The organism is Winogradskya consettensis (genome assembly GCF_018332715.1).
GTDB lineage: Bacteria > Actinomycetota > Actinomycetes > Mycobacteriales > Micromonosporaceae > Actinoplanes > Actinoplanes consettensis.
Genome location: NZ_BOQP01000058.1, coordinates 1 through 56,585, shown reverse-complemented (window position 1 = coordinate 56,585; position 56,585 = coordinate 1). Strand labels below are relative to the sequence as shown.

Here is a 56,585-nt window from a genome sequence, read left to right as displayed (position 1 = left end):
TCGAAGGATCGGTGGCAAAAATCACCAAAATCCTGCGTTCAATTTCACCATAGCGACTTTTAATGATGCCGAGATTGAATTTGTATTGTTCCATCGATTTGCGGTCGATTTCGCCCTTATCGAATCGGGTGTGACAGTTCGGGCAAAGGGCTATCAAATTTTCGAACGTGTGACTGCGAGTCTTTTCCCAAGAGATGATGTGGGCAAGCTCGGTGGTAGTTGCCTTGCACGTCGGGATTGCGCACCGGTGACCGGCCTCTACGAGAACACTACGTTTCAAGGCTGTGGGAATTGCGGGCCGTCCTTCAGGCATCTTGCGAGAGTACTCTCGGTGAGCGGAACGTCAATGACAGCTTGACTATGGGACCGCTGAGCCCGGCGACTCGGGTAATGGGGCGGGCGGGCGCGCACCCTGTGAGAGCGGGCCACCAGCTTGCCATGGCTCTTGCCCGAGAGGCGCAGAGTTTCTTAGAACAAAAGGTGGCCTGCAGGGTGGATGCCTACGCCATGAGCATTTGGGTTCGAAGGAGTGGCCGTGATCGCTTTGCGGCCTAGCTGGGACCGGTCGGTCACGTCGACGAAGTCGTGCCGGCTGGCTGGCTGCCCCCGAAATTTTACACACCCCGACCTGAGATCTATTTTTATTTCCACAGATCTGGCTCCCTGACTACACGCCAGCCAAGGGACTGCCTGCGTGTGCGGGCCGAGCGACAGCGGCGGCGCACCCTGGCTAGCGGCTGAGCGGCCCAATCCCCGCAGTCTTGAAACAAGTAGCCGAACGTACGTGGGCTGGTGCCAGGATCGCGGCAGAAGAGGAGGCCGGAACCATCATTTAGGCATTGGACCCGTGCCATGACGGTGATCTTGAATATGGCGACTGGCATACAGGGGTAACCCAGTAGGACTACTCCGATAGTGAAAACAAGAATATCTCTTCATGTAGCGTCGGGCATAATGGGTGCGGGATTATTGAGATGAGGGGGAAAGCTGAATGCCCGACGAGAGCGAAATTGGAATGCAAGCTCTTACCGATTCGTGGCGACCGAAGAGGTCGCCGGAAAATCTGCACCGTGCGCTTGGCGGGAGATATAAATATGTGGAGAAGCTGCTTTTGTTGCGTTCGGCCGCTGAGGTGGATTTTCGAGATTCCAACTTCGGATCGGGTTTACCGATCGAGGCGATATTTCGCGATGAATTGTCGCGACTCTTGCCAACGCGATACACCGTCACCTGCGGAACGGTATCGGATAGGAATGGCCTCACTGCAGGTGACTGCGATGTAGTATTGACTAATCAAGAGTGGTTTCCGGCAGTCAAGGCGCGTGCAACACCTGATGCACGCTATCAAGTTGCACCGATCGAAGCAGTCTATGGCGTGCTGGAAGTAAAGCAAACGCTTGATACTGACAGTCTTGATAGTGCGATGGCGAAATTAGTACGCTGCCACCGACTGTTTAGGCCCCTTACCGCCTACAGTAGATTCACTGAAAATAGGGGACTTTTCGAGCCTACTGACTGGCTAGGAAACCCCCTTTTCTCCGCAATCGTTGCTGTACGTAAACATCATGATGCCACTGTTGAGGATCTGCTTGATCGCTTCGTACGGCTTAACAGGACCCTGCAGCGGCTTGAGATGGTGCAGTGCCTATGTATCTTAGGTGAAGGATGCTTCTTTTGGGGTTGGAATCCTCCCGGCGCCGAAAATCCAAGCGTTGCAACATTTAGGCAAGAGGATCTTACTGCAGACTTACACGTCGTCCAGGCTACAGAACAACATGGCGAGAGCGCTCTAGGGGGTTTGATGTCGAGAATGCTCGGCCATATAAACCAAGTCGTCTTATCTCCGGCTGACATCGCTGTTCACTATGGTGCTGGCGACAGTCTGAAATCACGAATTCCGGATTTGATTCCGATCCATGCACAAAAAGAATGGTCGCCGAGAGCAAACGGCAACTGGGAGGGTGGTGCTTCGTAACCGGAGCCTGCCGGCTCTTGACTAGATCGAAAGGAGCATCCGTCAGACACTCGGCTCACATGTCGAGTGTCTGACTATTGTGCAGATGTTTGATCGATCGGGGCGGCTTAGGCATTTTGCGTATCCTTGGCGGGTCTACCCCGCCTGGACATCTCCTTGGTCTATTCAGCGTGGTTATCGGTAGCGGCAGGTGCCAGACAGATTCGGCCTTGACTGAATCCGAACATTGCGTTGTCAGCTGCACTTAAAGACCGCTCGTACGCGCACTCGGTCGACCTCATCCTCAAGAATCTAGACATTACAACCGTTTCCGGGCGCCCACATTCTTCAAGTGTGGGGAAGTAGGAAATGTTTGACGAGAATGTGGCGACTGTCGCCAGCCTACGAGCAACCAGACGTTGTGCTATCGAGCGTACAAAACTCCTCCAGCCCTCGGATCCGAATCTGATTGGGTAAAGTCTGGATCAAAGTCTTGACGGTCTGCGTGAGCCAGGGGCGGAGCAAAGATAATCATGGATCCAACTAAAGGCCTCCAGAGCCGCAAGCCGTCGTTCTTTTTTAAATTGGATGTAGCTTATCTGTTTGCTCTACTCATACTCGCTTTGTTTCGGATTTATAGTTGGCCATGGTTTATTAGCGAACTTCCCACTGTCGTTTCAAGCGTCTTGCCCATTGGTGTTCCGTGGTTTGGGGCTCTGGGTGCGGTAACAATTAGTCTCTATGGAGTTTTTAGTCACAACTCCAAATGGGAGAACACCTGGTGCTACTGGCATGTCGCTCGCCCGCTGGTCGGAATGATTCTGGGGACGATCGCTTATTTCATACTTTTTGGCGTCATGCAAGCAACGTCCGGCCAACCGACTGGAGACATGGGTCATTGTGGATCGGACTGCACAGATTCTCGTCAGCAGGGCCAACTGGTGGTGTTCTACGTCTTAGCCTTCGTGGTTGGTTTCCGGGAAGCCACCTTTAGGAGGTTGGTCACCCGTGCGACCGATCTTATGTTGGGTGCCGATGGCGCCGCCCCGTCTGACGCGGGCATTAATCGTTCAGCCAGTATCGTCAATTTTGGCAAGGTGGAAGTTGGGGCACGTGAGGTGCAAACTCTCAACCTCAGTGAATCGGGCTCATCGGACGCTCGCATAACGGTTGACGGGTCGAAGTTCCCTGGACCTCAAATCGATCCAAATAATAGCGGCTTTTCGCTGGTGGGGCCCATAGTTTCGGCGCGAGTAGGACCGGGGGATGCTCTTCCCTTCGCTGTAATGTTCAGCCCTGCAGAACACGGGAATTTTCAAGCGCTGCTCACTGTTTTCCTGGGCGACGAAGCCGTAGTTTTCAAACTCGTAGGCACGGCCTGACCCTGAATAATGTTGTGACTCTTCCGCAGGATGGAGTGCGCTTGCCTCGGCAGACTCGGGCGAGGCAGAATTCTCGACCTTATAACACAGCATATTATAGTTTCGTGTTTACTATTCGGATGGCGTATAAATCTATGCTCATCGAATGGATTACCGCTGTGCCTTTTATAGGAATTTGTCTCTGCGCTGCGCCTGGTTTGCCAAACAGTAGGCGGCATCGGTTCATCAAACAACAAAGATGTATTTTGGGGCTTCGTGTTAAACCCTTGCAGCATTGGCTACCGTCATCCAGGAATGGACGCGGATTGCCGAGGCGTTAGCGAAAGCAGCGATTTGGTCTACGAGTCCTGCAGAAGTTCTTACGCGGGCGATCCGGAGGCCGAGCACCGCGACGTCGTATGCGCTTTCGCCGCTGATTCCGCGTGGGTCGATGTATTTCCAACCGGATCGGCCGTCAGCGATGACGTTTCCCAACGACGCATCACCGTGGCAGAGGCGGGGTGAATGGTCGGTCGCTAGCTCGGACAGAAGGTCCAACGCGTGCTGGCGTTCTTCGAGCGGGGCGACTGCGGTCCCGAGTCTGCGGTCTTCGAGGTGATCGTCTTCGAGGCGGCTGCGGAGCCAGTCGATGATTGAAGGCATGCCATCGCGGGGAGTCGGCTGGTGGCTCATGGCGGCTAGGGGCTCGAAGAGTTTTCGCAAGTCGATGGTTGCCATGTCGGTCTCGTAGAGGGCTGTGCCTGGTGAGACACGGTCGAGCACAGTCCACGTGCCGTGATCGGTAGTGTTCGACTCGTAGACGTATGGCGAAATGGTTAGATTCGCTAGAGCTGCGGCTACGGCTGCCTGGTCCGGTCCGTGAGGGTCGGGCGTGCTGCGTAGCACGAGCGGGCCGGTCGGCGATTCGGCCGCGATGACGAATCCGTACCGGGCCGGCAGCACTTCGCGAGGTACCGCTTGGTACTGCTGGCAGAGACTCTGGAGTTCTATTCCAGCGTGTTCAGCCCAAGACCCTGCGACCTCCGGCCAGCGCTGCTGCACGTTCGCCAGCACGGAGGTCGGGATCTGGGGAGTTTCCATCACCGGCTCCTGGCGGCCGGCGTGCGCCGGACTTCGTCGGCCAGTATGAGCATCGAGTCTGTTACGACGACTGCGCCGGCTTCTGAGAGCCGGTGGTCCTTGCCGGGCTTGTTGGCGTACCCGATGGTGGGGATGGAGACAGCGAGGCCGGCTTCGACGTCGGTGGTTGAGTCGCCGATGAAGATTGCTCTGCGGTCCAAGGCTCTAGGCTCTTCAAGTCCGCGGTGAAGAAGGAACGGGTCGGGTTTGAGAAGGCGGGGGTCCATGCCGTCGAACCGGGCTGCCACACCTTCGATGTAGTGGCTCAGGTCGTGTTTTTGCAGGTAGGCGCCTACCGCTTCGGTGGCGTTGTTACTGACGATGATTACTGGTCTTCCGCTTGCCTGCGCAGCTTCAAAGAGTTGCACAGCGCCTAGCGTCGGCGTCGCAGTGGCGGCTGCCATCACTTCCGCGTCTCGACAGGCGACTGCGACTGCGACGGCGAGCGCGTTGTCGCCGAGGTCTGCGACTTCGCGGAGAATCTGCAGCGGGTTCATGGAGAGTGCAGCGATGCTTGGCGGAAGCTCACCGCTCAGATGGCTGCGGATGAGGGCTTGGAGGTCGCTGGCGATCGTGGCCGCTGAATACCCGGCGAACACGGCGCAGATGGGTCCGTCGAAGTCGACAAGCAGGACTTCGGCGCCGTTCACTACCTCAGCCAGCGGCCTCATGGGATGTAGTCGTGGGCGATTGTGGTCCAGATGCTGTCGAACCAGGTTCGGGATTGCTGGACGAACTGGTCGCCGGCGTCGTCCTCTTCGCCGCTGGTGACGTAGTGGAAGAGCGGGACGTCTTTGCCGAGGACGTCGAAGATGGGGACCGGCTGCTTGTCGACCAAGACCGTGTTCTGGATGACCGGGTAGAAGCCGAAGAAGACCTCGTTGCGGTTGAGGATATACATCTTGGATTGCACGGTTGTGCCGTAGCAGCGGATCTCGGTGGTGGCATTGCGGACCAGGCCGAAGATGGAAAGTTCTGATACGGACTCGGCGATTGCCTCGGTGTGCCGGCGGACGATACGGGCGGCTCGTTCGCGTACGGCGGGATCGTCGGCCTGGGGGTCGGCCCGGGAGGGAACGATTGTGGGCTGGTTCAGGTCCGGCAGCAGGATCCTGATCGCCAGTGACTCGGGAGTGAGACGACCTGCCCGGATCTTGTCGAGCGGTTCTTGGATCGCACCTTGCAGGGTCTCACTGGAAAAGCCGGCAAAGTCGATAGTGACGTGAGGCTGCTCGAACGCCGCCTCGACGTGGGGGCGCAGGCCGACCGGGCGCTCGGTTTGGGCGCGGACGAATGCGCCGCTGCCTTGGCGGCTGACAACCAGGCGGTCATCGCGAAGGATGCGCAGCGCTGACTTGACCGTCTCGCGGGCGACGCCGTAGCGCTCGGACAGGTCGTTCTGGGAGGGCAGGCGTTCGCCCGGGGCGAAGCGTCGCGTGAGGATCGCCGCGCGCAGCACGTTTGCGATCTGTTGGGAAGCCGGACGGGCGTCGTCCGGCTCCAGGTCTTCGAGGTCGCGGGCTTCCACGTTCACTCCTGAACTGTAAAGCCTGGCTAGCCAGGTTGGAAATATGAGCCTGTAGCTGCTTGCGTGTGCCGACCGGGCGCCGTACGGTCAATATGACTAGCCAAGCTAGTCAAATAAAGCCCCGCTCGGCTGTTATTCGCTGTGTACGCGGTTGATCTTGCTTAGCGGGAGACGCGCTGATGCCGGGACGGATTGCAGGTTGAGCCCCTCGCTGGGCCTGCTCCGTCCTGGCATTGGTGCACGTGGACTGGCCGGTGATTGCACAGGTCGCGGTGGCAGGTCGCGAGACGCCGTCAAGAGCGCGCAACGCCGGCGGGATCGCGCTGGTCACGCGCTGGCGAAGGGGAGATCGGTGGACTTCGAGGGCACACAGGCTTTCCTTACTTCGTACGGGGCCTCCGCATACGTGGTTTACCTCCTGAGCGGGTTCGTCCTGCGGGAGTGCAGGGGCGGCGACGGTGTAGATGTGAGGCTTCTGGCCTACAGCTTCTGGTTCTCGACGAAGTGGCCCGCGCTCGCTGAACTCCTTCTTCGTCCCCTGTGGGACGTCACCCACGATGAGCTGCGCTGGTGGAGCCCACTCGTTTACGCCCTGGCCGCGTGGCGGTGGTGGTGCGCCAAGGATGACGGCGACGACATCAGCAAGCGATTCAGAAGGAAGCTGCACGAAGTGGTAGCTGAGGTGCGGGGAAGGCTCGTCGTCGTGCCTGCGCAATGAGCCGTCGGCGGCACGCTCAAGAACTATCACCGTGCGCGGAAGAGAAGCCGGCGCTTGGAACTGCCTGACGGCTTCGCCGCAGGACGCGGACAAGCCGCGATTCGTTGCTATGACTCACGTTGCGGAGAAGCGCGCGTGCCAATCAATCCCGTTCTGGCGAAGTACGCAGCCATCGCGAATACCTTGCAGTCACGCATCACGACCGGTGCCTACGGACCGGGGTCGATGCTGCCGAGTGAAGCGCAACTGGTGGCTGAGTTCGGTGCGTCGCGTTCCACCGTCGTGAAGGCGCTCGAATACCTGCGGCAGCTCGGGTACATCGAGGGCGTCAAGGGCAAGGGCCGCATCGTGCTCGGACCGCCGCCAGTCGCCGCCTTGCAGCCACCGACTCGCATCGGCGAAGCATTGCGTGCTGCGGAGGTGGGTGCTGCCTCCCTGATTGCTGCGGGACGTGCGCCGTCGTCGGAGCGCATTGCGGCGGCTCTTGCGATACCTGTCGGAGAGTTGGTCGTCGCGAGGCAGCGACTCATGGCGCCCGATGACAGTGATCGGCCGACCCTCAACACCGTGTTTGTCCCGGTGGGATCGGCCGGGGGAACTGCGTTTCATGCCCCTGGGCTGCTGCGTGAGGGAGCGTTGGACCACTTCGAGCGCCGGCAGAGGCATGCGGTGACTGACGTAGTCGAACGGCTCTCGGTCCGGCCGGTGTCGAAGCGTGAAGCGACTTTGCTTGCTCTCAAGTTGGGTACGTCGGCGCTGGTCAGCCTGTTGATTGTTCGGAATTCGACGGGTCAGCCGCTACTGGTCTTCGACCTTGTCAACCCGGTGCCGCCGCAAGGCCTGCATGACGTTTTCAGACTGCGCTAACGTCCACTGTGCATTCACCTGGCTAGCCAGGTTGGCCATGTGCTAACTTCGGTCCAACTTGGTTAGTCAAGTAGCCAGGTTCTGACGGAGGGGAGCCGTTTGTGATTCCCAGCTCGATCAAGATCCCGGTGCCGTGGGAGTACATCGCTCCGCACGGTGCTCTGTTCCTCGGTGTGGAACCTGCGACGGACTTCGAGAAGCGCGGGCAGGCCGACGATCAGGTTCGGGACAAGGAAACCGGCACGCGGGTGTGGCTGGTCAAGGTGATCGACCTCGACCCGCAGGCCGGGAAGTTCGGGGCGTCCAACGAATTCAAGATCAAGGTCATCGCTGACCACCAGCCCGTACCGCCGACCTCGGTCGTGCCGGGCTACCCGCCGATGGTGGAGTTCACCGACGTGACGCTGACGCCGTACGTCGATTCGCAGCGGTGCAAGGGAAACAGCGCGAAGTGTCGGGCGCGACAGGCGTGGTCGATCCGCGCGAGCGCCATGACGGAACCGCAAAAGACAGGCGCGCGTAAAGCGGCCTGACAGCTAGCGCACCAGGGGGCGGGCTTCCTCCGGCAAGACGACTCCCGCCCCCGGTGCTCAGCCCCATCCCTTGAAGCGAAAGAGGCTGCAATGCCCACGCTAGTTCACGCTGCCCGGAACACGACGCGCACCGCCGGGAGGGTCCGGTGAAGACGCATCGCCGCACGGTCGCCCTGCTCGCCGGTCCCGCACTGCGAACCGCCCGCGAGGTCTACACCACCGTTCCTTCCGACACCGTCCGTGTGGCCGCCCTGGTCGAGATCGCCGCCGGTGCCGCCGCTTTGGCTCGAACGCTGGTCAAGCTCCGCCACCTCGACCCGGACCTGATCGCACCGCACGTCAGCTACCCGGAAGACCTACGCGCCGTCCTCGGTCGCGGGCGGTGGCTCCCGACCATGATCCGCTCCGTGCCGGAACCCCCAGAAGGCGAACCGCCGGCCATCCTGCCCGCCCGGTCTGTGCGCCGGCGAGTCCAGCGACGCGGCCACTCGTCCGGGCAGGGCGCGCTGTTCCCGTTGCGGGAGGTGTCGTGATGCCGTTCATCAACGTCATCCGCGGTGAGGCCATCCCGACCGCACCGTTCAACGTACGCACGCCCGTGGTCCGTCTTCCGGTCTGGCTGGTCATGTTCTGGTCGGCGGTCAAAGGCCTGGCCTGGATGGTCATCGGCTACTTCCGCTTCTGGTGGATCACGCTGCCGTCCTCCGGGCTGCTGTGGATGTACGCCGCATTCGACTGGCAGGGGCCGACGTTCACCGTTCTCGGTGTCGCGGTGGCAGCCACCATCTGGAACCTGGGGAACCGGGCGTCTTTCCTGCGTTTCGGCTGGTATCCGATTCTGGCCCGGTTCCGGCGGTGGACGTACCGGCGGCACTGGCAGGCGGCCATGGTCACGGCGAAGCTGTCTGTGTCGTACGACGGTCAGACCGTGCTGCCCGTCCTCCAGCGCGTCCGGTGCCGACCCGGGACAGACCTGGTCCTGGTTCGCATGGTCACCGGGCAGATCCCGGACGACTTCGGGCACGTCTCCGAACGGCTTGCCCACACGTTCGGGGTTCGCCAGGTCAAGGCCATGCCCGGACCGACCTTCAGCACCGTTCTGCTGGCTGTGCTGCGGGGTGACCCGCTCGTGAAACTCGTACCGCCGTTCCCGGTCACCGGGGTTCCGGACTTCATGGCGCTGCCCGTTGCTCGGCAAGAAGACGGCGAGGTCTTCGACCTGCGGCTGTTCGGGACACAGGTGCTCGTCGTCGGCGCGACCGGCGCGGGTAAGGGCTCGGTGATCTGGTCCATCGTCCGGGCACTGGCCGGCGGGGTCGGGACCGGACTCGTGCGGCTGTGGGGACTCGACCCCAAGGGCGGGATGGAGCTCGGGATCGGGCTGCCGCTGTTCGACCGCTTCGCCAGCAAGGACTTCGCCGCACAGGCCGACTTGCTGGAAGCTGCTGCGGCTGAGACTCAGCGGCGGGCTGCGCGGCTCATGGGGCGTACGCGTCAGCACGTTCCGTCTCTTGGTGAGCCGCTCATCGTCCTGGTCATCGACGAGCTGGCGAACCTGACCGCGTACCTGACGGATCGGCATCTCAAAGACCGCATCAAGGCCGCGCTTGGCATCGTGCTCACGCAGGGCCGGGCTGTCGGGGTTCACGTCGTCGCCTGCTTGCAGGACCCTCGCAAGGAAGTACTGCCTGCTCGCGGGCTGTTTCCTACCCGGATTGCGCTGCGGCTGTCCGAGTCCAACGAAGTGGATCTCGTCCTCGGGGACGGCATGCGGGATCGGGGAGCGCTGTGTGACCGGATCTCGGAGACGGCACCCGGTGTCGGGTACGTCGCGCTCGACGGTGACCCCACGCCGATGCGGGTTCGGTTCTCGTACCTGACCGATGACGAAATCCGCGACATGGCTGACATTTACGGCCGTGTCCAGGTCATCGATGGTGATGCCGCGTGACCGAGCGACTGGAAGCCGGCCTGCTCGCGCTGATCCTCACCGTCGTAGCGGTCGCCGCTGGGGGAGCGTCCTTCACCCACATGCACGACTGGACCATGCGCCACGCCGCGCCGGGGGCATCCGACGCTTTCGGCTGGGTCAACGCGGTCGTCGCTGACCTCGTGCCGATGGCCGCGTACTTGGTGATCCGGCGGCGTAAGCGCAAGGGACAGGGCATCGGCTACGCAATCTTTCTGATGTTGGCCGCGGGGGCGTTTTCGTTGGCAGCTCAGCTCGCCGTAGCGCCGAGTGGCCTGTCCGCCTGGGTGCTGTCCGCTGTGCCCGCGCTGGCGTTCATCGCCCTGGTTCACCTTGTGCTCGGCGAATTCTCTTCGGCCGACAAGGAGAAGAGCGACCCGGTGCCGGTCGTCGAACGGCCGGACGAAGTCGTTGCCGTGCCGATCGCTGACCGTCCCTCTGGCGTGGTGCCCATGCCGGCCGGTGCCTTCAGCCGACAGGAGGTGACCCGCCCGTGACGACCCTGGAAGCACCCCGGCCGGGCTCGCGGGCGGCCCGCATGGCATTGCCCCGGTCCGTCGACGCGCTCAAGAACCTCGCCATCGAGCATGGTGTCTGCATCCGGCCGATTGCGTTGCGCCGTACTGACCTGACCACCGGGCAGACGGAACTGATTGACCTGCCTTGTGGGGCGACGCTGGAGGGCAAGTGCCCGCCCTGCGCGAAGCGGTCACGGCATTACCGACAGGTGCAGATCCGCGAGGGCTGGCACCGCACTGACGAACCGCTGCCCCCGCCGGCCGCTGCGACCGAGGACCAGAAGGCGCTGATCTCGCTGCGGGCTCACTTCGAGTTCTATCGAGCGCAGGCCGAACGAAACGCCGAGTGGGATCAGATTGCTGAGCTGGATGAGGCCATCGCGGAGGTTGAGGAGGCTATTGCGGCTGAGGGGCTGCGGGGCCGTGTCGCGCCGCCGCACCACGGGGATGAGGACGGTGCGGACGATGACCAGCCGCGTCGGGTGCGGTCGACTCGGCGGCGCCAGGATGTACCGGATCTGCCCCGGCAGAAGGTCCAGGCACGCACGGTTGGGCGCACCTATGTCGGGCGCGACGGAAGCACTCATCAGCCGTCGATGTGGTTGACCCTCACCCTGGACAGCTACGGCGCGGTGCATTCGATCCCGGCTGGTCGGCCTTGCTCGTGCCGGCGGCGGCACGCGGAAGATGACCCGCAGTTGGGTACGCCGGTTGATCCGGCTCGCTATGACTATCGGCGAGCGGCCTGGGATGCCGTGCATTTCCCCCGGCTGCTCGATCGGTACTGGCAGAACCTGCGGCGGGCGGTCGGCTGGAATGTTCAGTACGCCGGATGCGTCGAGCCGCAGCGGCGCCTGGCTCCGCACGCGCACTTCGCCATCCGGGGCACCATCCCACGGGCCGTGCTGGAGCAGGTTGCCGTGGCGACCTATCACCAGGTGTGGTGGCCGTCCACGGCGACGCTGCGCTACGCGTTCGACCGGCCGCCGGTCTTCGACGGCGAGGTCTGGGCCGACCCGGACACCGGTGCGGTGCTGCCGACGTGGGATGAGGCGCTGGACGTCATCGATGACGATCCGGACGCTGAGCCGGCGCACCTCGCCCGGTTCGGGCCGCAGGTCAAGGCCAAGGGCGTCGACCCGGGCGCCGACGATGTGAGCCGGACGATCGGTTACATCACGAAGTACGTGACCAAGTCCGCGGCTGACTGCCACGCCATCACCAGCGACCCGCAACGCGACCATGCAGACCGGCTCTGGCACCAACTCCGGGTCACGCCGTGCTCGGATCGGTGCGCGAACTGGCTGCTCTATGGCGTGCAGCCAAAGAAGGCACACGGCAAGCTGCGGCCCGGTCACTGCAAGAGCAAGGTCCACCAGAAGACGACGTTGGGCATCGGCGGCCGGCGAGTGTTGGTCTCGCGGAACTGGTCCGGCAAGACCCTGGCCGACCATCGCGCCGACGCACACGCCTGGGTCAAGGCGCTGCTTGGAGTGTCGGACGCCGCTGAGGATGCACCGCCGGCTGACCACCAGGAGGCCAAGCCGTCGCCGATCGCATGGGAACTCGCCCGACCTGATGACGTCGACCTCCCGCCGCTCGAACACCGTCTTCTGCGGTTGATCTCGCAGCGGATCCAACGCCGTGCACAGCTCAACGCTCGCCAGTGGGGGAGCGGTGGCACTTCCCAGGATCTTTCGGCAACTGACTCGTCACCGCCTACAGCCGGGGCCTCGACGGCGTACGCCGCCTGAAGGCCTCCCATCTACCTCACCGCCATGCCGAGAGGAGACCGATGACCACCTCAGTCGTGCCGTCGCTCGAAGTGCTCTGGGAGATAGATCAAGTCGCCGCCTATCTGGGCGTTCCGGTTCAGACCCTTTACGCCTGGCGCAAACGTCGCTATGGCCCTCCTGCTGGCCGCGTAGGTCGTCACCTGCGTTACGACCCAGCCGCCGTTCGTTCGTGGTTCGCCGATCAGATGAGAGCTGATTCCTGATGGGGCACATCGAAGATCGCTGGTACAAGACAATCAAAGGCCCAGACGGCAAGCCTAAGCGGGTCAAGCACGAGCAGTACGGCGTTGGCCTGCGCTACCGGGCTCGGTACATCGGCCCGGATGGTAGAGAGCTGAAGAAGTCGTTCCCCGACCGGCAGAAGCGCGCCGCCGAGGACTTCCTTCTCTCCGTGGAGTCGGACATGCGTCGGGGTACGTTTATCGACCCTGCGGCTGGCCAGATGACGTTCCGCGAGTACGCGGAGTCTTGGCTGCGCACCCGGGTCATGGACGAGTCTTCCCGCGAGGGGACGGAGATCCGGGTACGGAAGCATCTCTACCCGTACTTCGGCGGTCGTCAGCTCGCGTCCATCAAGCCGGCGCACATCCGGGAGTGGGACACGAGCATGGTCGGGGTCATCGCGCTGGCTACGCGGGCTGTCACCTTCACGCACTTGGGAAGCATCCTCGGCGCGGCCGTTGATGACGAGCGGATCGCAAAGAATCCCTGCTCCGCCAAGTCCGTGACGAAGCCTCGTCCTCCTGAACGCAAGGTGATCCCGTGGACCTTCGAACGCGTCCAGGCGATTCGGAGCGGACTGCCAGCTCGGTATCGTCCGCTTGCGGATCTGGGTAGCGGGTGCGGGATGCGCCAGGGGGAGATGCTCGGCCTCGCGAGGGACGACGTCGACCTCGATGGGGGCTGGATCCACATCCGCCGTCAGGTCAAGCGCGTACGTTCCCGGCTGGTCTTCGGGCTACCGAAGAACGATCAAGATCGACGTGTGCCCCTACCGCACGCCATCGGCGTGATCCTAAACAAGCACTTGGAGACGATTACGCCGGTTGCTGTCACGCTCCCGTGGGAAGACCCGAAGAGCGCGCAGCGGGTGACGGCGCGGCTCATGTTTCCGACTACCCGTGGCAACGCGATCAACCGGACCTGGTTCAACGAGCATTGCTGGCACTCGGCGCTTGCATCCGCCGACATCACCCGGTCCCGAGCCACTGGAATGCATGCACTACGTCACTTCTACGCCTCAGCTCTTCTCGACGCAGGAGAGAGCATAAAGGCGCTGGCAACCTACCTTGGTCACTCCGACCCAGGGTTCACTCTGCGGGTATACACGCACCTGATGCCAGCGAGTGAGGATCGGACCCGCAAGGCCATCGACAACCTATTCCGGTCGTCTGAAGCCGAGAAGGCAACTTGAGGTGCCTGCGAGACCGGGTCGAGGATCACTGGCAGCCAACCAGCATCTGCCCCGTTGCTGCGTGCGAAAGTGGGCTCATGTCCTAGATCTGTCACCGTTCGTACTCATATTGAGCGTCGGCGCCTAGCTGTCCACGAAACCCAAGCTAGCTGGCCGTGCATCTCTTCCGAGGTGTCCACTATCCGGTCACTTGCAGTGTTTGTGGATCAACTTTGCGTCACTCGGCTAACAATCAGCCGTTGTCTGACGAACAGGTGTGCAGGTACTGTGCATGTCTAGGGACGGGAGCGAGATGGGAAGCGATACCCACAAGGTTGACGCCAACGCGCCCCTCGGAGGACTGCCAGACAGTCAGCGCGTCCTGCTGCGTCGCGCTCAACTCGATGTCGCGGTCGTCGAGGTGCGTTTTAGTGCTGAACGTAACAATGTGAGTTCTGATGATGGGCTCAAAATCAGAGAAGTGCTCCATGGTTTCGGCGTTGCTCTGCCCAAGATGCAACCGGCTGAGCAGCAAGAAGTTGCTTTAAGGATTGGCCCAGCGGGTGCATCGTCAGAGATTGAGGTGCGAGCAAAGGGGTGGCAGTTCGCTTCAGAAGATGGCGCGCTGTTAATCAGCATCCTGCCTGATGCGGTTGTTATTCAGGCAAACAATTACATTCGATGGAGTGCCAGTTTTGGCCCTCCGCTTCGAGCGCTGTTAATAGGTGTAGAGAAGGTCCTTGCCCCTGAGTTGGTGCATCGTATTGGGCTTCGATATGTCAATAGACTTGTTGATGCCGGTGCTCACAATATCAGTGCTTGGGCTAGCAGGATAACGCCGGAAATAATTGGTCCTATTGCAGATGAAGTTATCGGACCAAAGATGGTCTCGACTCAACAGCAGATCGAGCTATCGCTTGGTGATTCGCAAGGGGCGTTGGTGCGGCATGGCGCTTTCCGTGATCCTGCGGTTCAAGGGGCTTACAGCTACCTACTTGACATAGACGTTTTCGCGGGGTGTTCTGCAAAATTCGATGTCGAGCAAGCGACTTCTATTGCTCGAACGTTGAATCGGACTGCCCTTTCTCTTTTCCAGCACATTGTCTTGGCGGAGTATAGGGATCAGATGGAACCCTATACTGACGGTGTTGATCATGAACAAGAGTCAGTTATCGACCAGGGCGGTGTCGAGTGAGCACCTTGGCTGCGTTTCCGTGGACTTCGTCGCCTCCAGCGCGAACGGGTGGGGCGCTGGGGGACCGCCTCGTTTTCGATGAATCTGCTGTCGCTTTCGCGACCACAGTGCACACTGGATTCGTTCATACGAGTAATGATAGTTATGTTCTGCGTGAAGTAATCCCAAATTGGGATGAGGCGCTCCCTCTGGCCGTACTTGATCCGGCGCTTAACTGTGCCCGAGCAATTTCCTTGCTGGATGGAGGCTTGATAGAGCAAACGCTACGCGTGCAGGGGAGTTCCCTTCTTGCGCGACGCGCCTTGTGGCTGTCCCCTGGCGTATCTGATTCTCCAAATTCGAACGCCTTTGAAGCGGTGCGATTTGTTGAAGGCGCCTTCGGTGTGCCAGTGAGCGACGTTCTCCAATCTGCTGGAATCGCTCGTCGAACCTTCTATAGTTGGCAACGCTCTCGTGTGTCGCAGCCACGCCTGGCAAGTGAAGGGCGGCTATGGCGACTGGTTCAGATCACGGAAGACTTAATTGATCTTCTTGGGCCGAGTCTCTCCTCGTGGTTCCGGCAAGATCCAAATCGGAGAGTGTTGCTTCGGCAGGGCAAACATGATGAAATCCTTGCTCAGGTCATGACGGAGCAGCAACGAAATGAGCCAGTTTCAGCTATAGGTCTTGGTCCGTCTGCTGCATCTGGGCCAGAACCGGATCTCGTGAGGATGGCGCCTCGGCGTGTCCCAACTAAGGGGCCGGCCGCACGACGCAGAATCGGTCAGCCTGCCAAGGAGTTCAAGTTGCTTTTACCGTCAGACGACGAGGACTAATTCGTAGCGATGTCAGGTCAGCCCAACGAAGCGTCAACGCAGGATGCGGACGAAGCTGCGACACCATCATCGACGTCCAGTCGAAGCCTGGACGAATATGTTCCTGACACTTGGTCATCGAGTCTGCATGCGTCATTGTCGGTATGGAAGCAAGGCGACTTGGTTGAAGGCTGCCCTCGTTTTTGGTCAGGGCCAGCAGCAGCGGACGAGGTGCTAGGGACTCTAGGCGGCGGACTAGAGTGGGCGGTCGTCGAAGATGGCTCTGATGGCGGATTGGTCATCATTACGAGTCAGACTTGCGATCTAGGGGCAGCTGGTCCGGGCAGGATGCAACCGTTTTTCGATGTGAGCCCAGTGGTCGAAATTCCTCCTGGCTATGATCAGAGTAAGTTGGCAAGTATTTTGCAGTGGGAGGTTAGCTATCTGCTTCCAGTGACTGCGCCACTCAGCCAAAATGCTTGGGTTGCTGATCTGCGTCTTAGTATGCCGATTAGTAAAGGGCTGCTTGTTGGTAGGCAGCCGATCGAAGGCTTCGCTTCGGAAGACGATAGGCTCGCCTTCATTGAGGCGGTCGCTTTGAGGAAGAGGCGGCCCGCACTAGCAGACGTTCTTTCCGAAGATGTGCCTAAATCTCTCGGCGCCTACATTAAACAGACAGATAAGGCAACCCCAGAGTGGTGGCAGCAGGTTGAGCAAGTTCGATTGCGCATCAAGGGCGATCGTCTTAAGCCAAATGCTGTCGGCCTTATCGTGTGCGAGTCGATTCAGCTTTCTCCGGAGCAGCGAAAAGTCTGGCGCAACTGGAGAACCCTGGGTGCAAGAATCCTTAGGCCGCATAAAATTAAGCTAGAGCCTACCCTGTTCGGAACCCTTGACGCGTTGCCGGCACGCCTTTATCGGGACTCTGTTCCGATTAGATTGACGGATCTCGGTCGCCCGCCGGCATGGTAATCGTATTATTGGCATCAGATTGCATAGTGCACTGAGTGCCCCTAGTCAGCCGAAAAATCGCCTGTTTTTGGTGGGAGGCTCGGCTATCGGCTAGGTGTAGCACTCGGGGCAGGCGTGCCGAACCTCGGACGGGGCGATCGGCAAGATGTCAGTGGCTTGCGAACGAGGGTCATCTGGCGAAGCATCCGCTGCGGAGTCACTGCAATGCTGCTCACGCCCCAGAGACGCCCCGAGGCGGTTGTGAATCAGCGTTGGGGCAGGTGGCGGAGGGTGTAGCTGTCTCAATCCGGCGTACAGGCCAGCTCGTCCGTCACTTATCTGGTCGCCGTGCGGCTTCCTTGGAGCGGAGACCGCCGCCGAGGAGCCGGTCATTCCCTGCGTTGAGGATGACGCCCGAACCCGATGATCAGGGCGGAAAGTACGGCCGTGGCGCCGAGGGCGATGCAGCCAGCTGCGAGTGGGATTGCTATGAGCCGGACGACCGTTGTGGTGAGACCTGCGACGAGCATCGCCGCTACGGAGAGCCATTGGCGTTTGGTCAGTTCGACTGCTCTCCGTCTGATCGCGTAGCGGGTTTTCTCGTCGTTCATGCCCATCATTGTGCTGAGTCCATCGCTCTGGTGGGAGCGCGTGGGATCGGGTCGGTCCGCGGTCGTGTAGAACGGACAGGTGATTTCTCGTGACGCCATTGAAGCTGCAGCTCAGCGCATCCAGGGCAGGGCGCGTACCACCCCGGTCTTTGACGCCGGGGATGTGATTTACAAGCTTGAGCTGGTGCAGCACGCTGGTTCGTTCAAGACCCGCGGGATGCTCAACAAGGTCTTGACCGCGGCCGAGCACGGCCTGCCCGCGGCCGGCATCATCGCAGCGTCGGGTGGTAACGCGGGCCTGGCGGCGGCCTACGCGGCTCGCGAGGTGGGTGCCCCGGCTGAGATCTATGTGCCGGTCACGGCTCCGCAGGTCAAGGTGGCGAAGCTGGCCAAGCTTGGTGCCCGGGTGACCCAGATCGGCAATGAGTACGCGGAAGCGTACGCAGCCGCCGTGCTGCGGGCGGAGGAGTCCGGGGCGGTTTTCTGTCACGCGTACGACGACGCTGACATGGTTGCCGGGAATGGGACGCTCGGGTTGGAGCTGCTGGGGCAGGCCGAGTTTGACACCGTTCTGGTTGCCGTGGGTGGTGGCGGGCTGATTGCTGGGGTCGCGGCGGCTTTGCACGGTGAGAAGAAGGTCGTTGCTGTTGAGCCGGTTTCTGCTCGGGCGCTTAATGCCGCGCTGGAGGCGGGGGCGCCTGTTGACGTTCCGGTTTCCGGGGTGGCGGCGGATTCGCTGGGGGCTCGGCGGGTGGGGCGGATTGCGTATGAGACGGCGGTTGAGGGGAAGTTGACGTCGGTCTTGGTGGAGGATCAGGCGATTGTCGATGCTCGGCGGTATCTGTGGGATGAGTATCGGCTGGCGGTTGAGCATGGGACCGCGGCGGCGCAGGCGGCTTTGACCTCCGGTGCTTATGAGCCCGAGGCAGGCGAACGGGTGGTGGTGTTGTTGTGCGGGGCGAACACGAATCCGTCAGACCTCAGCTGACGCTGATCGACCGGGTACGCGAACGGTGTGAGGCCGATCTGCGGCTGGATGCTGCGCTGATGTACGGGTCGTTCGCTCAGGGCAGCGCCGACGAGCACAGCGACATCGAGTTCTGGCTCTTCTTCGCCGACGATCCGGGTGATCCCGCGGCCTGGATCGAGGCTGTTGCCACGCCGCTCTACGTTGTGCTCAACGAGTTCGGGGCGCACGTTGCGTTCTTTCCGGGGCTGATCCGCGGCGAATTCCACTTTGCCACGGTCGACGACATCGCCTCGGTCGCGTCGTGGCCGGCCGCGCCGATCGTGGCTCTCGTGGACCGCCACAGCCGCCTTCCCCATCCGGCGGCGGCGGTGGATTTCGGCGCTGACGTCTGCGGGCGATTCGCCAATTGGCTGCTGCTCGCCCATCACGTCGGCCGGCGCGGCGAGCTGTTGCGGCAGAAGGATGCGCTTGCTCATGCACAACGGCATCTGCTGTGGATGGCACGGCTCGCGGCGGGGCGCATCGAACATTGGCTGACGCCGTCGCGGTGCGCCGAGACCGAGTTGGATGCTGCGGTTGTGGCGCGCTTGGGGCGTACATATATGGATGTGAAGCTGGCCTGGCAGGTCGGGCGAGGCCTGTGGCTCGAGCTTGACCCGAACCCGCCTCGGGCGCTTTTCGACGAGCTCGACCGTGCGCTCGGTGCCTGACCGAACCGGTTCAGAAGTTTACGTGGGTACCCTCTAGACTGCGCCGATGTCGCCGCGTATCGCCTGGGTCCCCGCTGGTTCCGTTGTTTTCCCGGCGTTCATCCGGCGGCCGGCGCGGGCGTCCGATGTCTGATTGCTGGCCGGAGGTCGTCAGGGCGATATCGGCGGCGCCCTATCCCGCGACTGCGCTGCCGGTTGACGCGGCGCGTTCGGCGGCCTGTCTCAAGGCGCTGGGGGTGACGACGAAGTCGTGGCTCGGGGCGGTTGTGGCGAACTCCGGGGGCATTCTGGTCGACCACGGGTGGATCAGGGTGCTGGGTTCGGGCGATGGGGTTCTTCCGGATGTGATCTCTCAGACGGACTCGCAGACCGGTGCGTTGATCGCCGCCTATGACATTCTGGGTGGGCAGTTCGCGTGGTTGCCGCCGGAGCAGGGTGCGCGGCCGAGTATGCATTATTTTGCGCCGGACACCCTGGAGTGGGAGAACCTGAAGCAGGGTTACGGCGAATGGCTCAGCGCCATCATCGCGGGCGGCATGACCGGATTTTACGAGACGCTGCGGTGGCCGGGGTGGCAGCAGGAGGTCGCGGCTCTGAGCCTTGACCAGGGCCTCAGTACGTGGCCGCCGCCGTTCACCACGGAGGGGAAAGACCTGGCCACGGTCGCCCGCAAGGCTGTTCCGATGACGGAACTGCTGTCGTTCTACACCGGCATGCCTCAGTAGATCTCACCGGAATCGGCGAGCGTCCGGATCACCGGATGCAGGCCGGGCGCGCACTTTTCGAGGTCCGCCGACGTGAACCAGGCGGCCTCGGCTATCTCGTCTGCGGGATGCGGTTCGCCTTCTCCGGGGCCGGTGAAACAGATCAGCCGGACCGTTCCAGGTCGGCCGTGCGCGGGCTCGACGAACTCCGCGAACGGTTGCAGGGCGGCGGGGTCCAGACGGATGCCGGTCTCTTCCGCGACCTCACGGATGACCGTTTCGGCCGGCGATTCTCCCGCTTCCGGCGTTCCGCCGGGCAGATAAAACACGTCAAGCCCATGCGTCCGTACGACCAGAAGTCGCCGATCGCGCACGCACACCCACACGACGGCCGTTGTCTCCGGTGCTATTTGACCCTCCTGGTGGAGCGGGCCACGAGCTTCTCGTACTCGGGGTGTTTGTCGAGCCAGCCACTGAGGAACGGGCAGATCGGCACGACGGTCCGATTTTTGGCCCGGGCGTCCTCCATGGCCGCCTTCGCCAGCGCCGACCCGACACCCTGCTCCTCGAAGCCGGGGTCGACCTTCGTATGCGTGTAGGCGACGATGCCGCCGGTCACCTGGTAGGTCAGCACGCCGGCCAGCGCACCCTCGTCATCGTGCGCCTCGAAGCGCTCCTTCTCGGGCACGTCAGTAACGGTGAAACTCACCCCGCCATCCAACCATGACCTCTTCGGCCCGGTGCGTGCCCTGCCGGGCCCGCCTCGGGCTTTCATCGGATCTCCCGCATGGTGCGGGCGCCCGAACCTCGGCGGCGTGATCATGACCTGGGGCGCGTGCGTTACCTGGTGCTTTGACCGTTTGCCGGGGCTCTCCCGGCGAACCTAGGGTCTGCCGCCGTGGATCAACTTGCCAGCGCCTACCTTCTTCGCCAGTACCAGGACGCAGGGAAAGGATTCGACGGCATTCACCAGATGCTGCTGCCGCACCTGCGGGAGAACAGGCATACGGAACCCCGGCCGGCGGATTTCCGGCGGTTGACTTCGGACATCGGGCTGTTGGGTATCGCGGACTACTTCGGGCCGGACCGCTACTCGCCGAACTTTGTCATCGACGAGAGCGTGCTGCTGTCGTACGCCCGGCTGGACAACGAAACCGTCGGGGCGGCCCTGGTCGACGCGGCTCACGACAGCGCTTGTCAGATAATCGTGTCGCCATTGGCGTACCTGTGGATCGCATCTGCCCTGCGTGGCACCGAGGGTGAGCAACGGGCCTATCGGTTTCGGACGCTCGGCGGGGACGTGCGTGAATTGACCATCCGCCAGGTGGAAATCATGTCCCGGCTCGATACGGGTGAACGCGCCGACATCGTGCACACGGCGCTGCTGGGTCTGCAGTACCGATGCGTCATCGGGACGCTGAATCCGGGGGCGTACCACCGGCTCGGCTACCTGCGAACGGTCAACCTCTCCGCATGAATGCAGAATCGGGTCATGCACCCTGTTGCGCTCACCGGCCGCGTAGTCCAGCTTCGCGAATTCCGTCTCGACGACGCGGCATCCGCGCTCGCCGTCATCGGCGACACCAGAGTGACCCGGTGGCTGTCCTTCGACAACCGTGACTATGCCGCGTCCGTCGAGATGATGCGCGGCGCTGTGCAACGCGCGCAGCAGGATCCTCGGACGGAGTATTACCTCGCTGTCACGGCCGCCGACGAACTTGTGGGTTTCGTCCGGCTCGGCCTCGCCGGGGTCAAGGCCGCCAAACTCGGGTACGCGGTCGCGGCCGGCCATTGGGGGAACGGGCACGCGACCGACGCTGCCCGGACAATCGTGGAATTTGGTTTCACCCAGCTCGGACTGCACCGCATCTCGGCGGCGATCGGCCCGGACAACACCGCGTCGATCGCCGTCGCCGCAAAGCTCGGCATGCGGCACGAAGGCCGGATCCGCGACCACGTGTTCACGAACGGGGCCTGGCGGGATTCGGAGCTCTACGCCGTCCTCGCCCCCGAGTGGCAAGCCGGTTGACGGTGGCTTCTCAGGCTGGCTGGGGAAGCTCGCCTACGATTTTCTCCATGACCTGGGCCGGCACCTGCCAGGTCCCCAGGAGGTCTTTGATGTCCGCTCGGTGGCACTGAAGCGCGGCCCAGTTTTTGCCTCCCCATGGCGCGACGCCAGTTATGGCGATGTGTTCCGTGCCGATCTGGAGGTCGATCTCTGAGTCGCGGGGCAGGGTGAGGAGTGCCGCGATCAGTTCGTCGCGGGTTGTCGTGCCGGTTTCCTCACGGGGACGTCGGTAGAGCCTGGAATTGCCGGCGTCGGCGGCGAGTTTGGACAGCGTCAGCGAGAAGACCTCTGCCTCTGCTTTTGTCAGCCGCAACGCGCTGGTGTTGCCGTCCGCGCTCAGGTGGATCTCGATCAGATCCGAGCTGACTTGAGCAGCGGACAAGCTGCCGCACGTTTGGTTGGTGCTTCCGACTTCGATCCGAACCCCCATGGTGGCCCCTTTCTCGTCGTCCATCACTGTAGGTTCGTGAGATGTAGGACGCAAGACGTAATACGTCCATCGGGAGGAGGGCGTAAGATCGGCGGTAAGACGTCTTACAGCGAAGGGCGGGGGCGTGATCGAGAACCCGAAGCCGCAGTACGCCCAGATCGCGGAACTGCTCAGGGCCAGGATCGAGGACGGAACGTACGAGGCGGGCGCGGTGCTGCCCAGTGAGGACCGGCTGGCCGAGGAGCTGGGGGTTTCCCGTGTCACGGTCAATCGTGCGGTGGGGCTGCTCCGGTCCTCGGGGGACGTCAGGGTGAAGCGAGGGGTGGGGACGACCATCCGTACGTTGCCCCAGATCCACCGGGATGCGTCGGCTCGGTACGCCGCCCGGGGGGAGGGCGCCGGCGCGGGGGAAGTCGAGGTTCGCAAGCTCAACCTCAAGTCCCGAACCGACTATCGCAGGATCGGACAGGCTGAGCCGCCCGCTGCCGTCGCGAAGGTGCTCGGCCTCGGTGCGGGGGAGCCGTCCCTGCTGCGCAGCCGCGTGCTCTACGCGAATGATGAGCCGACTCAGATCGCTGACTCGTACCTTCCGTGGTCGGTCACCAAAGACTCCGAGTCGCTGACACAACCGGACGCGGGGCCCGGGGGATCGTACGGTCGGCTGGCTGAACTTGGTGTGGGGCCGGTCAGATTCACCGAGGATGTGACGGTCCGGACCCCCACGGAGGCTGAACAGCGAACGCTGGGTCTGGATGCGGCCCAGCCGGTCTTTCAGATCTGGCACGTCGCCTATACGGCCTCGGATCGGCCGATCGAGGTCTGTATTCACGTGATGCCGGGATACCTGTGGACGCTGCGGTACGGCTGGGATGACGGGCCGGCGCCTGATGCGGGTTGATATCGCCTCCGAGCCGGGGTCGGCCTCGCGCGCGAACGAGGACGCCGGTCTGCACGTCGGGGCATTGGTCGGTGTCTTCGACGGGGTGACGAAGCCGCTGGATATCGATACGGGCTGCGAGCACGGCCCGGCTTGGTACGTCCGGCGTCTTACTTCCCGGCTGCGTCAGGTCGTCGAGCAGGAGCCGGGGGATTCGCTGGCGTCCAGTCTGGCCGGCGCGATCCAGCGGGTACGTGCCGACCACGGCGGGCGCTGCGACCTCGACAATCCCGCCACCCCGGCGGCCACCGTCTGCCTGCTTCGTGCCGGGGTCGGCGTACTCGAATATCTCATTCTTTCCGATTGCACCCTTGTGATCGATCAGGGGCGGGTCGTCACCGCGCTGACCGATGAACGCTTCATGACCACGATCGCCCGGCTCCGCGTGGAAGCGCCGGCCGGCACGTTCCTCAAGCCGGTTCCAGGCAAGTACGCCCTGACCAACAAGCCCGGAGGCTATTGGATCGCGGGGGCGAATCCGCAAGCGGCGAATGAGGCGGTCACGGGTCGGTTTGCCCTGAGTGGACCTGAGCGGGTTCGTCGTGCGGCCCTGCTCACCGACGGCGCATCTTGTGCCGTCGAGCAGTACAAGATCCTGGACTGGCGGCAACTGCTGGACGTTTGCACGCAGGACGGCCCGGGCGAGCTGATCCGGCTGGTGCGGCAGACGGAGACGGCAGACCCCGCCGCCGCCACGCATCCCCGTTACAAACAGCACGATGACGCCACCGCCGCCCTCTGCGTATTCGAGGAGTAGTCCCCGGCGGCGGGCTGAGGTGGGGGCTCAGACGGTGGCGGTGTGGAGGCGGGCGCCGGCTCGGGCTGGTTCTCGTTGGCCGAGGAGGCGGGTGAGGTCGAGGAGGCGGTGGGAGAAGCCCCATTCGTTGTCGAACCAGCCTCGGACTTTGAGTCTGCCGTCGGCTGTGGTGCGGGTGCCGGCGGGGTCGAACATTACTGAGGCGGGGTTGTTGAGGACGTCTATGGAGACTGTGGGGTCGGGGTCGTAGTCGATGAGGCCTCGCATGGGGCCTGCGGCGGCTTCGGCCATGGCGGAGTTGACCTCGTCGATGGTTACTGGGCGGTCGATGAGGCCGCTCAGTTCGGCGAGGGAGCCGATGGGGGTGGGGACGCAGTAGTAGGTGTGGCAGATTTCGCCCAGGCGGGGGAGGGCGACGCTGACCAGCTCTCCGGCGACGTGGTCGTGGGGGATGATGCTCTGGTTCATGGCGCGGCCGAGGCGGGGGTCGTTGCGGGAGGTGCCGGTCGACTGGTCGTGGCCTCTCTGCCAGCCCTGGATGGCCAGGACCACGGAGGTGTTGACGCCGTGGAGGCCGAAGCGGTCGAGCAGGACCTTGGCCATCATGGAGAGGGCGTTGACGCCGCAGGAGGCGGGGGAGACGACGTCGTGGCGGGCCGGGTCGTACGTGTCGTGGTTGGCTCCCCAGATCAGGAAGGCGTCGGGGGTGTCGGCGGAGGCGCTGATGAGGACCTTGCGGGCGCCGCCGTGGGTGATGTGGTCGCGGGCGACGTCGCCGGTGCGGAAGCGGCCCGTGGCCTCGATGACGACGTCGACGTCCGCGTCTGACCAGGGGATGCGGCTGGGGGACTGTTCGTGGAAGACCCGGACGGCGCGGTCGTTGACGAGCAGGTGGCCGGGGCGGGTCTCGACCGTTCCGGGGAAACGGCCGCGGAGGCTGTCGCGTTTCAGGCCGTACGCCAAACGGTCCGCCGGGGCGATGTCATTAATGGCGGCGACCGTGATTGCGGGATCGACGGTCTGGTTCACGATACGCATAACGGATCGTCCGATTCGGCCGAATCCGTTGATGCCCAGTCTGACAGTCACCAGAACTCCTCGGGGCCGCTCGATCAGAATGACGTGACCGTGCGGAAAAGGTACCCGTGAAAAACCCGCGGTCACATACCAGACACTATGAGTGTGCAAGTTGCACGTCAACCGGAGTGCCCGGAGTGGATGCTCACAGCCGGGCACCCGGGCGGCGCGGTCCGGGAGGCGCCTGATAGTCCTCTGCGGACAGTGCCGTTCACCTGCCAATTCGGCCAGTTCCGGACCGGTTGGTCAGTGTTCGGGTGGCTCGCTCGGGTCCTGGCGGGGCTGGAAGGGGCGCGCGCTCGCGGGCGGACGGGTCACCGGGGTGTGACCAAATCGGCTGTCACGCTGCGCGAAGGCCGTGTAATGCCTGGTGAATGCTAATGGGATGCATTATCCAGCGCCGTTGTGCCAACTATTTCAGGGCGGCCGGGATCGGCTCCGCGGGACGCCGGAAGCGGGATTCGCACAGTGCGCCGTCCGTTTCGCGAAAGCGGAAGACGCATTTCGCGCGTCCGGGATCACATCAGAACGGGATCACACAGCAGGGATCGCATCTGGACGGGGTCACGCGAGGACCGCGATCACGCGAGGACCGCGGTCACGCCGGGACGGGGTCACGCCGGGACGGGGTCACGCCAGGACCGTGATCAGGCGAGTGCGGGCGAGGGCGAGTGCGAGGGAGGGCGAGGGCGAGGGGGAGATATGCGCAGGGTGGGATCACGTGGGGCGGAGTTAGACCAGGATGCTGAGTGATTCCACGGCTGCGGCGGTGAAGTGGTAGACGGCGTGCCCGTGGTGGTGGCTCAGCAGGCGGCCGACGCGTTCGCGGTCTGCGCGCCCGGCGGGGACGATGAGCAGGACGTGGCCCTGCTGGCGGCCCTCGAGGTAGAGATTCATGATGGTGGTGTCCCGGCCCCAGTCCTGCAGGCGGCACCGGTCCGGCTGCTGTGGGCGTACTGAAAAAGGGGCGAAACCAGCGGCCAGGAGTGACGCGACCGCGGCCTCGGCATGCGCCCGGTCGGGGAAGAGACCGGCGACAGCGTCGATCGGACGAGCGATGAACATCGGGATCGCCTCCAGCACAACCACCAAGTTGCCCGCAGACTATGGCGGGGTGGGTGCTGTCCGGAACGAGGCAGGCGGATGCCCGACAGAAGTGCATCGGACCTGCCACCGTGGCGGTGAAACACGCACGGCGACAGGTCTGCGGCAAAGTATCTCTTACCAGGCGACAACGCCCTGACGGTCCGGCTGCAGCGAGCCGATCTGCAGCGAGCCCATCGTGATGTTGCTCTTCTCGGGTGCCGGGAATCCCTCGAGCTCGGCGACCTTGCCGTCGGTGTCCGCCTCCAGGTTGAACCGGAGCGTGTTGCCGGTCGGGCAGTCGCTGCTCCCCTTGTCGCAGTTCTTCCACTTGATCCCTGCCCAGGCGGACCCGCCGGCCTTGAGCGTGGTCGCGGTCGGGGCGCCGGGCTGCTCGACCTTCTCGGTCTTCACCTCGACGACCTCGCCGGCGGCGTTCACGAGGGAGAACGAGGCCCAGCCGTCGACCTCGCACACGCTGCCGCCCTTGTTGGTGAGCTGGACCATCGCGGTGCTGGTGCTGCCACCCTCCGAGGGCTGCATACCGACGACCGCGGACATGTCCTGCGTACGACAGGCGCCGATCTTTTTGCCCGCGGGGGCGGCGGGGCTTTCAGAAACGGCGGGGCTTTCCGAAACGGCGGGGCTTTCCGAAACGGCGGGGGCAGAGGGGGCGGCGGGGGAGGAGGAAAAACCGACGGGGGAGGGGGAAGGGGTGCCGGCGCAACCTGCCGCTACGGCGGCGATGGCGACCGCCGGCAGGAGGCGGAGCAGTTGGCGGGCGGTGGAACGCATGGGGGATCCCTTCGTAGGTGGCCTGACAGCTGAAGCCTGCCCTGCCGCTCACGGCGTTGATCGCCCGTTGTGCCCGGCTGGCACGAATCTGGGAGTGGGGGCTGAGCGTTGTCGAGAAACGGTCCCGGGGTGGGTTGATGTCCGGAATGCTGAGGGGATGGCCGAGGAGGACATTCAGATCAAATCGGTACGTCAGTTCCGCCGGTTCGCGCTGGTGGTCTGCCTCGCCGGTGCTGCCGTGCAGCTCGGGCTCACCGCCTATTACCTGGGCATGGGGCATGCGGCGACGCCGCGTGACGTACCTGTCGGACTGGTCTCGCCGCAGAGCAAGGAGGCGGCGGTGGTGCAGTTGCTGGAGAAGGACGGGGTCTTCAAGGTCACGGTCTACAAGTCGATGCTGGATCTCGACATCGGCATCCACCGCCGGGAGATCTACGGCGGGGTGGATGTCTCCGAGGCGCAGCCGCGGCTCTACATCGCCAGCGCTGCCGGGTCCGCGGCGGCCGCGCTGCTGCGTAACACCTATCTCAGTGTCATCACGCAGCAGAACACCGAGCAGCTCACGGCGCTCGCCAAGGAGGGCGAGACGATCTCCGTCGCGCAGGCGCAGCTGCTCGCGATCCCGCCGCCGATCACGGATTCGGTGCCCCTGCCCGCCGACGACGTCAACGGCGCGTCACTGGGCTTTCTCACCCAGGCGCTCGCGCTCGGTGGCACCATCGCCTCGGTCGGGCTGGGGCGGCTCATCCCGCGCACCCGCCGATCCTGGATAAGAGCGACAGGCCACCTCACCACCTTGTTTGTGTACGCCCTGAGCTCGGCCGCCGTGGTCATGTGGTCGATGAGCTGGTTCGGCGTCGGCACCGGGGCCAACCACACGCACCTGTTCTTCATCTTCGCCCTGCTCTCGCTCGCGATCACGGCCTCGACGGCGGGGGCGGTCGCCGTGCTCGGTCCCGGTGGTGCGCTGCTCGGGATGCTCTACTTCACGTTCGGGACGGTGATCTCGGGTGCCAGCATCCTGCCGGAGTTCCTGCCGGACTTCGGCCGGGTCGTCGGCGAGCACCTGCCGACCGGGGCCGGCGTGCAAGCGGTTCGTGACGATCTCTATTTCCCGGCCGCGCCGCTGACCGCGCACCTGCGGGTGCTGGCGCTCTACGCGGGCATCGGGTGCCTCCTTGTGCTGGTCACGAACCTGCTGCCGAACCGCAGCGACCGCATCTCGGAACTCGATCTGGAGGTCCGGGACCGGATCGAGGGCAACGACGTGCACGAGCCCGCGACAATTCCTTCGCTGTGACTTGATCCGTTGTGACGTTTGGCTCGTGGATCCCTTAACAAGTGCGGGGTACGGTCGATCCGTACTTGAAGCATCAAGTGCTAAGGGAGTCGCGACATGTCTCTGGGTATTCGCAGCCGCGTCACCGTGCCGCTCAAATTCGCGGACGGGTACGCCACGACGGCCGAAGTGATCACCTTCGACGGGCTCGCCGACGGCAAGGAGCACCTCGCGCTCGCCCTCGGTTCCCCGGCGCCGGGCAGTGTGCCGCTCGTGCGGCCGCATTCCGAGTGCATGACCGGTGACGTGTTCGGATCGGAGCGCTGCGACTGCGGCCCCCAGCTGCGCGAGGCGGTGGAGCGGATCACCGAGACCGGGGGCTACCTGCTCTACCTGCGGCAGGAGGGGCGCGGCATCGGCCTCTACGCCAAACTCGACGCGTACGCGCTGCAGGACCTCGGCATGGACACGTACGAGGCGAACCGGGCGCTCGGGCACGCCGACGACGAACGTGACTACACGGCGGCGGCGCAGATGCTCAGCGTGCTCGGCGTCACCGAGGTCGACCTGCTGACCAACAACCCGGACAAGGCCACCCAGCTGCGCACCCTCGGCGTGGACGTGCGCGCGGTCCAGCCGACCGGCGTGCACGCCTCCGACGCCAACGTGCGTTACCTGCAGGCGAAGGTGTCGCACACCGCGCACACGATCGACCTGCCGCTGGCGGTCTGACTTCTGCGGTTGCGGCTCAGGGATCGTTCGGTTGCGCCGAAGAGAACAGGCAACGGCCGGACTGACTTGGGGGCAACGCTGTGGGGATCGAGGGCGTCAACAGTCGCATCGCGAGCATCCAGAGTCGCATGATCGCGCTGCAGACCCAGCAGGCGACGAAGCCCGCAACGACCTCGACCACCACCGGCGCCACCACGAGCACCACAGCCTCAGGAGCCTCGTTCGCCACGGCTCTGGCGAGTGCGATGGGTACGCAGACCGGTGCGGCCGCCGCGTCCACCGCCCCCGCCGCCGACAAGTCGTACACGTTGAACAGCAAGGGGATTCCGACCGAGTTGGCGGCGTACGGAAACGGCAAGATCCCCGCCTCCGCGCTGGAGAAGGTCGGCAGCACCGGCCACAAACTCTGGGCGCCCGCGGCGCAGAACCTGAACCAGATGATCGCCGACGCCAAGACGCAGGGCGTGACCATCGGGATCACCGACTCCTACCGGCCCTACGAGGAGCAGGTCGACCTCGCGAAACGCAAGGGCCTCTACTCGCAGGGCGGGCTGGCCGCCAAGCCCGGCACCAGCGAGCACGGCTGGGGCATGGCGACCGACCTCGACCTGAACTCCAAGGCGCAGGCCTGGATGCGGGAGAACGGTGAGAAGTACGGCTTCCACGAGAACGTCCCGCGGGAGCCGTGGCACTGGGCGTATCGCCCGAAGACCTCCTAGATCCTTCTTTCTCAGGCGCGCAGGATCAACTCGCCGTGCAGCAGGGACATCCAGCCGTCCGGGTCCTGTGACCAGGTGAGCCAGCCGGCGGAGATGCGGTCGAGGTCCTCCTGCTCGGCCGCGCCCGAGGCGAGGGCCTGGCCGGCCATGTCGGATTTGAGGATGCGGTCGGCCCACAGCGTGCCCCACCAGGCGCGGTCCTCGTCGTTGGCGAAGCACCAGGTGCTCGACGTCGCGGTCACCTCGGTGAAGCCGGCGGCGTGGGCCCAGGAGAGCAGCCGGCGACCGGCGTCGGGTTCGCCGCCGTTGGTGCGGGCGACGCGTTCGTAGAGGTCCAGCCATTCGTCGAGCTCGGGCAGCTGGGGGAACCACGTGAAGGCCGCGTAGTCGCTGTCACGGACCGCGACGATGCCGCCCGGCTTCGTGACGCGGCGCATCTCGCGCAGGGCCTGGACCGGGTCGCTGACGTGTTGCAGGACCTGGTGGGCGTGGACGACGTCGAACGTGTCGTCGGGAAAGTCAAGAGCGTGCACGTCGCCGACCGCGAAGTCGACGTTTGCCAGGCCCCGCCCCGCGATCTCGGCGCGGGCGAGGCCCAGTGCCCCGTCCGTCATCTCGAGGGCGGTGACGCGCCCGGGTGTGATCTGCGTCGCGAGGTCGGCGGTGATCGTGCCGGGCCCGCAGCCGACGTCGAGCAGGGTCGCGCCGGAGGTCAGGTGGGGCAGGAGGTGGCCCGCCGAATTTTCTGCGGTGCGCCAGCGGTGGGAGCGCAGGACCGATTCGTGATGCCCATGTGTGTAGACAGCAGCCATGTCTGCGACGCTACGTCCGCGTCTCGAATATCGGGAGCAAAATCCTGAAATATGAGATCGACCCGAAAAGCAGATTTCCGTACGCGCAGTTGGGGCCGTAGCTTTGTGCGCATGAGGATCGGCATTGTGGGCGCGACGGGACAGGTGGGTGGCGTCATGCGCCGCATCCTGGCCGAGCGCGATTTTCCCGTTGACCAGCTTCGGCTCTTCGCGTCCGCGCGCTCCGCGGGGCGGACCCTGCCGTGGAAGGACGGTGAGGTCACGGTCGAGGACGCCGCTACGGCGGACTTCACCGGCCTGGACATCGTCCTGTTCTCGTCGGGCAAGGGCAGCTCCAAGGAGCTCGCCCCGAAGGTGGCCGCGGCCGGCGCGGTCGTCATCGACAACTCGTCAGCCTGGCGGATGGACCCGGACGTCCCGCTCGTGGTCGCCGAGGTGAACCCGGACGCCGCGAAGGTCCGGCCCAAGGGCATCATCGCGAACCCCAACTGCACGACGATGGCCGCGATGCCGGTGCTGCGCCCGCTGCACGACGAGGCCGGCCTCGTCGCGATGGTCGCCACGACCTACCAGGCCGTCTCCGGCGCCGGGCTGGCCGGCGTCGCCGAGCTCGACGAGCAGGTGAAGAAGGTGGCCGATCGCGCCGCCGAGCTCACCCACGACGGCGGTGCGGTCGAGTTCCCGGCGCCGCGATCCTTCCCGCGCCCCATCGCGTTCAACGTCATCCCCCAGGCCGGCTCGATCGTCGACGACGGTCTCGGCGAGACCGACGAGGAACAGAAGCTGCGCAACGAGAGCCGCAAGATCCTCGGCATCCCGGAGCTCAAGGTCTCCGGCACCTGCGTACGGGTGCCCGTCTTCACCGGCCACTCGCTGCAGGTGAACGTCCGCTTCGCCCGCCCGCTCAGCCCGGCCCGCGCGCTGGAGCTGCTGGCGGACGCGCCCGGCGTCGAGCTTTCCGACGTGCCGACCCCGTTGCAGGCGGCCGGCAAGGACCCGACGTTCGTGGGCCGCATCCGCAACGACGAGACGGCGGAGAACGGCCTCGCGCTGTTCCTGTCCAACGACAACCTGCGCAAGGGCGCCGCCCTCAACGCGGTCCAGGTCGCCGAGCTGATCGCCGCCGAACTGCGCGGCTGACGGCTCTTCCGCCTTTCCGAACGCCCCCGCCCGTTCCCGGGTGGGGGCGTTTTTGTCGTTCCTTCGGGGGGTCTTCCGGACGTTCCATTGTGGAAAAAACGGGCTTTTTGCCTGAATCGGTAGCGCATGGTCGTTTTGAGGTGCACAGTGATGTCATGAACGACAGTGGGCCCGGCGGCGGCTACTTCTGGTGCCTCCGCCACAAGCGGGTCGAGTCCGGGGACGACGTGTGTCCCGCTCAGTTCCGGCTCGGTCCGTACTCCTCCGCCGACGACGCCACGCGGGCACTCGACAAGGTCGAGAAGCGCAACGCGGAGTGGGATGCCGAGGACGCCCGCTGGACCGGGGAGGTCAGCTAGGCCGGCTGGGACACCAGTCCCGGGACACAGTGTCCAAGCCGGAATCTTCGGTCTCCAGGCGGAGACGAGCCCGCAGTCATTCGCAAGGAGGAACTTCCCCATGCCCGCTACCAAGAAGGCCGCCCCGGCCCGGGCCGCCGCGACCCGAGCCACGCCGGCCCGGGCCGCCGACGCCGATGCCGGATCAGCTTCGGTCAAGAAGCCCGCGGCCAAGCCTGCCGCGGTCAAGCCCGGTGCTGCCAAGCCCACTGTTCTCAAGCCCGTTGGTGCTGCTGGAACCAAGTCCGCCGGTGCCAAGCCTGTCGGTGCCAGGCCTGTTGGTGCCAGGCCCGCCGGCGCCCGGACGGCCGCTGCGGCCAAGACCGCCTCGGCCGTCATCAAGACCACGGTGCCGAAGCAGTCCGCAGCCAAGACTGCCGCCGCGAGCAAGACTGCCGCCGCGAGCAAGCCTGCTGCCGGGGTCAAGGCTGCTGCCGGGAGCAAGACTGCTGCTGGGGTCAAGACCGGGGCCAGGGCCGGCACCGCTAAGACTGCTGCTGCCAAGACTGTCGCCGGTAGTCCGGCTGCGGGCAAGCCTGCTGCGGCGAAGTCTGCTGCCAAGCCGGTTGCGAAGCGGACTGCTGCCGCGGCCACGTCGACGGCGGGCAAGACGACGACGGCGCGGGCTACGACGGCGGTTAAGAAGGCGACGGTGGCTAAGACGACGGCGGCGAAGAAGACGGCTGCTGCCAAGACGGTCGGGGCGGCGAAGCCAGTGGTTGCCAAGGCTGCTGCTGCCAAGGCGACTGCTGCCAAGGCGACTGCTACCAAGGCGACTGGGGCCAAGAAGACGGCTGCGAAGAGGGCGGCGGCCAAGGCTACGGCCTCGCGGCCCGCTGCCAAGAAGACCGCTACGCGGCCTGCCGCCAAGAGCACTGCAGCGAAGTCGACGGCCGCCAAGAAGGCGACGGCGGTCAACAAGACGACTGCCAAGGCCACCGCGACGAAGGCCACCGCGACCAAGCGCGCCGCGACCAAGGCGACGGCCGCGAAGAGCGCCCCGGCCAAGAGTGCTGCGGCCAAGAGTGCTGCGGTGAAGAGCACGGCGGCGAAGAGCACGGCGGCCAAGCGCCCGGCGGCGAAGAGCGCGGCTGCTAAGTCCGTGGCGGTTAAGTCCACCGCGGCCAAGAGTGCGGCGGCCAGGTCGACCGCGGGCAGCAGTGCTGCCAAGGTGGCTGCGAACAAGGCTGCTGCGGCCAGGAAGACGGCTGCGGCGGTCAAGGCTGCCGCTGTGGCCGCGAGCAAGGCTGCCAGCGCGGCCAAGGCCGGTGGCGGTGGCGGTAGCGGCAGCGGTGGTAAGGCGACCGCGACCAAGGCGACCGCGACCAAGGCCACAGCGGGTAAGGCGACGGCGGGTAAGGCTGTCAAGAGCGCGGCGGCCAAGCCCACGGCGGCCAAGAGCACCGCTGCGAAGAGTGCTGCTGCCAAGAGCAAGGCGGCCTCGGGGAACGCGGGTGCAGCCAAGGTTCGCACCGGGGGGACCGCGGCGGCTGCGCGGAGTGCCAAGGCGGGGAATGCCCGGCCTGCGGCGATGAGTAAGAACTCGGCGACGAATGCTGGGCGGGTGGCCAAGCCGGCGACGGCGGCGGCTGCGCGTAAGGCTGTGGCGGCGGGGAATGGGCGTACGGGAGGAACGACCTCGGGGCGGAAGGCTACGGCCAAGCGCTGATATCGGGTTGTGGGGAGGGCCGTGCCGGTGGGCGCGGCCCTTTTTGCCGGCCGGGGCGTGTTAGGAATGGGGCGTGCCCATTGCCCGAGTTCGTGCGCCCCGGATTGACTTCTCCGTCCTGCGGGCGGAGCTGGAGTTGCCGGCGGAGTTTCCGGCTGCTGCCCTGCGGGAGGCCGAGGCGGCGGTGAGCCTGCCGTTGCCGGCCGTTGATCGGACCGATGTTCCGCTGGTGACCGTTGACCCGGCGACGTCGCGGGATCTCGATCAGGCGGTGCATCTCGAGCGCCGGGACGGGGGATTCCGGGTTCGGTACGCGATTGCTGACGTGGCGTCGTACGTGCGGCCCGGTGGGGATCTCGAGGCGGAGACGTGGGTGCGGGGGCAGACCATCTACCTGCCTGACGGGAAGGTTCCGTTGCATCCGGCGGTGCTGAGCGAGGGTGCGGTGAGCCTGCTGCCGGATGTCGACCGGGCTGCGGTGCTGTGGACGATCGACCTTGACGCGACCGGGGCGATCATGGGCGTCGGGGTGGAGCGGGCGCGGGTGCGGAGCCGGGCCAAGCTGGATTACGAGGGGCTGCAGCGCGCTGTTGATGCGGGGACGGCGGATGCGGCGGTGGCGTTGCTGCCCGAGGTCGGGGCGTTGCTGGCCGCGCGAGCCGCTGAGCGTGGGGCGGTGGATCTGCCGTTGCCGGAGCAGGAGATCGAGCCTGACGGGGACGGGTGGCGGCTGGTGTTGCGCGCGCAGTTGCCCGTTGAGGGGTGGAATGCGCAGATCTCGCTGCTCACCGGGATGGCGGCGGCGTCGTTGATGCTCGGTGGCGGGGTGGGGCTGTTGCGGACCATGCCCGGGCCCCGGCCTGAGGCGGTCACCAAGTTGCGGGCCGCAGCCGGGTCGCTGGGTGTCGGATGGCCGGAGGGTGCCTCGGTCGGTGCGGTGGTGGCGTCGGTTGATCCCGGTGATCCACGGGGGGCCGCGTTTCTCGATCAGGCCGCGGAGTTGCTGCGCGGGGCGGCGTACACAGCGTTTGACGGGGTGGCTCCGGAGTTGATCTCGCACGGTGGGGTCGGGGCGCCGTACGCGCATGTGACCGCGCCGCTGCGGCGTCTTGCTGACCGTTACGCCACCGAGGTCTGCCTCGCGTTGCACGAGGGGCGTGCTGTTCCGCAATGGGCACGGGAGGCGTTGCCGAAGTTGCCCAAGGCGATGGCGACCACAGACCGGGTCGCCTCGGCGGCTGCCCGGGGTGCGGTGTCGCTCGCCGAGGCGGTGCTGCTCGCGGACCGGGTCGGGGAGACGTTCGAGGCGGGGGTGCTCGATGTGGACGAGAAGCGCGGCGGTGGGACGGTCGCGATCGACGACCCCGCGGTGCAGGCCCGCTGCGAGGGTCAGCTTCCGTTGGGTACGCGGATGCTCGTACGCCTGAAGGAAGCCGACCCGAAGACCCGCAGCGTCCTGTTCACTACTCCGTAGCGACGTCGATCAGGATCTTGCCGACCGTCTCCTGCTGGACGGCCGTGTGCGCGTCAGCGGTGGCGGCGAGCGGGTAGTAGTGCAGCGGCAGGCCGTGCTCCTCGCCGACCGGCAGCGCCCCGTCGCTCAGCGCGGCGCAGATCGCCTCGCCCGCGAGCTGCAGCGCCGGCTCGCCGACCGTGTAGAGGATCAGGAACTGCAGGCGCGCGTTGATCATCATGAGCGGGCGCACGTCGACAGCGATCGTGTCGCCCGCGTAGATCGCGATGGTCGCGTGGTTGGCGGCGACCGCCTGGTTGAGCTTCGCGTTGGCGCCGGGCGCGACCTCGACGATCAGGTCGACGCCGTCCGGGGCGACCGCGCGGATCTCCTTGGCGGGCTCGCCGTCGCGGTAGTTGATCGCGTGGTGCGCGCCCGCGGCGGTGGCCAGCGCGGCCTTCTCCGGGCTGCTGACCGTGGTGATGACGGTGGCGCCGGCCCAGCGTGCGAGCTGGATCGCCGCGTGCCCGACCGCGCCCGCGCCGCCCGCCACCAGGACCGTCCGGCTGGCGAGAGCGCCGGGGAAGAGCCGCTGCGGACCGTTCTCGGCGACCGTCAGCGCCCGGTGCGCGGTGACGGCGGGCACGCCGAGGGACGCGCCCACGTCGTACGAGATGCCCTCCGGCAGGGGGAAGGCATGGCCCGCTGGGACGACGGAGTATTCCGCCGCCGTCCCGAACGGACTGCCGGCCGCGGCCAGCATCAGCCAGACCCGGTCACCGGGCTTGTGCGTGGTGACGTCCGCACCCACCGCGTCGACGATCCCGGCCCCGTCCATGTTCGGGGTGATCTCGGGGAACGCGAGCTCCCCGGCCGAGCGCCGTTTCCAGTCCGTCGGGTTGACGCCGGAGCGCACGATCCGCACCCGGACCTGATCCGGCCCGGGCTCGGGAACCTCGCGCTGCACGAGGCTCATGACGGACGTGTCGCCGGTCTCGGTGAAGACGATCGCCTGCACGTGGTGGCTCCTTACGGCAGCTGAGGGATCCCGGTTTCGTCCAGGGGCCATTCAGGGTGGTGGTTGACCTCCCAGAGGTGCCCATCGGGGTCGGTGAAGTAACCGAGATAGCCGCCCGCCTCGCCGGGCCGGCCGGCCCGGACCAGGGTCGCGCCGGCCTGGACGACCGAGCGCAGCGCCTCGTCGACCGCTTCCGGGCTCTCCATCGTGATGGTCAGCATCGTGGTGCGGACGCCGTCGGGCACGTGCGGAGCTATAGCGCGCGGTGGCAGACCCGCGTCGACGGTCAGATCGACCGCAGTGACCAGTGACAACAGGCCGCCGGCGGTATGGAAGTAGGTGACCACGCCGGGAACCGACGCACGTGACACCCGCCAGCCGAGCGACCGGTAGAACTCGGTCGCACGGGCGACATCGGTCACGCCAAGGGTGGCGAGGCCGACTCGGGCAGGAACGGACATGTAACACCTCCGGTCACAAGTCTCCCACTGATGCGATCTTGCACCGAGTCGGCGTCGTGCCAGTTCTAGAAAGTGTGCTCCGCGGTGGGGAATTCACCCGTGCGAACATCGTCGGCGTAGCGCTTGACGGCGTCGCCGAGGACCCCGGCGAGGTCGGCGTACCGTTTCACGAATCTCGGTGCCTTGCCCTCGCGCAGGCCGGCCATGTCCTGCCAGACCAGCACCTGGGCGTCGGTGTCGGGGCCCGCGCCGATCCCAACCGTGGGGATCGGCAGCTCCTTGGTGATCTGCTTGGCCACGTCGCCCATGACCATCTCGAGCACCACCGCGAACGCGCCGGCCTCGGTGACCGCGCGGGCGTCGGCGATGACCTCCTCGGCAGCGTCGCCGCGGCCCTGCACGCGGTAACCGCCCAGGGTGTGCTCGCTCTGCGGCGTGAAGCCGACGTGGGCCATGACCGGGATGCCGGCTCCGGTCAGCGCCTCGATCTGGGCGGCGACGCGGCGGCCGCCCTCCAGCTTGACGGCGTGGGCGCCGGCTTCCTTCATGAAACGTACGGCTGTGCGCAGCGCCTGCGCCGGACCCTCCTCGTACGAGCCGAAGGGCAGGTCGGCGACGATCAGCGCGGTGCTCGTGGCGCGCACGACTGCGCGTACCAGTGGGATCAGCTCGTCTGTTGTGACCGGGAGGGTCGTCTCGTAACCGAAGACGTTGTTGGCCGCGGAGTCGCCGACCAGCAGCACCGGGATGCCGGACCGGTCGAACAGGGCCGCGGTGTACTGGTCGTACGACGTGAGCATCGGCCAGCGGTCGCCGCGCTCCTTGGCGGCGATCAGGTCGCGGGTGCGTACGCGGCGGGTCGCCGGCCCGCCGTACAGGGTTGGCACGTCAGACATGGTTGTCTCCTTCCCTCGAGGCCGCGCAGTGCGGTCCCCGGGTCTGAGGGAATCGTCGCACCGGACACCTCGGGTTGGTCAGAGGTCAGTGGAGCCGATCACAGCCATGCATTTATTGTTCCCCGGCGTTGGCATGTCGTGGGCTCGGTCCCTGCCGTATGGTCTGAGATCAACATCGGGCCTTACCCGGGGAGAGCGCCAGGGCGTTGGTCAGCGTAATCTCGGCGTAACGGGACCGGGAGAGACTGACCGCCGGGCAAGTTCGAGGGGTTGACGTGGACCGACAGCAGGAGTTCGTGCTTCGTACGCTAGAGGAGCGCGACATCCGTTTTGTCCGTCTCTGGTTCACCGACGTGCTCGGCACTCTGAAAAGCGTGTCGGTGGCACCGGCTGAACTGGAGTCCGCCTTCGAGGAGGGCATGGGCATCGACGGCTCGGCGATCGAGGGCTTCGCCCGGGTCTCCGAGTCCGACATGGTCGCCATGCCGGATCCGACGACCTTCCAGGTCTTCCCGTTCGAGGGCGGGGCCAGCGGCGAGAGCGCGCGCATCTTCTGCGACATCCTGCTGCCCGACGGCAGTGCGGCCTGGGCCGACCCGCGGCACGTGCTGCGCCGGATGCTGGCCAAGGCGGCGGAGAAGGGCTTTACCTTCTACACCCACCCGGAGATCGAGTTCTTCCTGGTGCAGGACGGGCCGCTGGACGGCTCGGTGCCGATCCCGGTCGACGGTGGCGGCTACTTCGACCACACCACGCACTCGGTGGCGCGTGACTTCCGGCGCCAGGCCGTGCTCGCGCTCGAGCGCATCGGCATCTCGGTGGAGTTCAGCCATCACGAGGTCGCGCCGGGCCAGCAGGAGATCGACCTGCGCTACGCCGACGCGCTGACCACCGCCGACAACATCATGACGTTCCGGCACGTGGTCAAGGAGGTGGCGCTCTCCCAGGGGGTCCGCGCGACCTTCATGCCCAAGCCGTACACCGACCAGCCCGGCAGCGGCATGCACACCCACCTGTCGCTGTTCGAGGGTGAGCGCAACGCGTTCTACGACAGCGAGGACCCGCTCAAGCTGTCCAAGACGGGCCGCGCGTTCATCGCCGGCCTGCTGGTGCACGCCCGCGAATACACCGCGGTCACCAACCAGTGGGTCAACTCGTACAAGCGGCTCTTCCCGCTGCAGCTGCCCGACCGGATCACCGAGTCGCCGGCGTTCGTCAGCTGGGGCGCGCTCAACCGCTCCGCCCTGGTCCGGGTGCCCGCGTTCGGCAAGCCCGGCTCGGCCCGCGTCGAGGTCCGCTCGATCGACTCGGCCACCAACCCCTACCTCGCGTTCGCGGTCATGCTCGGTGCCGGCCTCAAGGGCATCGAGGAAGGCTACGAGCTGCCCCCGGGCGCCGAGGACGACGTCTGGTCGCTCTCCCCGCAGGAGCGCAAGGCCATGGGCTACGAGGCCCTGCCGGAGAACCTCGCCGAGGCGATCGACGTGATGAGCAAGTCGGAGCTGATCCCCGAGGTCCTCGGCGAGCACGTCTTCGACTTCTTCCTGCGCAACAAGCGGCAGGAATGGGAGCAATACCGCCGCGAGGTCACTCCGTACGAGCGTCAGCGCTACCTCGGGACCCTCTGACTTTGATCCAGCCGGTACCGTGCTGCGGCATAGGCCGTGACTAGGGGGACTTCTGTGCTGGAGAACTTGCTCGAGGGTGCTGGGCGCAGCATCGTGTTCGGGGCGGTGGGAATCGGGCTCATGGCGCTCGGCTATGTGCTCGTGGATCTGCTGACCCCGGGCAAGCTGCGGGACCTGATCTGGCACGAGAAGAACCCGAACGCCTCCCTGCTGCTTGCGGCGAACCAGATCGGCATCGCGCTGATCGTGTTCACCGCGATCTTCACCAGCTACGAGAACTTCGCCGAAGGGCTCGCGTCGACCGCGCTCTTCGGCGTTCTCGGTATCGGCGTGATGGGGTTGGCCTTCTTGGTTCTGGACTGGATGACCCCCGGCAAGCTCGGCGAGGTCATCTGCACCCCGGAGCGCCACCCCGGCGCGATGGTCAGCGCTGCCTCCCACTTCGGGGCCGCCCTGATCGTCTGCGCCTGCATCGCCTGAGGTAGTTGGCGTGTCTTTCCTCTGTGCGTAGGTCGCGTGGTGCCGCATCGGTGATGCGGCTCTATCGTCGCCCGCCGTCACCCGGGCCACCGGGTCGTTCGCCGTGGCTGGGATCTTCACCGCCCTGTTCGGCCGGACGAGCTCGGTGCTGCGCTGGTGGGCCTTCTGCTCGGCAGGGTCTCCGTGCCGATGGCCTTCGCCGCCACCGCGGCGGTCGCGGTGGCAGGCGGAGTGCTGGTGCTGCGGAAATCGGACAGCGTGCGGGTGGTGGGGGCTGGCAGGATGGCACGATGATTGTCGATCTTGAGCCGGTGACCAGGGACAACTGGCGGGCGGTGGCGGCGTTGACCGTGCACGCTGGGCAGCGGGACTTCGTTGCCGATGTTGAGCACTACCTGTGCATGTGTGCGTATGGCGAGTTGTGGCATGCGCTGGCGGTGACGCTGGAGGGGCAGGTTGTCGGGTTCTGCATGTGGGCCGTCGACGACGACCGGAGCCGGTGGATCGGGGGCGTGGTGGTCGACGCGGCGCGGCAGCGGCAGGGGATCGGGCGGGCGCTGATCAAGGCGTTGCGAGACAAGCTGGCCGCCGAGCCCGGTACGCCGAACGTGGCGCTGAGCTATCAGCCCTCGAACACCGCGGCTCGCGCGCTGTACCTGTCGCTCGGGTTCGTCGAGACGGGTGAGGAAGACGACGGCGAAGTCGTGGCGAGGTGGACACCCACCGTGCCCGTCGTACCCACCCGATAGCCTCGGTGTGTGGGTACAGCACTGGTTATCGAGAACGACCCGTCGGATGATCTGCGCCGCCTCGGCGACTGGTTCGCGGAGGCGGGGCTCGGGCTGACGGTCGTCCGGCCGCATGCCGGCGATCCGTTGCCCGAGACGCTCGACGGTTTCGCCGCGCTGGTCGTGCTCGGCGGCGAGCAGGACGCCTATGCCGGCACGGACGGGCAGCCGGGTGCTGCCTGGTTCCCCGAGGTCGAGGGGCTGCTGCGCAAGGCGGTGCGCCACCACGTCCCGACGATGGCCGTGTGTCTCGGTGCGCAGCTGCTCGCGCAGGCGCACGGCGGGCTGGTCGAGCGCAGCACCTCCGGGCCCGAGATCGGGCCCGGGCTGGTCGGGCGGCGCGACGCCGCCGACACCGACCCGTTGTTCAAATGGGTGCCTCTGCTGCCCGACGTGCTGCAGTGGCACTACGACGAGATCACCGAGTTGCCGATCGGCGCGGTGCTGCTCGCCGCCTCGACGCGCTATCCGCATCAGGCGTTCCGGCTCGGGGACCGGGCCTGGGGGGTGCAGTTCCACATCGAGTGCGACGCGGCGATGTTCGCTGACTGGATCAGCGCCGACCCGGGCGCGCTGGAGGAGCTCGGCTACGACGCCGACGCCGTGGTCGCCGCCGTCACCGACGTCCTCGCCGACGTCGAGGAGGTGTGGCAGCCGTTCGCCGCGCGCTTCGCCGCCCTGGCCCTCGGCGAGCTGCCCAACGCCGACATCGCCGTCCCCGGCGTCCCGCGCACCCTCCCGCTGCTGGGCAATTAAGGTGACCAGGCCCAGCCGGCTGGCCCGGTACGGCTTTGCTGACAACGGGGCCCGCGCGGCCGATCTGCTCGGCCAGGAGGGGCTCGGGTTGTGGGACGTCGACCTGCAGGAGCCCAGCAGTGCGGCGGCCGGCGACCTGATCCATTCGCTGTCGCGGGCGGCCGACCCCAATCTCGCGCTGCGTCAGCTGCACCGGATGATCGAGACGGCCACCCGGGACGCGCGGCGCAGCAACGGCGGGCCGATCCAGGCGCCGACGGCGGGGCCGGGGGAGTACATGGCCGACGAGCCGGCGGCCACGGCGATCCTCTCCGCGCTCTACGGCGATGTCGGGTTGCGCCGACGGCTGGTGTCGGTGCTCGGGGCGTCCAGCGCGCTCGGGGATCACCTGGTCGCCAACCTCGACCAGTGGCGGGTGCTGGTCACCGGTAAGACGGGGCTGGCGCCGAGCGCCGACGGGCACCTGGAATTCCCCGACTCGATGGGGCCCGGTGCGCTGGGCGTTCCGGCGCTGCGCACGGCCTACCGCACGGCGCTGCTGCGGATCGTCGCCGCGGACCTGACCGGCGGGCGGGGGCTCGAGCCCACCATGGCGGCGCTCTCGCGGCTGGCGGACGAGACGCTCGTCACGGCGTACGAAATGGCGGTGGCGGGTCTGCCGGAGAGCGTGAGCGAGCCGCGGTTGGCTGTTGTCGCGATGGGCAAGTGCGGGGGCAACGAGCTCAACTACGTCTCCGATGTGGATGTCATCTTCGTGGCGGCCGGGGACGAGGATCTCAGCGCCGGCACCACCGTGGCGGCGCGCCTGATCGAGATCTGCGGGCAGGTGGCGTGGCCGGTCGACGCGGCGCTGCGCCCGGAGGGAAACCGGGGGCCGCTGGTCCGCACGCTCGCCAGCCACCAGGCCTACTACCGCCGCTGGGCGCGCACGTGGGAGTTCCAGGCGCTGCTCAAGGCCCGGCCGGCCGCCGGTGACCTGCGGCTCGCCCAGGAGTGGATCGACGACCTCGCCCCGCTCGTGTGGCACGCCGCCGAACGGCCCGAGGCGGTCGCCGACGTCCGGGACATGCGCCGCAAGATCATCGAGAACGTGCCCGCCAAGGAGGTCGACCGCGAGATCAAGCGCGGCCCGGGTGGCCTGCGCGACATCGAGTTCGCGGTGCAGCTGCTGCAGCTCGTGCACGGCCGCATCGACGAGACCCTGCGCAGCCCGGGGACGCTGCCCGCGCTGCGTGCGCTGGTCGCGGGCGGCTACGTCGGCCGGGAGGACGGCGAGACGCTGCTGCGGGGATACCGCTTCCTGCGCGGCATCGAGCACCGGCTCCAACTGCAGAATCTGCGGCGTACGCACACCGTGCCCGACGACCCGAAAGCGCTCCGCTGGCTCGCGGCAGCCCTGGGTTACCGCGCGTTGCCCGGCCGCGACGCCGTCGAGGCGTTCCGCTCGGACTGGGTCGGGCACGCCGCCCAGGTCCGCCGGCTGCACGCGAAGCTGCTCTACCAACCGCTCCTGGAGGCGGTGGCCCGGGTGCCCGCCGAGGCCCTGCGGATGACCCCGGAGTCGGCCGGCAAGCGCCTGGAGATCCTGGGCTTCGCCGACCAGGCCGCGGCGCTGCGCCACATCCAGGCGCTCACCGGCGGGGTCAGCCGCACGGCCGCGATCCAGCGGACCCTGCTGCCGATGCTGCTGCAGGAGTTCGCCGACGCCCCCGAGCCCGACCGCGGCCTGCTCAACTACCGGCACGTCTCCGACAAGCTCGGCAGCACCCCCTGGTATCTGCGGTTGCTGCGCGACGGCGGCCCGGTCGCCCGCCGCCTCGCCCGGGTCCTCAGCCTCTCCCGGTACGCCACCGACCTGCTCACCCGTGACCCGGAAGCACTGCGGCTGCTCGCCAACGACGGCGAGCTCGTCCCGCGCGACCGCGACGCGCTGCGCGACGGGTTCCTGGCCGCCGCCGAACGCCACCTGCGGGAAGGCGCCACCGATCCGATGCCGGCGATCGCGGCGGTCCGGGCCATGCGCCGCCGTGAGCTGTTCCGCATCGCCTGCGCCGACATCCTGAGCCGGTCCGGCGAGCTCGCCCCGGCCCAGCCGCTCGACGTGAACCGGATCGGGATCGCCCTCTCCGACGTCACCGACGCGACCCTAGCCGCGGCGCTGCACGTGGCGCGGCGGGTCCACCCGGGAATTGAGGGGCTGCGGTTCGCGGTCATCGGCATGGGTCGGCTCGGCGGCTACGAGATGAGTTACCCCTCCGACGCCGACGTGCTCTTCGTCTACGCGCCGCCACCCGGGGTGACCGACGGCGCGGCCAGCTCGGCCGCGCACGCGATCGCCGAGGAGCTGCGCCGCACGCTGAGCGCCCCGGCCCCCGACCCCGAGCTGGGCATCGACGCCGACCTGCGCCCCGAGGGACGGCAGGGCCCGCTCGTGCGGAGCCTCAACGCGTACGCGCAGTACTACGCGCGCTGGTCGAAGGTGTGGGAGTCGCAGGCGTTGCTGCGCGCCCGCTACGTCTGCGGCGACGAGGATCTCGGCCGGGAGTTCGAGCAGCTCGCCGACACGATGCGCTACCCGGACGGCGGCCTCACCCGCGAGCAGGTCACGGAGATCCGGCGGATCAAGGCCCGGGTGGAGGTCGAGCGGATGCCGCGCGGCGCCGACCCCAACACCCACACGAAGCTCGGGCGGGGCGGGCTCGCCGACGTGGAGTGGGCCGTGCAGCTGGTGCAGCTGCGGCATGCGTACGCCGTGCCCGACCTGCGCCGCACCCGGACGCTCGGCGCGCTCACAGCCGAGACGCAGGCCAAGCTGATCGACAAGATCGACGCCGCGGCCATGGAAGCGGGCTGGACCCTCGCCGCCCAGGTCCGCAACGCGCTCACGCTGGTCCGTGGCCGCCCCACCGACCAGCTCCCGCGGCACGGTGTGGAGCTCGCCGGCGTGGTCCAGCTCCTAGGCGGCGGCGACCCGGGCGAGTTCGTCGACCGCTACCTGCGCCTGACCCGGCGCTCCCGCGCGGCCATGGAACGAGTCCTCGACGCATGATCCGATTTTTCTCCAGCGGCTGGTCGGTCGTCATCGCGGCTTGTGTGGCTGTTCTGGTCCGGGTGCCGTTCCTCTTCACCGGGTTGTCGACGGATGAGGGCGGCTATGCGTATGTCGCGCAGCGGTGGGCGCGGGGGGACCGGCTCTACGACACGGCCTGGCTCGATCGGCCGCAGGGTTTGCTGCTGACGTATCGGGCGCTGCTCGCGATCGGTGACGGCGGCTGGGCGATCCGGCTGGGGATGGTGGCCGGCGGGGCGATCATCACGGTCGCGGTGGCGGTGATCGCGCGGCTGCTGATCGGGCGCGCCGCCGGGGTGTGGGCTGCGTGGATCTACGCGATCGTGGGGGTCGCACCGCATCTCGAGGGCATGACGTTCAACGGGGAGCTGCTCGCGGGCATCCCGTCGACGGTGGCTATCGCGTGTGCCGTTTATTGGTGGCGGCCCGATCCGGCGTTCTCCTCGGCTGCGGCATCCGCGTCCTCTGCGGGCTCTGCGGATCCTCCGGTTTCTGCGACTGCGACTGCGGAGACTTCTGCGGCGGCGACTGCGACTTCGACGGCGGCGGCTTCGACGGCGGCGACTGCGGCTTCGACGGCGGAGACTTCGGCGAGGGCGGCCAGGGGGGCGAGGCCGTCGAGGGCGTTGCGCAGGTCTATGTGGTGGCTGGCCGGGGCGGGAGTGCTGGCCGGGGTTGCGCTGACGATGAAGCAGTCGGGTATCGATGGCATCGTTGTCGGGGCGCTGATCGTGGTGCTCGCGCGCAACTGGCGGGCGGCCGGCGTCTTCGCGGCGACCGCGGCGGTTCCGCTGGTCGCGTCGGTGGTGCACGGGATCTCGGTGGGGTGGAACTACTACTGGACCGCGCTGATCGGGTATCAGCTCTCGGCCATGGGCGGGGACGGGTCGAACACCTCGACGCGTCTGAGCGACCTCGGCCGGCACGCGGGGGACATCGCGCTCGACCTGACGGTGATCGTGCTGCTGTCGGTGTTCGGGTGGCGGCTGCTCGACCGGGGCGGGCGCTGGGTGCTGGGGGCATGGCTGTTCGCCGGGTTCGTCGGCATCAACCTCGGTGGCTCGTACTGGCCGCACTACTTCGTCCAGCCGCTGCCCGCCCTCGTGGTGCTGGTCGCGGCCATGCTCATCGGGATCCCGGCGGCGCTGCCACGGCGGGCGCTCGCCGCGGTCGTCGTGCTGCCGACCCTGGTGTGGCTCGTCGCGCTGATCCCGATGTCGCCGGCCCGCCGGGCAGACACCGTTCCGTACGACGCGCTGGCCGCCCGGGACGACAGGATCGCGGCGGTGATCCGGGCCTCCACCACGCCCGGGCAGCGGATCTACGTGCTCGAGTCGGAGGCGTACCTCTACTTCGCGGCTGACCGGCAGGCGTCGTACCCGTACCTGTGGGGCAAGCCGATCGACAAGATCCCCGACGCGCTGCCCCGGCTGCGCGCGATGCTGAGCTCGGCGCAGCGCCCGACGCTCGTGCTCCTCGACACGCCGCCCGCGGCGGTCGACCCGAGCGGCGGGATCGCTGCTGACCTCGCGATGTACTACCACCCCGAGACGGTCGTCGAGGGTGTGCCGATCCTGCGAGCCAACCCGTGAGAGGCCCTGCCGGGGTCCGCTGGCTCGGCTTCTTCGGGGCGTTGTGCTGCGCGGCCGACGCGGTGCTGTTCGGGGCGCCGACCTGGATCCGCCGGGGCGTCTCGGTCGCGAGCATTCTGCGGGGCCCGGACGGCGTACTGATCATGGTGCTCTGGATCGCCGGGTTGAGCGCGCTGTGCCTGGCCTGGTGGTGGGGGCGCCGGCTCGAGGTGTCGCGCGGCTGGATCCTCGTGACCGCCGCGCTGTGGATCGTGCCGCTGCTGCTCGTGCCACCTTTGGCGAGCCGCGACGTGTACGCGTACGCGTGTCAGGGTTCGCTCTTCGACGCCGGCTTCAACCCGTCCGTCGACTCGATCGCGGCGCAGCCCTGCCCGTGGCTCGACTCGGTGTCGGTGGTGTGGCGGACGACGCCCACGCCGTACGGGCCGCTGTGGATCGTGCTTTCGGGGTTCGCCGCGTCGTTCGGGTCGCAGGCGGTGGCGCTGGGGATCTTCCGGGCGTACGAGGTGCTGGCGGTTGTCGCTCTTGCCCTGGTCCTGCCGCCGCTCGCCCGCCGGGCGGGAGTTCCCGAGACCCGCGCGTTGTGGCTCGTGCTGTGCTGCCCGCTGGTCATCGTGCACTTCATCGGCGGCGCCCACAACGACACCCTCGCGATGGCGCTGGTGGCCGGGGCGCTCGCGCTGATCTACCGCAGGGCCTCGATCGGGCTCCTGCTCGCCGGTGGGGCGCTGATCGGCGCGGCGATCGCGATCAAGTCGACGCTCGGGGTGGTGCTGCCGTTCGCGGCGCTGCTGGCCGCCGGGGGGTTCGAACTCACCCGCGCCTTCCTGAGCCGGGCCGCCGCCGTCATCGCCGGTGCCGTGGGTCTGCTGGTCGCCCTCTCGCTCGGCTCCGGGCTCGGCTTCGGCTGGGCGACCGCGCTGTCCGGGGCGGGGGAATCCCGCAGCTGGACGTCGCCACCCACCGCGGTCGGCATCACGATCAACGCCGTGGCCAAGTGGTTCGGCGGCGAGATCGACGTGGTGCCCGTCCTGCGGACCGTCGCGCTCGTTCTGCTCGTCGTCGCGCTCGTGGTGATCTGGTGGCGGCACCGCCACGGCGACTTCCTGCACGGTGCCGGGCTGGCCTGCCTCGCCGTCATCTTCCTCGCGCCGATCACCCAGCCCTGGTACCTCTTCTGGACCCTCGTGCTGTGGGCGGTCACCACGACCGGCACGCGCCGGCTGGACGCCGTGATCATCGCGTCGATGTTCCTGATCCTGCCGAACGGGGACGGCGCGTGGAAGCCGCTGCAGGTGCCGCTCGCGTTCCTGGTCACAGGGCTGGTGGGCTGGGTGGCGTGGCGCGCTGTCCGATTTGTTCGGCCGGTCCGATGACGCCGCGGCTCATCCGCTGGGGCGGGTTCGCCGGCAGCGTCGCCACCGCGGGTAGTGCGTGGCTCGGCGGGACAGGCTTCGAGCGGGTGCCCAGCATCAATCCGGTCACGCTGCTCAGCGGGCAGCGCGGGGTGCTGCTGCCGATCCTCTGGGTGGTGGGCACGGCTCTCCTGATCACAGCCTGGTGGTACGGGCGGAGCGTCGTCCCCTCCGTGCGATGGGCCCTCGTCACGGCGGGGCTGTGGTTCCTGCCGGTGCTGCCGTTCCTGCCGCTGGGGAGTGCGGACGTCTACTCGTACGCGTGTCAGGGCTACGTCCAGCATGCCGGCGGCGATCCCTATGCCACGGGCGTGGGGGAGTTCGGGTGTCCCTGGCTCGGGTCGGTCGCGTCGTCGTGGGTCGACTCGCCGGCGCCTTACGGGCCGCTGTTCCTGCTGCTCGCGGCCGGGGTGGTGCGGGTCGCCGGGGATTCGCTCGGCGGGGTGATCGCGGGGCTGCGGGTGGTGGCGCTGGCCGGGCTCGCGTTGGTCGCCGCCGGGGTTCCGGTGCTGGCGCGGCGGTGCGGCATCGATCCCGCGAGGGCGGTGTGGGTCGTGCTCGCGTGCCCGCTCGTGCTGGTCCATCTCGTGTCGGGCGCACACAACGACGCCCTGATGATCGGGCTCATCGTCGCAGGTCTCGCCCTCGCGGCGACCGCTTCACCGGGCGTCGCCGGGCCGTTCTCCGCCGCGGCCACCTCCACTGGCCTCAGCCCTCCGGCCGGCCTCAGCCCTCCGGCCGGCCTCAGCCCTCCGGCCGGCCTCAGCCCTCCGGCCGGCCTCAGCCCTCCGGCCGGCCTCAGCCCTCCGGCCGGCCTCAGCCCTCCGGCCGGTTTTGGCGGGATGGCGTTCGTGCGGCTCGCGGCGGCGGGGGCGGTGCTGGGGCTGGCGGTGGGGGTGAAGGCGACTGCCATCGTGGTTGTCCCGTTCGCTGTGCTGGTGGCTGCGCCGCTCCGGGCGTACACGGGGAAGGCGTTTTTGCAGACGGCCGGGACTGTCGTCGGAGGTCTGCTGGGTTCCACTGCCCTGCTGTCGCTGGTTTCGGGGCGGGGGATCGGGTGGGTGGCGGGGTTGCTCCGGAGCGGGGACAGCGTGACGTGGGGGTCGCCGTCGACCGCTGTGGGACTGACGATCAAGGCGTTGACCGGGTACGACGCGGTTCCGGTGACGCGGCTGATCGGTGTGGGGGTGCTGGCGGTCTTTTTGGTCGTGCTGTGGTGGCGGACATTTCGGGCAGGTGGGGCGTTGGGCGGCGCGGGGCTCGCGCTGGCGGCGACCGTACTCTGCGCTCCGGTCTTTCATCCCTGGTATGCGACCTGGCCGCTTGCCGTGCTGGCGGCCGTCCGGAAGGAGAGCCGCGTCGTGCTGGGACTGTGCGCTTTCGCAGCGACCCTGACCACGCCGGCGGGGTACAACTGGGCGCTCTACACCCGGATCCCGGGCGCGATCATTGTCACGTCCGCGCTGGTCGTCCTGGCTGTCGTCGGTGTGCGGCGGCGGCTCGCCCGTAGGGTGACCGCGTGAATCGCCGGATCCTGCTGCTCGTTGTCCTCGCGCTCGCGGCCGCGGGGTCGCTCGTGTGGACGGCGATCCACCACTTCTACTTCGACTCGCAGGTCTACTCGGAGGCGGTGCGGTACTGGTTCCGGGACGACGGGCTGGTCTACGACTTCCTCAAGGGCGGCACGGTGTACGGCTTCACGTACCCGCCGTTCGCCGGGCTGGTCATGGCGCCGATGGCGTACCTGCCGCTCTGGGCCATCGCCGCAGCCGGGTCCGCTGCCACCGTGGTCGTCACCGTCGTGGTCGTGTCGTGGTTCATCCGGACCCGTGACTGGTACCCGCTCGCCGTCGCGTCCTGCCTGGCCCTGTTCTTCGAGCCGGTCCGTGAGACGTTCGGCTTCGGGCAGGTCAACATGCTGCTGCTCGCGCTCGTCGCCGGGGACGTGCTGTTCGGGGTCGCGCGCGGCCGGCGCTGGGCGGGCATCGGCATCGGACTCGCCACCGCGATCAAGCTGACGCCCGGCGTCTTCATCCTCTACCTGCTGGTCACGCGGCAGTGGCGGGCGGCGGGCGTCTCGATCGCCACCGCCGCGGCCGCCACGCTGGGTGCCGCGGCGATCTGGCCGGACGCTTCCCGTGAGTTCTGGACGTCCGCGCTCTGGGACACCAACCGGGTGGGCAACCTGGAGTACGTCTCGAACCAGTCGCTGCGCGGGATGCTGGCCCGGCTGCCGCTCGACTCCGCCGAGTCGGTGGTGTGGATCGTCTGCGTGCTCGCCGCGATCGGCGTCTGGGCCTGGCGGGTACGCGGGACCGACGCGCTCGGCGGCCTGGCGCTCACCGGCATCCTCGGCTGCCTGATCAGCCCAGTGACCTGGGTGCATCACTGCGTGTGGCTGTTGCCCGTCCTGGTCCGGTGTTACGAGAACCGGCGCAGCAACCCGCGGGTCTTCTGGGTCGGCGTGGTCTTCTACGTGCTGGTGTGCACGCGCGTCACGTTCCTCTACGAGAACGGCCCGAAGCCGCCGCTCGCCGTCATCGGCGCCAATCTCTACGTTCTGTTCTGCGTCGCGCTGCTGTTCCTGCTGCCGCGGGCTTCGTCCGATGCGTCCGGCTCGCTGCGCAAGATCGTTCCGGTGCGGACACCGGGCGTTTCCTCCGCCGCCACCTGAGCGTCCGGCCGGGGCCGTAGGCAAAGCCCATGCCCTTCTTCCGTACGCGGAAAGCCCTCGCTCTCGGGCTGACCACAGCCCTCGCCATAGTCGCTGTCCCTGTCGCATCCGCCGGTTCGGCTGCTTTCGCGAGCCCGGCTGCTTTCGCCGGTTCGGCTGCTTTCGCCGGCTCGGTTACTTTTGCCGGCTCGGCCGATCAGCAGTTCCGGCGTCTCGCGACCGTTCCGGCGTACCTCAATTCGAGTATGGACGACGAAGCCGCCGCCGAGATCTCGACGGTGACCGAGGACGGCCGCACCGTGGTCTATACCGACAGCCCGGGTGAACGGCTGGGGTTCTTCGACATCACGAACCCGGGCAAGCCGAAGCCGACCGGCACCCTGGCGATGGGCGGCGAGCCGACGTCCGTAGCGCACCTCGGCCACCTGCTGCTCGCCGGCGTCAACACCAGCGCGAGCTTCACCAGCCCGTCCGGCAAGCTGGTCGTTGTCGACGACCGCACCCGGGCGGTGGTGCGGTCGCTCGACCTCGGCGGCCAGCCGGACTCGGTCGCCGTCGCGCCGAGCGGCCGCTACATCGCCGTGGCGATCGAGAACGAGCGCGATGAAGATGTCAACGACGGCGAGATCCCGCAGGCACCCGCCGGCTATCTCTCCGTGATTGACACCCGGACCTGGGCCGTCTCCCGCGTCGACCTGACCGGGCTCGCCGAGGTCGCGCCGGGCGACCCGGAACCCGAATACGTCAGCATCAACTCCCGCGACGAGGCCGTGGTCAGCCTCCAGGAGAACAACCACCTGGCGATCGTGTCGCTGGCCAGGCGCAAGGTCACCGCTCACTTCAGCGCCGGGACGGTCACCGTCGACGGCGTGGACACGCTGGATGACGACACCATCTCACTCACCGGATCGATCACCGCGCGGCGCGAGCCCGACGGCGTCACCTGGCTCGGTGACGACCTGTTCGCGACCGCTAACGAGGGCGACTACGTGGGCGGGTCGCGGGGCTGGAGCATCTTCGACCGCGGCGGCAAGGTCGTCTGGGACGCCGGCAACTCCCTCGAGCACCTCGCCGTCCAGCACGGGCTCTACCCGGACAAGCGCTCCGACGCCAAGGGCATCGAGCCGGAGAACGTGGCGTTCGCGCGGTTCGGCGGGGTTCCGTACGTCTTCGTCAACAGCGAGCGCGGCAACTTCACCGCTGTCTATGACGTGTCTTCGCCCAGGTCACCGCGGTTCAAGCAGATCCTGCCGACGACGAACGGGCCTGAGGGCGTGGTCGCCGTACCGTCGCGGAACCTGATCGTCGTCTCCAGCGAGGAGGAGATCCCGGACGCCGGCATCCGCGGGACGGTGCAGATCTACGGCTTCGGGCGCACGGCGGGGGCCTTCCCGTCGATCACCTCACCCCGCACCATCCCGTTCGGGACGCTCTCCGGCCTCTCCGCCGTACCCGGCCACCCGGCGCAGCTCGTGTCGGTGACGGACAGCGCGTACACCCCGACCCGGCTGTTGACCGTGGACGTCACCACTCGGCCTGCTTCGATCATCGGTTCGCTGACTGTCACCAAGGACGGCATCGCGGTCGGTTATGACGCTGAAGGCGTGGCTGCTGTGCGTGACGGTTACTGGCTCGCGGTGGAGGGCTCTGCTTCAACCCCCAATCTGCTCGTACGCCTGAACGCGCGCGGCGCCGTCCAACAGGAAATCCCGCTCCCCGCCGACGTCGCCGCCACTGTCACCACGAACGGGCTCGAAGGAATCGCCGTCGTCGGGGACGCCGTGTGGGTCGCCGTCCAGCGCCCGCTCAAGGGGGAGACCACCACGCGCATCGGGCGTTATGCGGGCGGGGTGTGGTCGTGGCTCGCGTACCCGCTGGATGTCGCCCCGACCGGCTGGACCGGCCTGTCCGAACTGGTCGCCGTCGACCGCGACACGTTCGCGGTGATCGAACGCGACAACCAGCGCGGCCCCGCCGCCGCGATCAAGAAGATCTACCGCTTCGACGTCCCGGCAACCTGGACCGGCGTCCCGACCATCAAGAAGAAACCGGTCAAGGATCTCCTGCCCGCCCTGCGAGCCGACAACGGCTGGACCCAGGACAAGGTCGAAGGCCTCGCCATCGCCGGCAACGGCCAGGCCTACGCCGTCACGGACAACGACGCCATCGACGACGCCACCGGCGAAACCGTCTTCCTCCGCCTCGGCCACCTCTCCTGACCCCGCGCCGCCCGGGCTGGCCTGTTCGCGTGCCGCCCGGGCTGGCCTGGTCTGTGCCGCCCGAGCTTGCCTGACCGCGGGCGGCTCGGGCTGGCCTGATCTGTGCGGCTCGGGCTGGCCCGGTCTGTGCCGCTCGGGCTCGCATGGTCTGTGCCGCTCGGGCACGGCTGATTCATGCTGGGTGGGTGAGTTATCGCCCGCCGATCGATCCCGCTCTGGTCCGCAAGCTGGTCGATACCCAGTTCCCGCAATGGGCGGACCTGCCCCTGACCCTGCTCGACCCCGCCGGCTCGGACCACGTGATCCACCGGCTGGGTCCCGCCCTCACGGTCCGACTGCCCCGCCATGACGGCGCGATCGGCCAGGCCACCAAGGACCTGACCTGGCTGCCCCGACTGGCCCCGCACCTACCGCTGGCAATCCCGGCCCCGGTAGCGGTCGGCACACCGGACCTCGGATACCCCTGGCCCTGGGCCGTGACCCGCTGGCTCCCGGGTGAGGTCGCCACCACCACCTCGGACACCCCCGAGACCGCCCTGGCCCTGGCGGACTTCCTCCTCGCCCTGCAGTCCATCCCGCCCTCCACCGGCCTGAACTCCGCCCCTCTCGCCGCCCGCGACGAATCCTGCCGCGCCGACATCGCCGCCGCAGCAGCCACGTTCGACGCCGCCGCCCTGACCGACGTCTGGAACGCCGCCCTCTCGGCTCCCGCCTGGACCAGGCCCCCGGTCCTGTTCCACGGGGACTTCCACATCGGCAACCTGCTCACCGAGAACGGCCACCTCAGCGCGGTCATCGACTTCGGCGGCCTCGGCGCCGGCGACCCGGCCCCCGACCTCACCATCGCTTTCACCCTCCTGTCGGCCAGGACCCGTCCGATCTTCCGCGACCGCCTCGACGTCGACGACGCCACCTGGGCAAGAGGCCGAGGCTGGTCCCTGGCCGGCGGCATCAACGCCTTCGTCTCCTACGCCCACACCAATCCCCGAATAGCCGCCGCCACCACCCGCCAGATCGCCGAGACGCTCCTCGGCTAACTCTGTCGCGACCCCCTGGTGCTCGCGGTGAGCTCGAACCGTCAGCCCTGCTCGACCGGCTTCCGCCTGACCGGCTTCCGCCTTGGTTGCGCGGGACGGCCAGTCGTGGGAACCGGCTGGCGCGCTCGACGTTTGAGCCGGGTGCGACGACCGGGGACCGGCCGCGGCAGTCGCCGACCTCGACGCTGCATCCTGACCACCTCGACCTCACCGCCATCGCCGCCCACGCCGCCCACGCCGCAACGTCGTTGTCTTTCCGCCGTGGTGACGGAGGTGCCGGCGTGTCTTGCGGTGGTGGGTGTGACGTAGGTGCCCGCGGCGGATGCCTGGGCGAAATGGTCGGTACCCAGGGCTTCGCGGGCGACTCTGGGACGCGGTCGGGGCCAGGGATGAAACGGTCGGTCGAGCCCGGCGGGTCGTGCGCCCGGGCCGTGCCGCGCGGAGCGCAGGCGTGGACGAGCCGGGCCGTCGCGGCGACGCAGCCCGCCTCGAGGGACGGCAGTGGCCGCGCTCCTGGCCGCGGAGGTCGCTGCCGAAGGGACCGGGCCGGGCCGTGCGGCCGGCACGGCTCGCGTCGGCTCATGGATCACTACCGGCGCGGGTAGGCCCGCGCCGGAGCGCAGCTCGACCTGGCCAAGCACCCCGATGTCCATGCGCCAGATTCTGCTCCCCGGCCGCCGATCGGCGCTCGCCCGGCTTTCCGGCCTGTGGATAACTTTTTCAGCGGCCGGCGGGCGGGATCCGGACCACGATCGAGCCGGCCGCGCGGTCGTGCACGCCGCGCTGTTTGTCGTTCATGATCAGGGCGGGGATGAAGAGGGCCAGCAGGACGGCGCGGAGCAGGGCTTTCGGGAGGCCGATGGCGCCGCCGTCGAAGATCGAGACGCAGCGCATGCGGGCCAGGAACATGCCGGGGGTCTGTCCGAACAGGCCGATGAAGAACGTGTTCACGATGATCAGCAGGACCACCGGGGGCCACGGGACCACACGGGGATCGGCGTAGAAGCTGGCGATCACGTTGCAGAGCGCCCAGTCGATCAGGAGCGCGGCGAGGCGGCGGAGGAAGCCGCCGGGTTCCATGCTGGTCGGGTCGGATGCACGATCGGGGTTGCCGTTGCTGCGTGTCGCCACGGATCATGAGGGTAATCGGAGCGCTCGGCGGCGATGCTGTGGGCGTACCCGTCGCTTGGATTTTGGTCTCTTGCGGGCCTGACCGGCGATAGGGTCTGGTTGGCCGCACGCGAATCACAGGCTCCGTAACACGGCGGAAACAATAGGGATACGCCTGGGCAACCGCCGGGGCCTAGCGTCGCAGACCAGCCTAGCCACCGTGGCGGCCGACGCCGCCTCGCGTAATTGAAGAAATCTGTGCCAGGAGGACGTGTGTTCGCCAATCCCGAGGAACTCCTGCGATACCTCAAAGATGAGGACGTCAAGTTCGTCGACGTACGTTTCTGTGACCTTCCCGGCGTGATGCAGCACTTCAACATGCCGGTGGAATCGTTCGACGACAGTGTCATCACCGACGGCCTCGCCTTCGACGGATCCTCGATCCGCGGGTTCCAGGCCATCCACGAGTCCGACATGATGCTCCTGCCGGACGTCAACACGGCCTTCATCGACCCGTTCCGGATCCAGAAGACCCTGGCGCTCAACTTCTTCATCCACGACCCGTTCACGCGTGAGGCCTACTCCCGTGACCCGCGGAACGTGGCCAAGAAGGCCGAGACCTACCTGGCCTCCAGCGGCATCGCCGACACCGCCTACTTCGGCGCCGAGGCGGAGTTCTACATCTTCGACTCGATCCGCCACGAGACCTCCGCCAACCAGGCCTTCTACTACATCGACTCGATCGAGGGCGCCTGGAACAGCGGCAAGGACGAAGAGGGTGGCAACCGCGGTTACAAGACCGCTTACAAGGGCGGCTACTTCCCCGTCTCGCCGCTCGACCACTACTCCGACCTGCGTGACGCCATGGTGCGCCGGCTGATCGACTCCGGCTTCACCGTCGAGCGCTCGCACCACGAGGTCGGCACCGCGGGCCAGGCCGAGATCAACTACAAGTTCTCGACGCTGCTGCACGCCGGCGACCAGATGCAGATGTTCAAGTACATCATCAAGAACACCGCCTGGGAGCATGGCAAGACCGCGACGTTCATGCCCAAGCCGCTCTTCGGGGACAACGGCTCCGGCATGCACACCCACCAGAGCCTCTGGCTGGGTGGCGAGCCGCTGTTCTACGACGAGACCGGTTACGCCGGCCTGTCGGACATGGCCCGCTGGTACATCGGCGGCCTGCTGCACCACGCGCCGTCGCTGCTCGCGTTCACCAACCCGACCGTCAACTCCTACCGGCGCCTCGTGCCCGGCTACGAGGCCCCGGTCAACCTGGTCTACTCGCAGCGCAACCGCTCCGCCTGCACCCGCATCCCGGTAACGGGCAGCAACCCCAAGGCGAAGCGCATCGAGTTCCGCGTCCCGGACCCGTCGTCGAACCCGTACCTCGCGTTCTCGGCGCAGATGATGGCCGGCCTCGACGGCATCAAGAACAAGATCGAGCCCCCGGCCCCGATCGACAAGGACCTCTACGACCTCCCGCCGGAGGAGTGGGGCAGCGTCAAGCAGGTCCCCGGCTCGCTCGACGCGGTCCTCGACTCGCTCGAGGCGGACAACGACTTCCTCACCGCGGGCGGCGTCTTCACGCCGGACCTCATCTCCACCTGGATCGACTACAAGCGCACCAACGAGATCGACCCGGTGCGCCTGCGTCCGACCCCGCACGAGTTCGAGATGTACTACAACGTCTGATCCACTGACGCTGTGACAACGGCGGTCACGTCCGGCTCCGGCCGGCGTGGCCGCCGTTTCGCTTTCCGGGCACGGCGAGCTGGTCCGGACCCACGAGCAGGCGACGGGGAGACATCGCATGGCAGTCATCGGCGCCGCCCGGGACGTGGATTGGCTCGCCGGGCAGACCGTTCCCGGGCGGACGGTCACCACGGCGATCCCGCGGATCTTCGAGGACTACGCCACGTTCGAGCGGCCCGCCGAGGTGCCGATCATCGACCACGAACGGGCTGTTGTCGCCGAGCTCACCCGGTATGCGGGCGGGCAGCCGTGGTGGCTGGGCTTTCTCGAGACCGGCGCGCACGACGTCGTCTTCGGCGAGGCTCCGCGGGTGCTGCTCTACTGGGAGTGGCCGTATGTTCTGGTTCAGGGCGGGCCTGGGGAGGCGCTCACCTGGCGCATCGGTCACATGCGTGACGGGGGTGGCGCGCTGCCCGATCTGTTTTTTCCCGCGGACCGGTCCTGGCTGGTCTCGGCGCTCTGGGACGATGATTACAGCTGCGTGGGCGGCCCGGCCGGGCTGATCGAGAGCCTCCAGCGGAACCCGTCGGTGAACGCCCGGCGGGTCACGCCCGACGAGGAGATCTCCCATAACTGAGAACCCGACGGCCGGGAGTGCCACGGCTGAGAACCCCAGGGCTGA

The 56,585-nt window shown here is 66.8% G+C and carries 56 protein-coding genes (1 of these 56 running past the window's edge); 40 read left to right on the top strand and 16 right to left on the bottom strand.

Translation table 11 applies throughout. The features are described 5' to 3' along the window. On the bottom strand, positions 1-313 hold the 5' portion of the coding sequence (locus Aco04nite_RS44260) for an HNH endonuclease (protein WP_213003180.1). The gene continues 263 nt to the left of window position 1, outside the view; 313 of the gene's 576 nt are visible here — the first part of the coding sequence; its start codon is at positions 311-313; the stop codon falls past the left edge of the window. Positions 314-991: 678 nt separating this feature from the next. On the opposite strand from Aco04nite_RS44260, the gene Aco04nite_RS44255 reads away from it, so the two are divergent. Together Aco04nite_RS44255 and Aco04nite_RS44250 are read left to right on the top strand one after the other, a co-directional pair. Then, positions 992-1,975, top strand: a complete 984-nt coding sequence (locus Aco04nite_RS44255; RefSeq protein ID WP_213003179.1) for a DUF6602 domain-containing protein — start codon at positions 992-994, stop codon at positions 1,973-1,975. 512 nt (positions 1,976-2,487) lie between these two features. Next, entirely contained in the window at positions 2,488-3,336 is an 849-nt protein-coding gene (locus tag Aco04nite_RS44250; protein ID WP_213003178.1) for a hypothetical protein, read from the top strand. A 258-nt stretch (positions 3,337-3,594) separates the two neighbouring features. Here the strand turns inward: Aco04nite_RS44250 and Aco04nite_RS44245 are convergent, their stop codons facing one another. The 3 genes from Aco04nite_RS44245 to Aco04nite_RS44235 are packed head-to-tail and all read right to left on the bottom strand — an operon-like array spanning position 3,595 to position 5,989. Then, positions 3,595-4,416 carry an aminoglycoside phosphotransferase family protein gene (locus Aco04nite_RS44245; protein ID WP_213003177.1) on the bottom strand — a complete coding sequence of 274 codons (822 nt, stop codon included), beginning with the start codon at positions 4,414-4,416 and terminating at the stop codon, positions 3,595-3,597. Further along, the gene (locus Aco04nite_RS44240) at positions 4,416-5,126 is read right to left on the bottom strand and encodes an HAD family hydrolase (protein ID WP_213003176.1); all 711 of its coding nucleotides are present in this window, start codon (positions 5,124-5,126) and stop codon (positions 4,416-4,418) included. Before Aco04nite_RS44240 ends, Aco04nite_RS44245 begins: the two co-directional genes overlap by 1 nt. After that, positions 5,123-5,989 carry a winged helix-turn-helix domain-containing protein gene (locus tag Aco04nite_RS44235; protein ID WP_213003175.1) on the bottom strand — a complete coding sequence of 289 codons (867 nt, stop codon included), beginning with the start codon at positions 5,987-5,989 and terminating at the stop codon, positions 5,123-5,125. Before Aco04nite_RS44235 ends, Aco04nite_RS44240 begins: the two co-directional genes overlap by 4 nt. A 346-nt stretch (positions 5,990-6,335) precedes the next feature. Between Aco04nite_RS44235 and Aco04nite_RS44230 the strand changes: the two genes are divergently transcribed. From Aco04nite_RS44230 to Aco04nite_RS44180, 11 genes are all read left to right on the top strand, one after another. Beyond that, positions 6,336-6,701 carry a hypothetical protein gene (locus Aco04nite_RS44230; RefSeq protein WP_213003174.1) on the top strand — a complete coding sequence of 122 codons (366 nt, stop codon included), beginning with the start codon at positions 6,336-6,338 and terminating at the stop codon, positions 6,699-6,701. Positions 6,702-6,755: 54 nt separating this feature from the next. After that, positions 6,756-7,568, top strand: a complete 813-nt coding sequence (locus Aco04nite_RS44225) for a GntR family transcriptional regulator (protein WP_213003173.1) — start codon at positions 6,756-6,758, stop codon at positions 7,566-7,568. Positions 7,569-7,669: 101 nt separating this feature from the next. After that, positions 7,670-8,101, top strand: a complete 432-nt coding sequence (locus Aco04nite_RS44220; protein WP_213003172.1) for a hypothetical protein — start codon at positions 7,670-7,672, stop codon at positions 8,099-8,101. 146 nt (positions 8,102-8,247) lie between these two features. Then, entirely contained in the window at positions 8,248-8,634 is a 387-nt protein-coding gene (locus tag Aco04nite_RS44215) for a hypothetical protein (protein WP_213003171.1), read from the top strand. After that, the gene (locus Aco04nite_RS44210) at positions 8,634-10,052 is read left to right on the top strand and encodes an FtsK/SpoIIIE domain-containing protein (RefSeq protein ID WP_213003170.1); all 1,419 of its coding nucleotides are present in this window, start codon (positions 8,634-8,636) and stop codon (positions 10,050-10,052) included. Before Aco04nite_RS44215 ends, Aco04nite_RS44210 begins: the two co-directional genes overlap by 1 nt. Then, entirely contained in the window at positions 10,049-10,567 is a 519-nt protein-coding gene (locus Aco04nite_RS44205) for a hypothetical protein (protein ID WP_213003169.1), read from the top strand. The genes Aco04nite_RS44210 and Aco04nite_RS44205 overlap by 4 nt, the downstream gene beginning before the upstream one ends. Before the next feature lie 41 nt (positions 10,568-10,608). Further along, positions 10,609-12,342, top strand: coding sequence for a replication initiator (locus tag Aco04nite_RS44200; RefSeq protein ID WP_213003227.1), 1,734 nt, complete (start codon positions 10,609-10,611; stop codon positions 12,340-12,342). A gap of 41 nt (positions 12,343-12,383) precedes the next feature. Next, positions 12,384-12,587, top strand: coding sequence for a helix-turn-helix domain-containing protein (locus Aco04nite_RS44195; protein ID WP_213003168.1), 204 nt, complete (start codon positions 12,384-12,386; stop codon positions 12,585-12,587). After that, positions 12,587-13,798 carry a tyrosine-type recombinase/integrase gene (locus Aco04nite_RS44190; protein ID WP_213003167.1) on the top strand — a complete coding sequence of 404 codons (1,212 nt, stop codon included), beginning with the start codon at positions 12,587-12,589 and terminating at the stop codon, positions 13,796-13,798. Before Aco04nite_RS44195 ends, Aco04nite_RS44190 begins: the two co-directional genes overlap by 1 nt. Positions 13,799-14,090: 292 nt before the next feature. After that, a complete protein-coding gene (locus Aco04nite_RS44185) occupies positions 14,091-14,972 on the top strand; it encodes a TIGR04255 family protein (RefSeq protein ID WP_213003166.1) in 882 nt (293 codons plus the stop codon). Between the two features lie 1,169 nt (positions 14,973-16,141). Then, positions 16,142-16,738, top strand: coding sequence for a hypothetical protein (locus Aco04nite_RS44180; RefSeq protein ID WP_213003165.1), 597 nt, complete (start codon positions 16,142-16,144; stop codon positions 16,736-16,738). A gap of 368 nt (positions 16,739-17,106) precedes the next feature. On the opposite strand, the gene Aco04nite_RS44175 is transcribed toward Aco04nite_RS44180, so the two are convergent. Further along, positions 17,107-17,328, bottom strand: coding sequence for a hypothetical protein (locus Aco04nite_RS44175; RefSeq protein WP_213003164.1), 222 nt, complete (start codon positions 17,326-17,328; stop codon positions 17,107-17,109). A 79-nt stretch (positions 17,329-17,407) separates the two neighbouring features. Between Aco04nite_RS44175 and Aco04nite_RS44170 the strand changes: the two genes are divergently transcribed. The 3 genes from Aco04nite_RS44170 to Aco04nite_RS44160 all read left to right on the top strand — a co-directional run bounded on the left by Aco04nite_RS44170 (position 17,408) and on the right by Aco04nite_RS44160 (position 19,733). Then, positions 17,408-18,316 (top strand): threonine/serine dehydratase, encoded by a 909-nt coding sequence (locus tag Aco04nite_RS44170; RefSeq protein WP_213003163.1) that lies wholly within the window; start codon positions 17,408-17,410, stop codon positions 18,314-18,316. Continuing rightward, the gene (locus Aco04nite_RS44165; protein WP_213003162.1) at positions 18,280-19,008 is read left to right on the top strand and encodes a hypothetical protein; all 729 of its coding nucleotides are present in this window, start codon (positions 18,280-18,282) and stop codon (positions 19,006-19,008) included. The genes Aco04nite_RS44170 and Aco04nite_RS44165 overlap by 37 nt, the downstream gene beginning before the upstream one ends. Before the next feature lie 125 nt (positions 19,009-19,133). Next, positions 19,134-19,733, top strand: coding sequence for a DUF2625 family protein (locus Aco04nite_RS44160; RefSeq protein ID WP_213003226.1), 600 nt, complete (start codon positions 19,134-19,136; stop codon positions 19,731-19,733). Here the strand turns inward: Aco04nite_RS44160 and Aco04nite_RS44155 are convergent. After that, positions 19,727-20,098 (bottom strand): NUDIX hydrolase, encoded by a 372-nt coding sequence (locus Aco04nite_RS44155; RefSeq protein ID WP_280519492.1) that lies wholly within the window; start codon positions 20,096-20,098, stop codon positions 19,727-19,729. The two genes, Aco04nite_RS44160 and Aco04nite_RS44155, sit on opposite strands and share 7 nt — an antisense overlap. 20 nt (positions 20,099-20,118) lie before the next feature. After that, on the bottom strand, positions 20,119-20,400 hold the full coding sequence (locus tag Aco04nite_RS44150; RefSeq protein WP_308161730.1) for a GNAT family N-acetyltransferase: 282 nt from the start codon (positions 20,398-20,400) through the stop codon (positions 20,119-20,121). A gap of 210 nt (positions 20,401-20,610) precedes the next feature. Here Aco04nite_RS44150 and Aco04nite_RS44145 point away from each other — a divergent pair, with 210 nt between their 5' ends. Together Aco04nite_RS44145 and Aco04nite_RS44140 are read left to right on the top strand one after the other, a co-directional pair. Then, a complete protein-coding gene (locus tag Aco04nite_RS44145) occupies positions 20,611-21,189 on the top strand; it encodes a hypothetical protein (protein WP_213003161.1) in 579 nt (192 codons plus the stop codon). A gap of 15 nt (positions 21,190-21,204) precedes the next feature. Continuing rightward, on the top strand, positions 21,205-21,741 hold the full coding sequence (locus Aco04nite_RS44140) for a GNAT family N-acetyltransferase (protein ID WP_213003160.1): 537 nt from the start codon (positions 21,205-21,207) through the stop codon (positions 21,739-21,741). 10 nt (positions 21,742-21,751) lie between these two features. On the opposite strand, the gene Aco04nite_RS44135 is transcribed toward Aco04nite_RS44140, so the two are convergent. Continuing rightward, entirely contained in the window at positions 21,752-22,234 is a 483-nt protein-coding gene (locus Aco04nite_RS44135; protein WP_213003159.1) for a hypothetical protein, read from the bottom strand. A gap of 100 nt (positions 22,235-22,334) precedes the next feature. Here Aco04nite_RS44135 and Aco04nite_RS44130 point away from each other — a divergent pair, with 100 nt between their 5' ends. Together Aco04nite_RS44130 and Aco04nite_RS44125 are read left to right on the top strand one after the other, a co-directional pair. Beyond that, positions 22,335-23,108 (top strand): GntR family transcriptional regulator, encoded by a 774-nt coding sequence (locus tag Aco04nite_RS44130; RefSeq protein WP_213003158.1) that lies wholly within the window; start codon positions 22,335-22,337, stop codon positions 23,106-23,108. Then, complete coding sequence (locus Aco04nite_RS44125) at positions 23,080-23,904, top strand: hypothetical protein (protein ID WP_213003157.1); 825 nt, start codon at positions 23,080-23,082, stop codon at positions 23,902-23,904. The genes Aco04nite_RS44130 and Aco04nite_RS44125 overlap by 29 nt, the downstream gene beginning before the upstream one ends. A gap of 27 nt (positions 23,905-23,931) precedes the next feature. Here Aco04nite_RS44125 and Aco04nite_RS44120 read toward each other — a convergent pair whose 3' ends face one another. The 3 genes from Aco04nite_RS44120 to Aco04nite_RS44110 all read right to left on the bottom strand — a co-directional run bounded on the left by Aco04nite_RS44120 (position 23,932) and on the right by Aco04nite_RS44110 (position 26,859). After that, complete coding sequence (locus Aco04nite_RS44120) at positions 23,932-24,993, bottom strand: type I glyceraldehyde-3-phosphate dehydrogenase (RefSeq protein ID WP_213003156.1); 1,062 nt, start codon at positions 24,991-24,993, stop codon at positions 23,932-23,934. Positions 24,994-25,713: 720 nt separating this feature from the next. Continuing rightward, complete coding sequence (locus Aco04nite_RS44115) at positions 25,714-26,073, bottom strand: hypothetical protein (protein WP_213003155.1); 360 nt, start codon at positions 26,071-26,073, stop codon at positions 25,714-25,716. A 129-nt stretch (positions 26,074-26,202) separates the two neighbouring features. Further along, positions 26,203-26,859 (bottom strand): DUF4232 domain-containing protein, encoded by a 657-nt coding sequence (locus Aco04nite_RS44110; RefSeq protein WP_213003154.1) that lies wholly within the window; start codon positions 26,857-26,859, stop codon positions 26,203-26,205. Positions 26,860-27,016: 157 nt separating this feature from the next. Here Aco04nite_RS44110 and Aco04nite_RS44105 point away from each other — a divergent pair, with 157 nt between their 5' ends. The 3 genes from Aco04nite_RS44105 (at position 27,017) to Aco04nite_RS44095 (ending at position 29,589) form a co-directional block, all read left to right on the top strand. Continuing rightward, on the top strand, positions 27,017-28,159 hold the full coding sequence (locus Aco04nite_RS44105; RefSeq protein WP_213003153.1) for a hypothetical protein: 1,143 nt from the start codon (positions 27,017-27,019) through the stop codon (positions 28,157-28,159). A 96-nt stretch (positions 28,160-28,255) separates the two neighbouring features. Continuing rightward, a complete protein-coding gene (locus tag Aco04nite_RS44100; RefSeq protein WP_203834917.1) occupies positions 28,256-28,870 on the top strand; it encodes a GTP cyclohydrolase II in 615 nt (204 codons plus the stop codon). Positions 28,871-28,998: 128 nt separating this feature from the next. Further along, positions 28,999-29,589 (top strand): M15 family metallopeptidase, encoded by a 591-nt coding sequence (locus Aco04nite_RS44095; RefSeq protein ID WP_244876743.1) that lies wholly within the window; start codon positions 28,999-29,001, stop codon positions 29,587-29,589. An 11-nt stretch (positions 29,590-29,600) separates the two neighbouring features. Here the strand turns inward: Aco04nite_RS44095 and Aco04nite_RS44090 are convergent, their stop codons facing one another. After that, on the bottom strand, positions 29,601-30,401 hold the full coding sequence (locus tag Aco04nite_RS44090) for a class I SAM-dependent methyltransferase (RefSeq protein ID WP_213003151.1): 801 nt from the start codon (positions 30,399-30,401) through the stop codon (positions 29,601-29,603). 111 nt (positions 30,402-30,512) lie between these two features. Here Aco04nite_RS44090 and Aco04nite_RS44085 point away from each other — a divergent pair, with 111 nt between their 5' ends. From Aco04nite_RS44085 to Aco04nite_RS44070, 4 genes are all read left to right on the top strand, one after another. Next, complete coding sequence (locus Aco04nite_RS44085; protein WP_213003150.1) at positions 30,513-31,541, top strand: aspartate-semialdehyde dehydrogenase; 1,029 nt, start codon at positions 30,513-30,515, stop codon at positions 31,539-31,541. A 155-nt stretch (positions 31,542-31,696) separates the two neighbouring features. Continuing rightward, positions 31,697-31,900, top strand: a complete 204-nt coding sequence (locus Aco04nite_RS44080) for a hypothetical protein (RefSeq protein WP_203834913.1) — start codon at positions 31,697-31,699, stop codon at positions 31,898-31,900. A 100-nt stretch (positions 31,901-32,000) separates the two neighbouring features. Next, positions 32,001-33,608, top strand: a complete 1,608-nt coding sequence (locus Aco04nite_RS49865; RefSeq protein ID WP_213003149.1) for a hypothetical protein — start codon at positions 32,001-32,003, stop codon at positions 33,606-33,608. Between the two features lie 73 nt (positions 33,609-33,681). Next, entirely contained in the window at positions 33,682-35,082 is a 1,401-nt protein-coding gene (locus tag Aco04nite_RS44070; RefSeq protein WP_213003148.1) for an RNB domain-containing ribonuclease, read from the top strand. Here Aco04nite_RS44070 and Aco04nite_RS44065 read toward each other — a convergent pair. The 3 genes from Aco04nite_RS44065 to panB form a co-directional block, all read right to left on the bottom strand. Continuing rightward, the gene (locus tag Aco04nite_RS44065) at positions 35,072-36,079 is read right to left on the bottom strand and encodes an NADPH:quinone reductase (RefSeq protein WP_213003147.1); all 1,008 of its coding nucleotides are present in this window, start codon (positions 36,077-36,079) and stop codon (positions 35,072-35,074) included. The genes Aco04nite_RS44070 and Aco04nite_RS44065 overlap by 11 nt on opposite strands. A gap of 11 nt (positions 36,080-36,090) precedes the next feature. Beyond that, on the bottom strand, positions 36,091-36,540 hold the full coding sequence (locus Aco04nite_RS44060; RefSeq protein ID WP_203834909.1) for a VOC family protein: 450 nt from the start codon (positions 36,538-36,540) through the stop codon (positions 36,091-36,093). 65 nt (positions 36,541-36,605) lie between these two features. After that, the gene (gene panB / locus Aco04nite_RS44055; RefSeq protein ID WP_213003146.1) at positions 36,606-37,436 is read right to left on the bottom strand and encodes a 3-methyl-2-oxobutanoate hydroxymethyltransferase; all 831 of its coding nucleotides are present in this window, start codon (positions 37,434-37,436) and stop codon (positions 36,606-36,608) included. A 275-nt stretch (positions 37,437-37,711) separates the two neighbouring features. Here panB and Aco04nite_RS44050 point away from each other — a divergent pair, with 275 nt between their 5' ends. The 11 genes from Aco04nite_RS44050 to Aco04nite_RS44000 all read left to right on the top strand — a co-directional run bounded on the left by Aco04nite_RS44050 (position 37,712) and on the right by Aco04nite_RS44000 (position 53,095). After that, positions 37,712-39,064 (top strand): glutamine synthetase family protein, encoded by a 1,353-nt coding sequence (locus tag Aco04nite_RS44050; protein WP_203834907.1) that lies wholly within the window; start codon positions 37,712-37,714, stop codon positions 39,062-39,064. A gap of 54 nt (positions 39,065-39,118) precedes the next feature. After that, entirely contained in the window at positions 39,119-39,544 is a 426-nt protein-coding gene (locus tag Aco04nite_RS44045; protein ID WP_213003145.1) for a DUF350 domain-containing protein, read from the top strand. Positions 39,545-39,834: 290 nt separating this feature from the next. Further along, the gene (locus Aco04nite_RS44040; protein ID WP_213003144.1) at positions 39,835-40,293 is read left to right on the top strand and encodes a GNAT family N-acetyltransferase; all 459 of its coding nucleotides are present in this window, start codon (positions 39,835-39,837) and stop codon (positions 40,291-40,293) included. A 9-nt stretch (positions 40,294-40,302) separates the two neighbouring features. Next, on the top strand, positions 40,303-41,088 hold the full coding sequence (locus Aco04nite_RS44035) for a type 1 glutamine amidotransferase (RefSeq protein WP_213003143.1): 786 nt from the start codon (positions 40,303-40,305) through the stop codon (positions 41,086-41,088). Between the two features lies 1 nt (position 41,089). Continuing rightward, on the top strand, positions 41,090-44,137 hold the full coding sequence (locus Aco04nite_RS44030) for a bifunctional [glutamine synthetase] adenylyltransferase/[glutamine synthetase]-adenylyl-L-tyrosine phosphorylase (protein ID WP_213003142.1): 3,048 nt from the start codon (positions 41,090-41,092) through the stop codon (positions 44,135-44,137). Then, the gene (locus tag Aco04nite_RS44025; RefSeq protein WP_213003141.1) at positions 44,134-45,750 is read left to right on the top strand and encodes a glycosyltransferase family protein; all 1,617 of its coding nucleotides are present in this window, start codon (positions 44,134-44,136) and stop codon (positions 45,748-45,750) included. Before Aco04nite_RS44030 ends, Aco04nite_RS44025 begins: the two co-directional genes overlap by 4 nt. Further along, positions 45,747-47,126, top strand: coding sequence for a polyprenol phosphomannose-dependent alpha 1,6 mannosyltransferase MptB (gene mptB, locus Aco04nite_RS44020; protein WP_213003140.1), 1,380 nt, complete (start codon positions 45,747-45,749; stop codon positions 47,124-47,126). The genes Aco04nite_RS44025 and mptB (Aco04nite_RS44020) overlap by 4 nt, the downstream gene beginning before the upstream one ends. Further along, on the top strand, positions 47,123-48,688 hold the full coding sequence (gene mptB / locus Aco04nite_RS44015; RefSeq protein ID WP_213003139.1) for a polyprenol phosphomannose-dependent alpha 1,6 mannosyltransferase MptB: 1,566 nt from the start codon (positions 47,123-47,125) through the stop codon (positions 48,686-48,688). Before mptB (Aco04nite_RS44020) ends, mptB (Aco04nite_RS44015) begins: the two co-directional genes overlap by 4 nt. Next, positions 48,685-49,839 carry a glycosyltransferase 87 family protein gene (locus Aco04nite_RS44010; protein WP_213003138.1) on the top strand — a complete coding sequence of 385 codons (1,155 nt, stop codon included), beginning with the start codon at positions 48,685-48,687 and terminating at the stop codon, positions 49,837-49,839. The genes mptB (Aco04nite_RS44015) and Aco04nite_RS44010 overlap by 4 nt, the downstream gene beginning before the upstream one ends. A gap of 29 nt (positions 49,840-49,868) precedes the next feature. After that, positions 49,869-52,058 (top strand): esterase-like activity of phytase family protein, encoded by a 2,190-nt coding sequence (locus Aco04nite_RS44005; RefSeq protein WP_213003137.1) that lies wholly within the window; start codon positions 49,869-49,871, stop codon positions 52,056-52,058. Between the two features lie 185 nt (positions 52,059-52,243). Next, entirely contained in the window at positions 52,244-53,095 is an 852-nt protein-coding gene (locus Aco04nite_RS44000) for an aminoglycoside phosphotransferase family protein (protein WP_244876742.1), read from the top strand. Between the two features lie 720 nt (positions 53,096-53,815). On the opposite strand, the gene Aco04nite_RS43995 is transcribed toward Aco04nite_RS44000, so the two are convergent. After that, positions 53,816-54,226, bottom strand: a complete 411-nt coding sequence (locus tag Aco04nite_RS43995) for an RDD family protein (protein WP_244876741.1) — start codon at positions 54,224-54,226, stop codon at positions 53,816-53,818. A gap of 252 nt (positions 54,227-54,478) precedes the next feature. On the opposite strand from Aco04nite_RS43995, the gene glnA reads away from it, so the two are divergent. Further along, on the top strand, positions 54,479-55,903 hold the full coding sequence (gene glnA, locus Aco04nite_RS43990; protein WP_213003135.1) for a type I glutamate--ammonia ligase: 1,425 nt from the start codon (positions 54,479-54,481) through the stop codon (positions 55,901-55,903). A gap of 118 nt (positions 55,904-56,021) precedes the next feature. Then, positions 56,022-56,540, top strand: a complete 519-nt coding sequence (locus tag Aco04nite_RS49390; RefSeq protein ID WP_244876740.1) for a hypothetical protein — start codon at positions 56,022-56,024, stop codon at positions 56,538-56,540. Positions 56,541-56,585 lie beyond the last annotated feature (45 nt).

Excerpts from the sequence above, each read along its gene's own strand:
- Aco04nite_RS44200 (WP_213003227.1), top strand. The coding sequence starts at position 10,609 with ATGGCATTGCCCCGGTCCGTCGACGCGCTCAAGAACCTCGCCATCGAG.
- mptB (WP_213003139.1), top strand. The coding sequence starts at position 47,123 with ATGACGCCGCGGCTCATCCGCTGGGGCGGGTTCGCCGGCAGCGTCGCC.
- Aco04nite_RS44040 (WP_213003144.1), top strand. The coding sequence starts at position 39,835 with ATGATTGTCGATCTTGAGCCGGTGACCAGGGACAACTGGCGGGCGGTG.
- Aco04nite_RS44100 (WP_203834917.1), top strand. The coding sequence starts at position 28,256 with ATGTCTCTGGGTATTCGCAGCCGCGTCACCGTGCCGCTCAAATTCGCG.
- Aco04nite_RS44060 (WP_203834909.1), bottom strand. The coding sequence starts at position 36,540 with ATGTCCGTTCCTGCCCGAGTCGGCCTCGCCACCCTTGGCGTGACCGAT.
- Aco04nite_RS44245 (WP_213003177.1), bottom strand. The coding sequence starts at position 4,416 with ATGGAAACTCCCCAGATCCCGACCTCCGTGCTGGCGAACGTGCAGCAG.
- Aco04nite_RS44095 (WP_244876743.1), top strand. The coding sequence starts at position 28,999 with ATGATCGCGCTGCAGACCCAGCAGGCGACGAAGCCCGCAACGACCTCG.
- Aco04nite_RS44135 (WP_213003159.1), bottom strand. The coding sequence starts at position 22,234 with ATGGACGACGAGAAAGGGGCCACCATGGGGGTTCGGATCGAAGTCGGA.
- Aco04nite_RS44025 (WP_213003141.1), top strand. The coding sequence starts at position 44,134 with ATGATCCGATTTTTCTCCAGCGGCTGGTCGGTCGTCATCGCGGCTTGT.
- Aco04nite_RS44240 (WP_213003176.1), bottom strand. The coding sequence starts at position 5,126 with ATGAGGCCGCTGGCTGAGGTAGTGAACGGCGCCGAAGTCCTGCTTGTC.
- Aco04nite_RS44160 (WP_213003226.1), top strand. The coding sequence starts at position 19,134 with ATGTCTGATTGCTGGCCGGAGGTCGTCAGGGCGATATCGGCGGCGCCC.
- Aco04nite_RS44005 (WP_213003137.1), top strand. The coding sequence starts at position 49,869 with ATGCCCTTCTTCCGTACGCGGAAAGCCCTCGCTCTCGGGCTGACCACA.
- Aco04nite_RS44140 (WP_213003160.1), top strand. The coding sequence starts at position 21,205 with ATGCACCCTGTTGCGCTCACCGGCCGCGTAGTCCAGCTTCGCGAATTC.
- Aco04nite_RS44250 (WP_213003178.1), top strand. The coding sequence starts at position 2,488 with ATGGATCCAACTAAAGGCCTCCAGAGCCGCAAGCCGTCGTTCTTTTTT.
- Aco04nite_RS44090 (WP_213003151.1), bottom strand. The coding sequence starts at position 30,401 with ATGGCTGCTGTCTACACACATGGGCATCACGAATCGGTCCTGCGCTCC.
- Aco04nite_RS49865 (WP_213003149.1), top strand. The coding sequence starts at position 32,001 with ATGCCCGCTACCAAGAAGGCCGCCCCGGCCCGGGCCGCCGCGACCCGA.
- Aco04nite_RS44190 (WP_213003167.1), top strand. The coding sequence starts at position 12,587 with ATGGGGCACATCGAAGATCGCTGGTACAAGACAATCAAAGGCCCAGAC.
- Aco04nite_RS44210 (WP_213003170.1), top strand. The coding sequence starts at position 8,634 with ATGCCGTTCATCAACGTCATCCGCGGTGAGGCCATCCCGACCGCACCG.
- Aco04nite_RS44195 (WP_213003168.1), top strand. The coding sequence starts at position 12,384 with ATGACCACCTCAGTCGTGCCGTCGCTCGAAGTGCTCTGGGAGATAGAT.
- Aco04nite_RS44085 (WP_213003150.1), top strand. The coding sequence starts at position 30,513 with ATGAGGATCGGCATTGTGGGCGCGACGGGACAGGTGGGTGGCGTCATG.
- Aco04nite_RS44255 (WP_213003179.1), top strand. The coding sequence starts at position 992 with ATGCCCGACGAGAGCGAAATTGGAATGCAAGCTCTTACCGATTCGTGG.
- panB (WP_213003146.1), bottom strand. The coding sequence starts at position 37,436 with ATGTCTGACGTGCCAACCCTGTACGGCGGGCCGGCGACCCGCCGCGTA.
- Aco04nite_RS44125 (WP_213003157.1), top strand. The coding sequence starts at position 23,080 with ATGACGGGCCGGCGCCTGATGCGGGTTGATATCGCCTCCGAGCCGGGG.
- Aco04nite_RS44185 (WP_213003166.1), top strand. The coding sequence starts at position 14,091 with ATGGGAAGCGATACCCACAAGGTTGACGCCAACGCGCCCCTCGGAGGA.
- Aco04nite_RS49390 (WP_244876740.1), top strand. The coding sequence starts at position 56,022 with ATGGCAGTCATCGGCGCCGCCCGGGACGTGGATTGGCTCGCCGGGCAG.
- Aco04nite_RS44105 (WP_213003153.1), top strand. The coding sequence starts at position 27,017 with ATGGCCGAGGAGGACATTCAGATCAAATCGGTACGTCAGTTCCGCCGG.
- Aco04nite_RS44080 (WP_203834913.1), top strand. The coding sequence starts at position 31,697 with ATGAACGACAGTGGGCCCGGCGGCGGCTACTTCTGGTGCCTCCGCCAC.
- Aco04nite_RS44175 (WP_213003164.1), bottom strand. The coding sequence starts at position 17,328 with ATGAACGACGAGAAAACCCGCTACGCGATCAGACGGAGAGCAGTCGAA.
- Aco04nite_RS44110 (WP_213003154.1), bottom strand. The coding sequence starts at position 26,859 with ATGCGTTCCACCGCCCGCCAACTGCTCCGCCTCCTGCCGGCGGTCGCC.